At 53.4% G+C, this 43,794-nt stretch carries 24 protein-coding genes; 15 read left to right on the top strand and 9 right to left on the bottom strand.

The features are described from left to right. Nucleotides 1-82: 82 nt before the first annotated feature. From MXE41_RS10690 to MXE41_RS10680, 3 genes are read right to left on the bottom strand one after another with little or no spacing between them, the layout of a single operon-like run. Complete coding sequence (locus MXE41_RS10690; RefSeq protein WP_247100482.1) at nucleotides 83-1,438, bottom strand: hypothetical protein; 1,356 nt, start codon at nucleotides 1,436-1,438, stop codon at nucleotides 83-85. After that, on the bottom strand, nucleotides 1,435-2,271 hold the full coding sequence (locus MXE41_RS10685) for a radical SAM protein (RefSeq protein WP_247100481.1): 837 nt from the start codon (nucleotides 2,269-2,271) through the stop codon (nucleotides 1,435-1,437). Before MXE41_RS10685 ends, MXE41_RS10690 begins: the two co-directional genes overlap by 4 nt. Further along, nucleotides 2,268-3,536: an ankyrin repeat domain-containing protein gene (locus MXE41_RS10680; RefSeq protein WP_247100480.1), complete on the bottom strand. Its 1,269-nt coding sequence runs from the start codon at nucleotides 3,534-3,536 to the stop codon at nucleotides 2,268-2,270. The genes MXE41_RS10685 and MXE41_RS10680 overlap by 4 nt, the downstream gene beginning before the upstream one ends. 1,820 nt (nucleotides 3,537-5,356) lie before the next feature. On the opposite strand from MXE41_RS10680, the gene ribF reads away from it, so the two are divergent. From ribF to lspA, 3 genes are all read left to right on the top strand, one after another. Further along, nucleotides 5,357-6,280 carry a bifunctional riboflavin kinase/FAD synthetase gene (ribF, locus tag MXE41_RS10675; RefSeq protein ID WP_247100479.1) on the top strand — a complete coding sequence of 308 codons (924 nt, stop codon included), beginning with the start codon at nucleotides 5,357-5,359 and terminating at the stop codon, nucleotides 6,278-6,280. 198 nt (nucleotides 6,281-6,478) lie between these two features. Then, on the top strand, nucleotides 6,479-9,316 hold the full coding sequence (gene ileS, locus MXE41_RS10670; RefSeq protein ID WP_247100478.1) for an isoleucine--tRNA ligase: 2,838 nt from the start codon (nucleotides 6,479-6,481) through the stop codon (nucleotides 9,314-9,316). A 513-nt stretch (nucleotides 9,317-9,829) separates the two neighbouring features. Continuing rightward, nucleotides 9,830-10,390, top strand: a complete 561-nt coding sequence (gene lspA, locus MXE41_RS10665) for a signal peptidase II (protein WP_247100477.1) — start codon at nucleotides 9,830-9,832, stop codon at nucleotides 10,388-10,390. 663 nt (nucleotides 10,391-11,053) lie between these two features. On the opposite strand, the gene MXE41_RS10660 is transcribed toward lspA, so the two are convergent. Continuing rightward, entirely contained in the window at nucleotides 11,054-12,520 is a 1,467-nt protein-coding gene (locus MXE41_RS10660) for a glycoside-pentoside-hexuronide (GPH):cation symporter (protein ID WP_247100476.1), read from the bottom strand. A gap of 608 nt (nucleotides 12,521-13,128) precedes the next feature. After that, nucleotides 13,129-15,045 (bottom strand): glycoside hydrolase family 36 protein, encoded by a 1,917-nt coding sequence (locus tag MXE41_RS10655; RefSeq protein WP_247100475.1) that lies wholly within the window; start codon nucleotides 15,043-15,045, stop codon nucleotides 13,129-13,131. A gap of 1,048 nt (nucleotides 15,046-16,093) precedes the next feature. Between MXE41_RS10655 and MXE41_RS10650 the strand changes: the two genes are divergently transcribed. The 6 genes from MXE41_RS10650 to serB all read left to right on the top strand — a co-directional run bounded on the left by MXE41_RS10650 (nucleotide 16,094) and on the right by serB (nucleotide 27,108). Beyond that, nucleotides 16,094-17,212 (top strand): LacI family DNA-binding transcriptional regulator, encoded by a 1,119-nt coding sequence (locus MXE41_RS10650; protein ID WP_247100474.1) that lies wholly within the window; start codon nucleotides 16,094-16,096, stop codon nucleotides 17,210-17,212. A gap of 174 nt (nucleotides 17,213-17,386) precedes the next feature. After that, nucleotides 17,387-18,331, top strand: a complete 945-nt coding sequence (gene ispH, locus MXE41_RS10645; protein ID WP_247100473.1) for a 4-hydroxy-3-methylbut-2-enyl diphosphate reductase — start codon at nucleotides 17,387-17,389, stop codon at nucleotides 18,329-18,331. A gap of 469 nt (nucleotides 18,332-18,800) precedes the next feature. Next, the gene (gene prfC, locus MXE41_RS10640) at nucleotides 18,801-20,393 is read left to right on the top strand and encodes a peptide chain release factor 3 (protein WP_246977691.1); all 1,593 of its coding nucleotides are present in this window, start codon (nucleotides 18,801-18,803) and stop codon (nucleotides 20,391-20,393) included. 1,140 nt (nucleotides 20,394-21,533) lie between these two features. Continuing rightward, nucleotides 21,534-24,374, top strand: coding sequence for a response regulator (locus tag MXE41_RS10635; RefSeq protein ID WP_247100472.1), 2,841 nt, complete (start codon nucleotides 21,534-21,536; stop codon nucleotides 24,372-24,374). Nucleotides 24,375-24,842: 468 nt separating this feature from the next. Continuing rightward, entirely contained in the window at nucleotides 24,843-25,631 is a 789-nt protein-coding gene (locus tag MXE41_RS10630; RefSeq protein WP_348647433.1) for a TatD family hydrolase, read from the top strand. Nucleotides 25,632-26,124: 493 nt separating this feature from the next. Next, entirely contained in the window at nucleotides 26,125-27,108 is a 984-nt protein-coding gene (gene serB, locus MXE41_RS10625) for a phosphoserine phosphatase SerB (RefSeq protein ID WP_247100470.1), read from the top strand. Between the two features lie 312 nt (nucleotides 27,109-27,420). Here serB and MXE41_RS10620 read toward each other — a convergent pair whose 3' ends face one another. After that, nucleotides 27,421-28,578, bottom strand: a complete 1,158-nt coding sequence (locus tag MXE41_RS10620) for a globin domain-containing protein (protein WP_246978681.1) — start codon at nucleotides 28,576-28,578, stop codon at nucleotides 27,421-27,423. 1,652 nt (nucleotides 28,579-30,230) lie between these two features. On the opposite strand from MXE41_RS10620, the gene radA reads away from it, so the two are divergent. Then, the gene (gene radA / locus MXE41_RS10615) at nucleotides 30,231-31,607 is read left to right on the top strand and encodes a DNA repair protein RadA (protein ID WP_247100469.1); all 1,377 of its coding nucleotides are present in this window, start codon (nucleotides 30,231-30,233) and stop codon (nucleotides 31,605-31,607) included. 348 nt (nucleotides 31,608-31,955) lie between these two features. On the opposite strand, the gene MXE41_RS10610 is transcribed toward radA, so the two are convergent. Together MXE41_RS10610 and MXE41_RS10605 are read right to left on the bottom strand one after the other, a co-directional pair. Further along, entirely contained in the window at nucleotides 31,956-33,113 is a 1,158-nt protein-coding gene (locus MXE41_RS10610; RefSeq protein WP_246978683.1) for a globin domain-containing protein, read from the bottom strand. A 1,534-nt stretch (nucleotides 33,114-34,647) separates the two neighbouring features. Further along, complete coding sequence (locus MXE41_RS10605) at nucleotides 34,648-35,019, bottom strand: PilZ domain-containing protein (RefSeq protein WP_246978684.1); 372 nt, start codon at nucleotides 35,017-35,019, stop codon at nucleotides 34,648-34,650. 431 nt (nucleotides 35,020-35,450) lie between these two features. On the opposite strand from MXE41_RS10605, the gene MXE41_RS10600 reads away from it, so the two are divergent. Continuing rightward, entirely contained in the window at nucleotides 35,451-35,696 is a 246-nt protein-coding gene (locus MXE41_RS10600) for a hypothetical protein (protein WP_247100468.1), read from the top strand. Between the two features lie 52 nt (nucleotides 35,697-35,748). Here the strand turns inward: MXE41_RS10600 and MXE41_RS10595 are convergent, their stop codons facing one another. Next, complete coding sequence (locus tag MXE41_RS10595; protein WP_247100467.1) at nucleotides 35,749-37,032, bottom strand: DUF416 family protein; 1,284 nt, start codon at nucleotides 37,030-37,032, stop codon at nucleotides 35,749-35,751. Nucleotides 37,033-38,212: 1,180 nt separating this feature from the next. Between MXE41_RS10595 and MXE41_RS10590 the strand changes: the two genes are divergently transcribed. From MXE41_RS10590 to MXE41_RS10575, 4 genes are all read left to right on the top strand, one after another. Continuing rightward, nucleotides 38,213-38,617: a lysozyme inhibitor LprI family protein gene (locus MXE41_RS10590; protein ID WP_247100466.1), complete on the top strand. Its 405-nt coding sequence runs from the start codon at nucleotides 38,213-38,215 to the stop codon at nucleotides 38,615-38,617. 845 nt (nucleotides 38,618-39,462) lie between these two features. After that, nucleotides 39,463-39,852 carry a lysozyme inhibitor LprI family protein gene (locus tag MXE41_RS10585; RefSeq protein WP_247100465.1) on the top strand — a complete coding sequence of 130 codons (390 nt, stop codon included), beginning with the start codon at nucleotides 39,463-39,465 and terminating at the stop codon, nucleotides 39,850-39,852. A gap of 1,375 nt (nucleotides 39,853-41,227) precedes the next feature. Further along, entirely contained in the window at nucleotides 41,228-42,847 is a 1,620-nt protein-coding gene (locus MXE41_RS10580) for a peptidoglycan DD-metalloendopeptidase family protein (RefSeq protein ID WP_246978689.1), read from the top strand. A gap of 67 nt (nucleotides 42,848-42,914) precedes the next feature. After that, nucleotides 42,915-43,460 carry an Rsd/AlgQ family anti-sigma factor gene (locus tag MXE41_RS10575; protein ID WP_246978690.1) on the top strand — a complete coding sequence of 182 codons (546 nt, stop codon included), beginning with the start codon at nucleotides 42,915-42,917 and terminating at the stop codon, nucleotides 43,458-43,460. Nucleotides 43,461-43,794: the final 334 nt, after the last annotated feature.

Below are 43,794 nucleotides of genomic sequence, written 5' to 3'. Positions count from 1 at the left end.
TAAAAATTATGTAGCTTTTCTACATATACGGCTGTTCAGTTTGATAGAATTAAATACGAGGTAAAAAAAATGAATGGCCTGTCTATGCGGCTTTAGCTATGGAAGATAGCTTAAATGCCGGGCTATGCTTGCAGATAGCAATGTCAGCTCTTATCTGGGCGGCTGTGCTCTCATCGAACAGGTCTATGCCCGGGCGCACGTCCGCTGCAGCTGCAGCAGCGGCCGGCGCTGCAGCCGGGGCTGCGGCTGCGTCCGGTGCGGCGGCTGCGTCCTGTGTGGCGGCGGTGCCGTCCGGCGCGGCCTCCTGGACCTGCGCCTGCACGGATACAGGCGCAGGGGGCAGGGCATCAGTGAGGATGTGAACGGCCGGAGGGCAGAACAGGTGGAGGTGTCTGCAGTCCAGGCCCTCAAGGGAGCGGCTGATGCGTCCGTTCAGGCACAGCATGCCCCGATCGGCCTTGCCTAACATGTACCAGTCATTGCAGCTGTCGCCCCATGCGGTGATGGTATATCCCTTCTCCCTTAAGATTCTTACGGTGTGGTACTTGGTATCAGCCGAGATCAGGGGTGAGGCTATGCAGTGCCTGAGATTAAAGCGTGCGGCCAGGTTATCCCACAGCCCGGTCAGTCCGGCTGACAGGACCACAAAGCTGTCATTGCCTATGGTGTCTTTAAGGTTCGTGTTGAGCCGGCAGCGCTCCAGAGCCCCGGTATCAAGGCTGAGCGCGGCGGTCTCACGGGCAAAGAGCCATGACTGAAAGCCCGTGTAGAAGTTACCGTCAAAGACATTGGTACGGTGTTCAGGGGCACAGATACGAAAGCTGTCCTGGCAGATGAGCGTGCGGTCACCATCAACAATGTGCAGCTCACATGGATCCGGGAACCACGAGATGATCTGCTCAGCTATCTGCCCTGCATGAGCACAGCAGTTAAGGCCTGAGATAATGTCCTCGACAAAGAGGGCAAAGTCATCCTTGCTGACCGTTGTGGCCGGCAGGATATGGAAGTCGCGCTCATTGAGCTGACAGTGGCGGCGCAGCTCCCTGATCTCTCTGTCCTGCCAGCGGGACAGATCCACTTTGCGCAGGTGTGCAAAACAGCTGTTCTTATGTGAGGTCTGCATGCGCTCCCACAGCAGGGCCGGGTCACAGTACAGATAGAAAAATACATCATAGACGGCGCCGTCTTCAGGGGAGAACACCACCTGATCTTCAAAGGCATAGTGACCGTCGCTTATCAAATCGTCATCGCGTGATGCAAGGTACTGGGTATATCTGACCCGCCACTTATGTTTTTCGGCCTCGCTGAGCGCGCGGAACTGTCCGTCTGTATTGTCATTGAGCCATTGACTGCCGCTTATGGGGACTAGCCTGTGAGCAAGGCTGTTCATCAGGGTGGTTTTGCCGGCGCAGGGCATACCGTACAAAGCAAATCTCATCTTTTCAGAACGCTCTCCTTATAGCAGTAGTTGCGGTCAAATTCAGGAAGATTGAAGTGCACCTGATCCAGAGGGGTGTCAGAGGTAAAGGGAGTAGGGATATCCACGCAGTTGCCGCAGATGAAGATCTTTCCGTTGGCGTAGAACACATTGTCCATGCCCGCTGCGCATTTGCCTCCGTACATGGTGCAGTCATAACCGCCCCGGCGTACGTTGAGCACGGCGGCTGCCCTGTCGAGAAACTCACGGTACTGCTCAATACTTATGCCGTAGCGTCCGGTCATGCGCGAGAAAGTGATGCGGCTGTCAAAGGCTTTGAAAAACTCGATGGTCTCATCGACCCGGTCGAGGACATCCTGCCCGACAGTGCAGTTAAGAGACGGCCATGAGCCCGTGACTTCACGGTACAGCTCAATGCCCTGCATGACCTTGCGGTGGGAGTGGCAGCGCCATCTGTCATGTATCTCTTTGATACCGTCGATCGAGACACCCACATTGACCTTGTGGTCATGCAGCCAGGCAATCATGTCACGGGTAAAGACCGTGCCGTTGGTGATGGTATAGGCAGCCACGAGGCCTGCTCTTATCAGATCGTCAATGCGCTCAATGCAGCTTTTGAGCAGATCATACTCAAGCAGGGGCTCGCCATTGCCTACAAAGCCTATCTTGAAGAGCTTGATGTTATGCTTTTCAATATGGCTGCGGATATTGTCCAGGATGAGCGGGATATCCATGGCTGCAGGCTCAATGGACTGTTCCTTTTCAATAAAGTGGCAGTAGCGGCATTTGAGATTGCAGCGGTTGTTTATGGAGATACATACACGGGTGATCATTTTGACTGTCGCCTTCCACGACTGCGCAGCGGTCCCTGTCTCATGGCTGCCTTGTAATGGTCCTCACTGGTAAGACCGTTGAAATCGACAATGCTCTTATCAGCACCGTAGCTCAGCAGGATATCGCGGCAGTGCCTGTTGCGATTGGCTGAGGCCTTGATAAGGGCTGTAAAGCCGTTGCCATCCTGCTGGTTGATGCTGGTCTTTTTGTGGCGGCACAGAGCCTTAACAAAGCGGGCCCTTCCTTCCCATGCAGCCACCATCAGGGGCATGTTGCCTTCGTTCTTGCGGCGGAACGTGGAGGCTGTGTAAGGATTGCGGTTGCCCTGGTTGGGGTTGGCGTTACACTCATCGAGCATGAACTGAAAGATCTTGAAGTCACCTGCCTGTATGGCATGGGTCAGAGCCGGAAAGTAGTATCTGCTGTTGTCTAGCTTGTCGATGTCTGCTCCGTGCTTGATGAGCCATTTGATCTTGGCCTTGCGTTCATCAAGACTGGCTTCCTGGTTGCGTACTGTGGAGATAATCAGAGTCAGGCCGTTGCCCAGATAGGCATTGGCCTCAGCAGAGCTGGGAGGATCAATGTCTTCGTAGCTGAGGGCAAAGTATCTGTCAAACCAGGCCATGCGCTCGGTGCTGATCAGCTTCTGGCGGCGTACCTGGTATTCAGGCAGGTGGATGGCGGTGACATTGGGAATGTCGGCCTTGAGAATGGCGGAGAAATCCACGTCATTGGTGATGATTTCTGCCAGACAGCCATATTTACGGGCCGCTTCTTCAGCTGTTTTGACAATGCGCCGGTCATTGTTGCCGTGAAAGTCCGGGGAGCAGTCGCGGTGAATGATATTTGGGGTGTTGCCTATATCATGGATTATCTGCCAGGCAACGCGGCTTTGTTTCTGGTCGCCACGGTCTTTGAGGCGGTTCAGCTCGGAAAGTACAGTAGACGCAATGATGATGTGCATGTACTCGTCAGCAAGGGAGTCAATGAGCTGAGGGTTGCACAGAAGGGCGGAGGTATCAGGAACAGCGATTTTCTGGGCCTTGAACAGGTTTTCCCGCTGTATCTCATCAAGCTGGAAGTACTCGCAGTATTTCATTGCATATTCGCGGGTCTTCTTGAGTTTGAGACCGCCAGACTCAGCGCGGCTGATCGATGACTTGTTGCCTACATGGATGTGCTCGGCAAGCTGCTCCTGAGAGATATTGTTCTTCTCGCGAATCTCCCGTATGCGCTGGCCAAGTAAAGTACTTTCGCTTTGCAATCGGCATCTCCTTACAGAATTTGGCTGGGGTCGAAAGCATATTAGCAATCGCAAATCCAAAAATTAACGGGCCAAAACCAAATAGCAACAAAAGCACGAAAATAGCAACGCTTTTAGCTCCAATGGCCTGTTTACAGGCCTTTCCGGCTTTGTTGCTGAAACGCAAAAAACGAGGCATCGACCCTCAAAGGGGCCTCTTACAGTCATTTTTGCAGCGGTTTTTACTGATTTTTCACAGCAGTTTGAACCTGCTGGCCAGCCCGCGATCGCTCCTGAATGTCACCACACCTGGCTACCCCGGGCAGAACCATGCAGCTTATATCACTCATATCGCAACACAGTGCACCTTCATATACACAACTACAGCCTCCATTTTTGTTTGTTTGTTCTCAGGCCTTACAGCCGACTTTAAGGTCAGCCCCGCCGGCTTCATAATGCCCGTCTTTCACTTTGTCCATATGTTTGTCTGTATGAGCCCAACCCGGGCTGCGGCTATAAGCCCAACCCGGGCTGCGGCTTCCGTCCGCCAGAGCCGGCCGCCAGTGCCGGAGCCAGTAACATCCTGTCACCAGGCACCAGACACCGGCCGACGGGGCGCTCAGTAAGCACGGTCTGCTGTACTGATGTTAAGCACCTGTATGTGCTGAGCATGTGACAACAGTGCTTATGGCCGTGCTCTTTCCGCCTGAGATCATGGCACAGCAGAATTATGGCGCGTACAGGCAGAAACGGATTAAGCCCAGGCTCCGCCCAGGTAAACCTGTCCGCCATAATCTGACTTGAGCCCAGACTGACCCTGCCTCTATATATGTAGAGCAGCGGTGATAACGGCAGGGCAGAGGACGATGGTGGCGTGCTCCTCTATATGAAGAGCAGCGCCATAGACGGGAGGGCATATGCTGGTAAGTGGGCGCTCTCTATATATGCAGAGATGCAGGGATGCAGCAGGGCGTCGGGGCGGTGGCTGGTCGGGCAGGGTGTTTTGCTTATATAAATGCAGTGGAATGGCTGGGGCAGGGCGTCGGGGCGGTGGCTGGTCGGCGGGACGTTTTGCTTATATAAATGCAGTGGAATGGCTGGGGCAGGGCGCGGGGCGGAGGCTGGTCGGGCGGGGAGGGCACTTGTATGTAAGGTACAGGATGAACAGGGTCGGGCCAAAAGTGGGAAGTCCGGGCATTTTATGGGCTTTTTGTGGGGATATGTGCACAATTGTAGTGCCTGGTTTTGCAGGTAATGGCACACAAATGACTATTTACCGCTATAATTGATAGTCTGTTGTAATGAGTGCCGTCCCGATGCGCTTTTGCGCGTCTAGATGCTGTATGGCAGGCCGGTCCTGCACTCAGCCTGTGCAGGCAGCGGGGACCTGATTCCGGTTCAGGTCCCGGGCTGCTGATGTGGGACGCGTGTCAGATGCTGCCGGCCTTGCACGGCTGCTGGAGCCTTCATTCCGTCCTGGAGAAACAGGCGGGCTCGGGGGCCGGGCCGGCTGGAGGTTCCGGGCTGACCGTGGATTTCGGGGCGGTTGCGGCTGCATTCTGATCATTGCATTGACGCCACGGCACGGCTGGTGGGCGGGCGCTGTTTATGACTGGTGTTCTTTACAGTTACCGCCGGGCTGGCTGTGCTCAGGCACGGAGGCTTTTCATATTGCTGTGGCCATTAACTCAAGCAGACCGTGGGCCTGTGCTCCGGTCTGTTGTGTTTTTGTCATGGCCGTATGCAGAGCATGCAGGTCACAGACGGGGAAAGGCTCGCTTTGAGTCAGTACTGTCCCCGTACTGAAAGTAAAAACGTTCATATCAGGGAACACAAAAATCATGCGTCTTTATCGTTGGCTGTCTGATTTTCATGGAAGCTCCAAAGGAATTGCCCTTGCCATAGGTAATTTTGACGGCTTTCATATCGGTCATCAGGCGGTAATCAGCCGTATGCAGGATAAGGCCCGTCAGATGGGACTTGAAAGCGCAGTACTGATTTTTGAGCCCCAGCCTATGGAGTTCTTTGCCCGCAGCATTCCGCCACGTCTCTTTTCTATACGTGACAAGCTGCGCACCTTCCGTGCCTTTGGCGTTGAAAATGTGTTCTGTCTGAGTTTTACCCGCAAGTTTGCCGATCAGGATGACAAGGCCTTTGTGGCCATGCTGCGCGATCAGATGGGGGTCAAAAGTGTAACCGTAGGCTCACCATTCAACTTTGGCAAGGGTGGTGCCTATACCTTTGAAAACCTCAGAGAGTGCTGTCAGGCCGCAGGCATTGAGTGCTCAGCTGTAGACAGGATTGAGCAGGAGGGTGAGCGTATTTCCAGCACCATGATTCGTGGTCTGGTGAACAACGGTGACTTTGATACCGTGGAGCGCTTCCTGGGCAGGCCTTACTCCATTGCCGGACGCGTTGTTCATGGCAATGCTCTTGGACGCACCATGGGCTTTCCAACAGCCAATATCAACCTCAATCGCCGTGTCTGCCCTCTCAAGGGCGTCTATGCAGTTGAGGTTCGCTGTGGCGGGCTTATCTACGGAGGTGTAGCCAATGTTGGCTACCGTCCAACTCTTAATACCAGAACACTGCACACTCTTCTGGAGGTCCATATTCTGGACTTCTCAGGCGACATCTACGGCCAGGAAATAGAGGTCTTCTTCCGTCACAAGATTAGAGATGAGATGAAGTTTTCCGGTCTGGAGCAGCTTGCTGCCCAGATTAATGCCGACAAGGAAAAGGCCGCCCGTCTGCTGGGCAGATAGCCAGCAGGCAAGGACGCAGGCCGTGCCGGACCCCAGGCCTGGCCACACGGCCTGCAGGGCCCGCCAGAGCCATAGCCATGGCGGGCGGGCTGATGAGGACCTCAACCCTGAATTTCTTTCAGGAGTGATTCATGGTTGAGGAAAGGTCCTCAAGCCCACAACGCTTTAGTGTTAATCGTTATTTTTAGGATGCATCCAATGGCAGATTACAAGTCAACTTTAAATCTTCCACAGACTGCTTTCCCTATGCGTGGTGATCTCGCCAAGCGCGAGCCTGCCATGCTCAAGAACTGGGAAGAGCGCAACCTCTATCAAAAGATCAGAGAGTCCCGTAAGAACTGTAACACTTTCATTCTTCACGACGGCCCTCCATATGCCAATGGCAACATCCACATTGGCCATGCGATTAACAAGACCTTAAAGGACATTATCGTCAAGTCCAAGACCCTCTCCGGCTTTGATGCCCCTTTCATTCCTGGCTGGGACTGTCACGGTCTGCCAATTGAGTTAAAGGTAGAGGGTGAGGTAGGCAAGCCAGGCGAGAAGATCGATGCTGCTCAGTTCCGTGAGGAGTGCCGCAAGTACGCCAGGCGCCAGATCGCCGCTCAGATGGTCGACTTCAAGCGTCTGGGTGTTCTGGGCGACTGGGACCATCCTTACCTGACCATGGATTTTGACACTGAAGCCAATATTATTCGTGCACTGGGCAAGGTTATTGAAAACGGCCACTTCGTACTGGGCTACAAGCCTGTTTACTGGTGTATGGAGTGTCAGTCCGCTCTGGCTGAGGCTGAGGTTGAGTACTACGACGTAGAGTCCGATGCCATCTTCGTACGCTTCGTTGCCGAAGATCAGGCTGCCGTATTAAAGGCCTTTGGCAATCCTGCCGGTGACGGTGAGGTCAGCTGCGTAATCTGGACCACCACCCCATGGACCCTGCCAGCCAACCGTGCCATTTCCTTAAATGAGTCCTTTGACTACGCTCTGGTAGACGTCAAGGGCGAAAAGGCCGGCCGTTACATCATGGCTCAGGACCTGGTAGAGGGCGTAATGAAGACCGTCGGCGTTGCCGAAGAGGATTACTCCATTGCTGCTACCTGCAAGGGCAAGGATCTCGAGCTGTTAAAGTTCCAGCATCCTTTCCTTGATATCACCGTTCCTGTAGTGCTGGGCAACCACGTCACTCTCGAAGCCGGTACCGGCTGCGTTCACACCGCCGGTGGTCACGGTCTTGACGACTATGCTGTGTGCATGAAGTACAACATCGAGATCTACAACCCTGTAGGTCCTGATGGCTGCTTTGTCAAGGACACCCCATTATTTGCAGGTCTGAATGTATTCAAGGCCAATCCTGAGGTCATCAAGGTTCTGGTTGAGCGTAAGGCTCTGTTAAAGGCCGATAAGATATCCCACAGCTATCCACACTGCTGGAGACACAAGACCCCTGTAATCTTCCGTGCCACACAGCAGTGGTTCATCTCCATGGACGGTCACGGTCTGCGCAAGCGCGCTCTTGAGGAGATCAAGGGTGTGCGCTGGATTCCTGCCTGGGGCCAGAACCGTATTGAGGCCATGGTAAGCCAGCGTACCGACTGGTGTATCTCCCGTCAGCGTACCTGGGGTATGCCTTGTGCCGTGCTGGTTAACAAGGAAACCGGTACTATCCACCCACGAACCAGCGAGATTATCGAGAAGGTAGCTCAGGCTGTTGAGAAGAAGGGCATCCAGGCCTGGTGGGATCTCAAGGTTGAGGATCTGGTAAGTGCTGAGGAAGCCCCTCTGTACTACAAGGATCCAAACACCCTGGACGTATGGTTTGACTCCGGCTCCACCCACTTCTCCGTAACTGATCAGCGTCCTGAGAACCGTGGCGCCTCTGCCGATCTCTACCTTGAGGGTTCAGATCAGCACCGTGGCTGGTTCATGTCCTCCCTGATGCTCTCCGTTGCCATGAAGGACAAGGCTCCATACCGTCAGGTTCTGACCCACGGCTTTACCGTAGACGGTCAGGGCCGCAAGATGTCCAAGTCCCTGGGTAACGTAATTGCCCCTCAGGAAATCTGGGACAAGATGGGTGCCGACGTACTGCGTCTGTGGATCTCCACCAACGATTACACCGGTGATATGGCCGTATTCGAGGAAATCTTCAAGCGTTCCTCCGACTCCTACCGTCGTATCCGTAACACCATCCGCTTCCTGCTGTCCAACCTCAACGGCTTCGACCCTGATCAGCACATGGTCAAGTTCGAGGACATGGTTGAGCTCGACAAGTGGGCTGTTTCCCTGGCCAGGCGTACCCAGGAGCAGATCATCGGCTATTACGACAACTACGACTTCCACCTGGTGGTCAAGACCTTAATGCGCTTCTGCTCCATCGAGCTGGGCTCATTCTATCTGGACATCATCAAGGATCGTCAGTACACAGCCAAGACTGACTCCCTGGCCCGTCGTTCCTGCCAGACTGCTCTGTACATGATCGCAGAGTGCCTGGTGCGCTGGATTGCCCCAATCCTTTCCTACACCGCTCAGGAAGTATGGGAGGTTATGCCAGGCAAGCATGACGAGTTCGTATTCACCTCCACCTGGTTTGAAAACGAAAACCTCAAGGCTCTCGACGAGACCTCAAGCTTCAACTCTGCTTACTGGGAGCGTATCCTTGCTTTCCGTGATGAAGCCAACCGTGCCATTGAAAAGGCCCGTAATGACGGCCTGGTAGGCGGCTCTCTGGAGGCTGAGGTTGCTGTTTACGCTGACGGCCAGATGGCACAGGACCTCAAGGCCCTGGGCAATGAGCTCTCCTTCGTACTCATTACCTCCAAGGTAATCATCAATGAGAGCGAGGCTCCAGCCGATGCTCTGGTTGCTGAAATCAATGGCGTCAAGGTAGGCTTTGTCGTATCCAAGTCCTCTGCTCAGAAGTGTGAGCGCTGCTGGCACTACGAGGAAGGTGTTGGTCAGGATGCCGAGCACCCAACCTTATGCCCACGCTGCCTCGAGAACATTCTGCGCTTTGGTGAAAAGCGTCTGTTCGCCTAACAGCACCATAAATGCGGCCTGAGCTTCAGACCGCACAGCATACGGCCCGGCAATCTGCCGAGGCCGCCTGCACAAAAAGGTCATTGCCCTGACAGGCAATGGCCTTTTTGTTTGGCCGTCCAACCGGTCACCCCTGGGCTCATGGCCTGATCATGCCTTGTCGGGTCCTGGTGGCGACCGCTGGACTGCGGCCGCCCGACCGGCCCAGCCGCCCGCAAGCTGGCTGATCCAACGGTGCGCCAGAAGCCTGCCCTGACAAGCCCGGCTGCCCGTAAGCTGGCTGAGCCAACGGTGCGCCAGCAGCCAGCCCCGACCAGCCCGGCTGCCCGTAAGCTGGCTGAGCCAGTGGTGCGCCAGAAGCCTGACCTGACAAGCCTGGCTGCCCGTAAGGTGGCTGAGCCAGCGGTGCGCCAGAAGCCCGGTCTGACAGGCAGCTGTAATGAGCTTTGCATTTTGCCTGTCAGTTACTTATGATCCATGGGTATTTTCCATGTTTGTTTCAGAAGAATTACCGTGTCAAGAAATTCATCAATTTTACGTAATACCCGTCAGCGCAATGGTATCCGTTACCTGCTGCTGAGCATTGTGGTTATCATCCTCGATCAGCTGACCAAGTACTGGTGCGTTGAGAACATCGACTTTAACAGCCGTGGCATCGAGGTTCTGCCATTTTTCAACCTGGTTCATGTCTACAACTATGGAGCGGCTTTCAGCATGTTCGCTTCCTGGGGCGGCGTGCAGCGCTACCTGCTCTCAGGCATTGCCATTGTCATGATCCTGGTCTTTACCGTAGTGCTGCTCAGAGCCAAGGCATCAGCCCGCTGGCACTGCATTTCCTACAGCCTCTTTATTGGCGGCGCCATTGGTAATCTTATCGATCGACTGTGGCATGGCTATGTAGTAGACTTCCTGCTCCTTTACATCAAGGATGATGCCGGCACCATTACCTGGTCATGGCCGGCTTTTAACGTGGCAGACATGGCCGTAGTAGGCGGCGCCATTTTAATGGTAATCCTGGCTATCTTCTCCCGCGACGACACTCCTGCAAGCCGTCGCCGTCGCAACCGCAACTAAAGCTCCGGCATTTGCAGCTGCCGCGCTGGCAGCCGCCTCCTCCGCTGGATGCAGCTGCGGCAGCTGCGGCCGCACCTGTAAGCAACGGGGCCCTGTGCAGTCAGATTTTCTGACCGTACAGGGCCCCTGTTTTTTGCCTGGAGTTCAGGCCCGCAGCGCACCTGCCTTGATTGCTGGCCTAAATCGCACTGTGCCCGTAGTGCCAGACTTGGGCACGCATACCCTCAGGTGGGCATGCCCAGGTAGCAGGCTGCCTGGAACTTATGGCCGTGATATTTAAAGTTTGTCATGACGGTGATTTAAAGACTGTCACAGGCAGGAGGATAGCCTTGCGCTGACCGTATTCATGGCATTTGCCTGGAGCAGTCGGGCTTCTGGGGTCACATATAAAGTTTGACATAAGACCGGCGTCTGCCCACAGGGTACTGGCCCGGCAGCGGCGCAGTATGACTGTCGTCCGGGATGAGCTCAGCGCCTAAGTGGCGCAGCTCCGTACTGGTCTGCAGGCCGTGGCTGGATGCGGGCCGTTCTGGTCTTCGGGCTGTAGCTTGGTGCGGACCGAGGCTGGATGCGGTCCGTGACCGTATGTGGGACGTGGCTGGGTGCGGGCATGAAAAAGGGGAGCCGAGGCTCCCCAAAAAGTAGTTTTGGTTAGAAGTATTCTTACTTTTTCATGGCGCGCTCAAGAGCGGCTTTGTCTTCGGCAGGGTCCTTTTCAACGGCCTTGCTTACGATACTGTCGACATAGCGGCGGGTCAGAGTGCGCTGAATGTCATCAAGTACAGAACCGTTGAGGCGGTACTTGACCAGGTAGATAAAGCAGCCTACAAGGCACAGAACGGATACGCCCCAGTACAGAGTGATGATGCCGTTGATGGTGCTCTCGCTCTGCTCAACATTAGGAACGTAATCTACCATGCTCAGGAACAGACCTACTACAGCTGAGGATACGGCGCCGGAGCACTTGGCCAGCAGAGTATGCAGAGAGTAGTACATGGACTCAGAGCGCATGTTGAAGGTAACATCACCGTAATCAACAGTATCGGCCACCATGATCATTACCAGCAGCCAGTAAACGGCAGTGGAGAAGCCGGTGATACCGCCGGAGAGCAGGACCATTGGATACAGTGGAGCCATACCCCAGGCAGCGATGGCCAGCAGACCTCCAGCTACAAATGGCAGAGAGATAGCCAGGGTAAAGACCAGCTTACGGCCGATGGCATTGACCATAGGCTTGAAGAAAATCAGAGTAGGGGCAGCAATAACGGAAGCGGCCAGCATCATGGTGGAGAACATGGACTCGTCATGCAGGGCATACTTGAACATGTACAGGTTAAGGGCGTCCTTAACACCGCAACCGATAACGAAGCAGAAAGCAAGAGAGAGGAAAATCAGGAACTGCTTGTTTCTGGTAACGATGGTAAAGGCATCCTTAAGGCTGAAGTCATCGCCGCTGGTCTCAGCATAATTCTGCTCAGTCCACTTGCAGGTCACCCAGGCAGAGGATACGGCCAGCAGACCACCGATACCGGCGTAGATCATGTAGCCAAGACCGTCATCGCCCTGACCAAAGAGGTGTACGGCGTAGATACCGACACCACCTGCAATGTAGCTGCCGATGGTTGCGGCAAAACGTGGATAAGGCAGCAGGCCTTCACGCTCGCCCTTATCAAGGGTAATGGAAGGGATTAAGGACCAGAAAGGAGCGTCACATACGGTGTAGGCCATACCCCAGGCGATGTAGACTATGGTCAGGTAGACCACCTGGGCAGTACCCTCAAAGAGGTGGGTGCTGAAGCAGGCGACCATGAAGATGAAGTTGAGGATATTACCAATGATGAGCCATGGCTTGTATTTGCCCCAGCGGGTATTGGTCTTGGCAACGATATAACCCCAGATAGGGTCATTGATTGTGTCCCAGATACGGGCTACGAGGAAGATGATACCTACGGTTGCAGCTGATACACCGGCAACGTCAGTCAGATAGAAAAACAGGAAGACGTTGACCAGGGCAAGAGAAAGGTCCTTACCAAAGCTGCCGTAACCATATGACAGTTTGGTCTTCATGGAGACCTTAGGAGAAACAGGGTCAGGAACTCTGCTTCCGGTGGTGTCGATAGTAGAACTCATAGTTATTTCCTCAGTTTAGCTTCTGCCTGACAGAGCGGGGCGGCAGAAACAGGGGACTGAACAGCAGTGTAAACTGCCTGCAAAACTGTTCGATGCCGTAAATGGCCATGACCGTTTTTCGTTTCAGTCTGCGCAGGCCTCAGATTACCTGACCTGAGACTGTATGCTGACAGCTGTATAAGCCAGTTTTCGTATTAAGAAGGAGCCACGTCAGGCAGGCCTGACGCAGCTCCCTGGAGTAGTGGAGTCTGCCTGCATCATCTCCGGGCCGTAAGGCCTGGCCGCAGGGCCGTGGCACAAAGCCGTGCCGCAGGGCCGTGGCACAAAGCCGTGCCGCAAGGCCAGGGCACAAAGGCGTGCCGCAAGGCCAGGGGGCTGTACGTGGCCGGAGAGGGCAGATGTTCAGAAACAGACAGTTGCAAAGGTGTGTGAGGTTGCTCCTGTCTGTAAGACGGTATGCGCCTTATGCACCTGGTGTAATTTGCGGTGCGGGCGCTGCAGCTGGGGCAGGGCGGACAGGTGCCACCTCAGTGGCGGCGTCCGTGGCGGCCCCTGCCTGCGTCTGCCTGGTCTGGACCTGGACCTGGATGCGGTCCTGAGCCTGGCGGTCAGCTGCGGGTGAACTTTACATAGCCTGACTTTGGTACTTCAAGCTCCATAAGAGAGCTGTTCAGCTCCAGGCAGTCAATGGTTCTGACCTGACGGCCAAGGCAGTCAAAGATCTCGGCCTTTGCCTTTACCTCAGAACCGGCTGCCTTGATGGCAAGGGAGGTCAGCATGGCGCCGTTTACCAGGTACAGGGTACGGACGCTGTCCCTGTCAAAGAGGGCAAGGCGCTGATCGGTTCCGGTAATGATGAGCTGCTCATCGTTTAAGGTGCCTGAGATCAGTGAGTACATGAGCTCAGGGTGGTAAGCCTCCATGTGGCCCTTCATGAGCAGGTCGCGGTGCTCGCGCCAGAAGGTCAGCCAGTGTCTGACCATGAGCAGATGCTCATCGTTCAGATGTTTGCAGTTTGGTGATATCTGAGGCACTGAGAACAGGGTGTGGATAAAGTGGAGACTGGAACTCTCTACGGATTCACGTGGAGACCAGGTAAACATGTCAGAGTGTACGGCTGTGTTCAGAGCCATGGCACGCACATCAGTGGTGGTCATGCGGTTCATGAGACTGTCATTTGGACAGTCATGGGCACGGAACATATTGCCGTAGCCGCGAATCATAGGGCCTACATAGTTCTGACGGAATTCAATGAGGATATCGCTGCGCACGGCCATTAAGGCAGTACGTACTTCAGTCATGAGCATGTCCACGGCTTCAGGCAGGGACTGGGTGCAGCGGGCGGCATCATAAGCACGGGCCTTTTCATCGGCCTGGCGCATGTCAAACTCGTCGATAAAGTCGAGCTTGAGGCCGTCGAGATCATATTCCTTTACGGCATTGACATAGGTGTTAACCAGGAAGTCACGTACTTTCTTATAGCGCGGGTCAAGGACATATGCGCCCCAGCGTGGGTTAAAGCACAGGCTGTAGTCCTTGTACTCAGGACCGTTTCTGGACTTGCCGCCGACAAAAGGAACGGAGAACCAGATCATGTACTTCATGCCCATCTCATGAACACGCTTTACATGCTCTTTCATATTAGGGAAACGGGTACGGGAAACTTCCCAGTCACCACAGAAGGCATAGCCACGGTTGTTGTCATCAGTCTGCCAGCCGTCATCAACAATTACAGTCTTGCAGCCCAGAGATGAGGCAATGCGGCACTGATCTTCAATTTCCTGCTCGCTGATATTCTGCAGGAATGCATACCAGGTGGAGTAAACAGGCTCAAAAGCGCCTTCAGGCACAGGCATGACATATGGGGTAACAGTGCGCTCGAACCAGCGGGAGATATTCTTGACGGCAGCAAAGACGCTCATGGCTGAGCTGTCAAGGCGCAGGGTAATTTTGTATTCACTGGTTGGAGCACCTGGCTCATCAAAAAGGGAGAAAGTAAGACGTACACACTCTTCCTCTTCGTAGGCACCGCCGGTAATGGTAACGATATTTGAGCAGTCGGACAGAGCAAAGGACAGCTTGTTGATGCCTTCTGCTGAGTACAGTGAGCCCATTGGGGCTACATTACAGATATGGGTAGTAAGGCTGCAGTAATACTCAAGCATGCCCTTGGCACGGTAGTTCTTGCCCGGAGTCTGAATGGCAGGCAGCCACAGAGACTGGATATTGTCTACAGGAACGCGCAGGTCGATAAGAGTGCGTGGCATGACTACAGGCTTGTCAGCCTTTAAGGTCAGATCAAGGTACCAGACCTTATTTACATTGTCCCTGAAGCTCCTGTCGCCATACAGGCCGCTTTCATTGAGCTCATCGCTGCTTAAAAGACGCTCGCCGTAAAATTCGCCGGCAAGCTCAAACTCATCGACAGTTCGCAGCTGCCAGTCCAGCTCAATACCTGAGTTGTCCTCACAGTGAACTTCAGCATAGCTGCGTATGAATGCCCAGTTAAGCTCTTTGGTAATCATGTTTTCGCTCCAGCATCGATTGAATCTGTCAGGACAGAGAAAGGAAAAATCACAAAGCTCCAGTGCCCGTGTACATGCCTGCATTCCTGCATGCAGCTGCACATGCAGGCGGTGGTGCGGCATTGCCATCATCCACTAAGGGATGCACCAGCGTAATTGCTCTGTGCCTGTACGGTATTTCAGGGACGCAGGTCAGAAACTGCGGTCTGATCTTTAGCACGAACCGTTTCGTAATGTGTATTTATTCGTGAGAAATTACGAACACGTGTTATCTGATTTAGATTATAGAAAATTGAGGCGTGTTATCCATAGCTATTACGTGATTTAGATCACGTATCAGTGGCTGAACTTTAGAAAAAGATGAGCTGGATCACAGAATACAATTGCCTATACAGGCCGTTTAATGATTGCTGATGGCGGGAGATGGGACCGGACTGCTATCAGTGAGATACGGATAACGAAAGATGTGAAGTATGGCCTGGTTTTTAGCCAATTCCTTTGTTAGTATGGCTGTTATATGCGAACATGTTCGTAAAATAATGTGCGAACAGTTACGAATATTGACGCGTTTTGGGGGCTGAAACAGGTATAAAAGGCCATAAATAAAGCATGTAAACGTGTATCACATATTGATGAAAGTGTGGGTTTTATAAGCTGGCTAATACAGTGCACAGCCCCCTGGTGCACTGTTATGAATACCTGCAAAAGCTTATACTTATGAGCGCCAATAAGATTTGTTGCTTAAATTGTCTCCACTTCCTGAGCACGTGCACAAAACAGGAAACTCTGTTCGTAACACAAAAGAGGCCCGCCGTCGGTCTGTCAGACGCCGCAGCGGCGGCAGCCCGGCCTGCAGGGCATCCCGGCCGGGGGCCGGACGGCGTAGCCGAAGCCGTAAGCAGTGCGCTCTGGTACGAACTTATATGAAAAGGTCTGTGCATCAGTTACCTGGCAGCTGACATTTGCTGACTACGGCTGACCTCTGACAGCCGCTGCCGTAGCTGAAAAACCTTTATTTGCTCAGGACAGATCCCTAAGAGTTATTTTTATGAACAGTACAGATATTGCCAAGCTTGCGGGAGTATCGCGCTCTACCGTATCCAAGGTTCTGCACAACTATCCGGATATTCCTGAGGAGACCAAGCGCAGGGTGCTTGAGGTCATAAGGAAGCACAATTACAAGCCTAATGTTGCTTCACAGGCTCTGCGGGGCATTTCGCCACGTGTTATTGGCGTGTACTTTCTGACCCGCCTCAATGACGGTCTGTTTGAACGTATCAATTCCCATTACGACAACTCGATGCTCACCTGCATCACAGTGGAGGCCAAAAAGCGCGGCTACACCATTTTGTATGACGTGCTGGTGCCTTCTGAGACCGAGGACGACATTGTCAGCAGCATCAACGATGCCTTTGACAGCCACCGCATCAGTGCGGCCGTTTTTATCGGTCTTGATGACAGGGCAACTTTCATTCCCCGCATTGCCTCTCATGACCGCCACATCATAGTGCTCGACAAGAATGTCGACACCACCAAGGGTGTGCGCTGCCTGTACTCCAACGATTTCAACTCTTCTATCAGAGCCTGTGAGCATCTTTATGCCAATGGCTTTACCCGCATCCTGCATCTGTCAGGTGATCTTGGCAAGCTTTCAGGTCAGATGCGCCGTGACGGTTACTACAAGTTCTGCAACCGCTTAAGAGCCGATAACAGACCACATTTTGAGCCTATGATTCTGGAGGGCAAATTCAGCATAGAGCATGGTTATAACTCGGGGCGAATATTTATCGAAAACAGGCTTTACGAACGCTACGATGGCATAATGTGTGGCTGCGACATGATTGGCGTGGGATTTATGAAATACCTGCGCGAACAGTCACCAGAACTGCTGGACAAGGTTGGAGTGATTGGCTTTGATAATGAAACAGTCGATCTGTTCATGACTCCGGCTCTGTCCACCATGGCACCTGACTATCGCAACTTTGCCCGTCTGATTTTCGATCTCGAGCAGAATTTTGAGCAGTTCAAGGGCGGTATTTCCGTCAAGATTGAGCAGGATCTGATTGAGCGCGATTCCAGCAGACCGTTCAACCGCCGTCTTAACCGTGACATTCCTATAGACGAGTTCATCGAGCAGCGCATCTATCACGCCAGTGAAGGCCAGTGATGTCAGGCATGGCTGCACGCCGGGAGCCGGACTGCAGGCAGCGGCCTGCGCTGGCCTGCGGCGGCAGGCCGCCAGGCCGGCACCTGCCGCCTGGCGCTGCGGCCCATGGTGGTCTGCAGTGCGCCGGGGCGGAGCATGATATGGGAATGTCATTGTTTTTTGAGGATCTGATCTGTGAGTTTTAAGCTTTACCTTGCCAGAACACGTGGTTTTTGTGCCGGTGTTGAAAGAGCCATTGCCGTGGTTAACCGTGCTCTTGAGAAGTATGGTACTCAAAAGGTGTATGTGCTCCATGAGGTGGTGCATAACAAGCATGTAGTGGCTGATCTGGCCTCAAGAGGCGCACACTTTGTTGAGCGTCTGGATGAGATTCCTGAGCCTGAGAACAAGGTGGTAATTTTCTCTGCCCACGGTGTAGGTACCAAAACCTTTGAAGCAGCCGAGAGCATGGCTGAGACCGTAATTGACGCTACCTGTCCGCTGGTAAGCCGTGTGCATTTCAAGGTTGCCCGTGCTGCCCGTGAGGGTAAGGAAGTGGTCATCATCGGTCACGACGGTCACCAGGAAGTAGCAGGTACTGTTGGTCAGTACAGCGGCCCTGAGAGCAAGGTGCACGTTATCCTTACCCCTGAGGATGTGGCCAATCTGTCTTTAACCACTGACCGCGCTCTTTTTGCTACCCAGACCACTCTGTCAATTGATGAGACTGCGCTTACTGTAAATGCTCTTAAGGCCAGGTTCCCTTTCATTGAGGGACCACGCCGTGATGACACCTGCTTTGCTACTCAGAACCGTCAGGCTGCAGTAAAGGTACTGGCCGAGCAGTGTGACCTTGTGATTGTGGCAGGCTCAAAGAACAGCTCCAACTCCAAGCGCCTGAGCGAAGTTGCCAAGGGTGTCGGGGCCCGCTCCTTCCTTATCGATGACTGCTCTGACATTACCGACGAAATGCTCGCCGGTGCCGAGCGCGTAGGTGTAACTGCCGGCGCCTCCGTACCTGAGCACATTGTTCAGGACATCATTGCTTTCCTCAAGGAACGTGGTGGCAGCGATGAAGTCATCATGACCGGTGACGAGCAGATTCACCGTGTCTTCCCAATGCCAGAGGGCCTCGATTAGTATAAGGCCCTACCGGGCTGGCCGCAGGCGTCGCCGGCGGCGCCTGCTGCGCTGACGCTGCCTGCCCTGTTCCGGCCCCGGCCTGCCTGCCATGCCGGCCTGGCCAGGTCCTGTACAGGGGCCCCTGGCCATGGCCGTGTGCATGGCCGGATCCTCAATCCCCTTTTTCCTTCCTTTTTGCTGCCCTGTTGCGGCCTGCCTGTGCCTGTGCAGTGGTGGCTGTCTTTTTGTGTTACCTGATCCCCTCAACCAGCCCCTGAGCCTGGGCTGTGTTGTGCTAAAATATCGGGTCTTTGCCCGCCTGGGCAGATCTGCAGCCGTCTTTGGTGCTGCGGTATTCAGATACACGGATGTGCCCATGAGCCCTGGTGGCCATGCGTCAATCCTGGTCTTCAACTTCCGTATCTTTGAGCCGGTGATGTCCGCAGAGGCATGGGACCGGAGTGGTGCGGTTCATGTGGTTAGGGCTATGGCTGATCAGAATTTCCTGCAAGAGGTCAACAAGAGACGTACCTTTGCAATCATTTCCCACCCTGATGCGGGTAAGACTACCATCACTGAGAAGGTGCTGCTTTTTGGCAGTGTCATTCAGCGTGCCGGTGAGGTAAAGGGTCGTGGCAGTACCGGCTCCTTTGCCCGTTCGGACTGGATGGCCATGGAAAAGGAGCGTGGTATTTCCGTTACCACCTCGGTAATGCAGTTCCCTTACAACAACTGCATAGTCAATCTGCTCGATACCCCGGGCCACGAAGACTTCTCTGAAGACACTTACCGCGTGCTCACAGCCGTAGACTCCTGTCTGATGGTTATTGACGCAGCCAAAGGTGTTGAGGATCGTACCCGCAAGCTCATGGAAGTAACACGTCTGCGTGATACTCCTATCCTTACTTTCATGAACAAGCTTGACCGTGAGACCCGCAATCCTCTGGAGCTGCTCGACGAAGTTGAGTCCGAGCTCAAGATTCTGTGTGCTCCTGTGACCTGGCCAATTGGCTCAGGCAAGTCTTTCAAGGGCATCTACCATATCCTGCGCGATGAGGTCATTCTCTACCACTCAGGTGAGGGCTTCCATATTCAGGAGCGCCGCACCATCAAGGGCATTGATAATCCTGAGATTGATGTGGCCGTAGGTGAGGATCTGGCAAAGGAGCTGCGTGAGAGCATGGAGCTTATTTCCATGGCCTCCAACAGCTTTGACCATGAGGCCTTCCTGGCAGGTGAGCTTACTCCTGTATTCTTTGGTACCGCTCTTGGTAACTTTGGCGTGGACTGCATGCTCGACGGTCTGACCGAGTGGGCTCCTACACCGCTCAGCCGTACCGCTGACAGCCGTGAGGTTAAGGCCGACGAAGAGAAGCTCAGCGGCTTTATCTTCAAGATTCAGGCAAATATGGACCCTAAGCACCGTGACCGTATCGCCTTTATGCGTCTGGTATCAGGTGAGTACAAAAAGGGCATGAAGATGCGTCATGTACGCATTGGCCGCGATGTTCAGATTTCTGATGCCGTAACCTTTATGGCAGGTGAGCGTGACATTGCCACCGAGGCTGTAGCCGGTGACATTATCGGTATTCACAACCACGGTACTATCCGTATTGGTGACACCTTCACCGAAGGTGAAGAGCTGCACTTCAGCGGCATTCCAAACTTTGCCCCTGAACTGTTCCGCCGTATCCGTCTACGTGACCCGCTCAAACAGAAGCAGCTGCTCAAAGGTCTGCTCCAGCTTTCTGAGGAGGGTGCCGTTCAGGTCTTCCGTCCGCTTATCAACAATGATCTCATCGTAGGTGCCGTAGGTGTGCTGCAGTTTGACGTGGTAGTTTCCCGTCTCAAGCATGAGTACAACGTTGATGCTACTTACGAGGCCGTTAATGTCACCACTGCCCGCTGGGTACACTGCGATGACAACAAGGCCCTTGAGGAGTTCAAGGACAAGGTTCCTACCTATCTGGCCCTTGATGGCAGCGACAGCCTGACCTACCTGGCCACCTCAGGTGTTAACCTTTCTCTGGCCCAGGAGCGCTATCCAAAGATTACCTTTGCCTCAACCAGGGAGCACTGACAGTAATCGCTGCCCTGGCTGCAGCCCAGCTGCGCCTGCAGCACACAGCTGCTGGCAGCTGAAGCTGCCAGCGGCCCAGATTATGAGCCCGTCTTTTCCGTATGGATGAGGCGGGCTCATTGCTTATGTGCAGAGGGCATCGGGCGTCGCTGCGGCGCAGCGCAGCGTCGCCAGGGCGGCGGCCTGGGCTGCATTAAAGAGGGGCGGGCAAACGAACATTATTGTGCTTTTTGAGTTGTCATGTATTTAAATATGGTGCTTGAGCCATATTATTGAGGCAGGTTTTTTACCTGGCGCACAGTTTGTACCAAAATGTCCTGATCCTACGGTGCTTTTGACCTAAAATCGTAGACAGTCACACAGCGTTAAGTGGTCAGCGAATCTGTACATAAGTCCTGGACACACTGCGGGTATGCGGCCATACAGGTGATGCCCTGCAAGCAGCTGTTTTACTCATTCTCTGGTCTTCTGCCAGCATACTTTTGAGCCAGGCAGCATACTTTTGAGGTGGCATTGTAGTTGGACTTACCACTGTCAGCTCATGCTGGCACTGAAGATGCGCTTATGTGAGCTGTGCAGTAATCTCATTACTTCAGGAAATTTGAAAATACACTTATGGCAGGCTTCATGCTGCACATCATGTCAGATGCAGATAAACTGCACCAGGGCATGATATTGTCTTGCCTGAAATATTATGACAACAGGCGGCCGTCAAAGCTTTGATGAGCGCTATCCCCATGGCTGCAGCAAGACATGCAGCCAGGCATGCAGCCCGGGATGCAGGCCGCAGCTGCAGGCTGCAGGGCGCAGCTGGGGCTGTGAGCCGCAGGCCTGCGGCAGGTACTGCTGTGTGGTCGGCAGATTTTGCGGGCAGGTGAGAACCTGTCTTTTTCAGCAAGGTAATGCCAGGTTCAGTCATGCTCTGACCTGATGTTATTGCATGCTTCTTTTCCCTCCTTGCCTGTGCAGCCGTTTGTTGTTTACGGCACAAGGTTTGGGCTGACGGCTTTGAGCCGGTCTGAATTTATGAGGTCAGGCCTTTAGCGGGTACAGACTGTTTTTACAGACTGTTTTATTAACATGCCAACAGAGGCGGCTTCTGCTCCTGCATGATTACTGCAGGGGAGTGGCCGATTGCTTATGAACAGGCCATTTCTGCGATACTTTGTCACTCGCTTTATCATATCTTTCGGCGTCCTGCTGGCTATCTACTTTGTCTTTATTTTCCAGATCATTGAGTCGCGCCGTGACCTTGCGCGCTCCATGGCTCAGGAATCCATTTCCCACGTTGAAATTATCCTCAACAACATGATTGAAAAGACCGATATGGTCGAGGGCTTTTTGCACTCCATGGGTGAGGATAAGATGCGTGCCATGATGGAAAATCTGGACGGCAAAACCCATCTGCAGGAATTCAATCTCTTCGCTTCCATGCTCTACGATACCCCGGCAATCAAAGGCCTGCAGCTGCTGCCAAAAGGTATCATGCTCTACTCCTATCCTCTGGCCGGTAACGAAGCTGCCATAGGTGATAACGTGCTCGAACGTGAAATCACCCGCGAAACAGCCGAATACGCCATGCTCTCCGGTCTTACCACCATTGACGGTCCGCGCAAATTCCTTCAGGGCGGCATTGCCATGGTGGCCCGTAATCCTGTTTATCTCAACGACGGTACTTTCTGGGGCTTTTCAGCCATTTCCATGTCTCTGCCTGAGATCATTGAGCCTTTTGGGCTCAATGACCTTACCCGTCAGGGCTATGAGTACCGCTTTGTCATGATGAATTTCGGCAAGCCTGTTGAAGTGGGTTCCACCCTGCAGCATCACCAGCTCAAGGACTGTGTTTCCTACTCCAAGCTCATCTCCGGCCGCCGTGTCACTCTGCATATTATTCCGCGCTATGGCTGGCTGTCAGCAGCTGATGCCTGTTACGGTCTGATCTTCTTCCTGGTAGTAGCTCTGGTCATTGCCTATCTGGCCACCCGCAACAAGCAGTCATCCATGGATCTCATTGATGCTCTGCAAAATGAAAAGCACATGCGTGAGCTGACGGCTCAGGCCTATAACGAGGCTGAGCAGGCCAATAAGGCCAAGAGTAACTTCCTCAGTGCCATGAGTCATGACCTGCGTACCCCTATGAATGCCATTGTCGGTCTGTGCACTCTGCTGGCCCGCGACAGTGGCAATCAGCAGAAAGTGGCTGACTATGCCCGCAAGATCAGTGCGTCCTCGCAACACCTGCTGGGCCTTATCAATGACATTCTGGACATGTCCAAGATTGAAAGCGGCAAGGTCTCGGTCAATGCCCGTGAGTTCTCGCTTGCCGAGCTCATTGAAAACGTCAATACCATTGTCCGTCCTCAGGCTCACGGCCGTCATCAGGCCTTTGATATTCATATCAACAGTATCGAGCATGAGCTTCTCATCGGCGATGATCTGCGCGTCAATCAGATTCTGCTTAATCTGCTGTCCAATGCGGTCAAGTACACTCAGGTAGGCGGTCATGTCTGTCTGACTGTTACCGAGGAGCCAAAGCGCTCCAATAACAATATTGCCAGCTATATCTTTGAGGTCAGGGACAATGGCATGGGTATGACTGAGGACTTCCTCAAGCATATTTTTGAACCATTTGCCCGTTCTGAGACGGCCATGAACACCCGCATACAGGGTACCGGTCTTGGAATGACCATTACCAACAATCTCATCAAACTGCTGGGCGGTACTATCGACGTCAAGAGCAGGGAGGGTGAGGGTACTACCATTACGGTCAACCTTTCATTCAAGATTCATGGCGTTGAGGTCAATGATCGTGACTTCTTTGCTACCCACAACATCAGCAATGTACTTATCATTGATGACGATATTTCCGACTTCAAGTCAGTAGAGGTAACCCTCTCTGAGGCCGGAGTAAAGTCTTATCATGCCCGTGGCAGTGCTGATGCCATGGAAATTCTGGCCAGCATGGAGAAAGATAACTCCAGCATCAGTCTCATTTTGCTTGACCTGAAGCTTGAAAACGAAGACGGTGTATCCGTTGCCCGCACCCTCAATCAGAGCAGCTTCAAGGACATTCCTGTCATCATGCTCTCAAGCTACGACTATTCTGAGGTTGAGCTTGATGCCATGGAGGCCGGTGTTTCTCATTTCCTGAACAAGCCTCTGTTCCTGTCCAGCCTCAAGCAGGCTCTGGATACCATGTCTCACCGTGAGTCAGCCGATGGCAGGACTGATGGCAAGGGCGAGGCCAATATTCTTGAGGGCATGAATATTCTGGCTGCCGAGGATAATGAGCTCAATTCCGAGATTCTGGTAGATCTGCTGAGCATGCGCGGTGCCCACTGTAAGGTATGCTCTGACGGTGTTGAGGTGGTTGAAGAATTCAGCCGCAGCTTACCTGGCACTTACGACATTATTCTCATGGACGTACAGATGCCGCGAAAGGATGGTCTTGAGGCTACCCGCGATATCCGTAATCTTGATCGCAGCGATGCCCGCGTGATTCCTGTGATTGCCATGACGGCCAATGCCTTCTCTGAGGATATCAAGGCCTCACTTGATGCTGGCATGAACTATCATGTCTCCAAGCCGATTGACTTCAAGCTCCTGGAGATGTGCATCAAAGACGCCCGTGCCCGCTGGTACTGCCGCGAGCATCCTGATGATCCTTCCTGCATACCATATATGGCAAATGGCGAGGTTGCTGCACCTGAGCGCGGTGTGCCTTACGGCTCTCAGGCCGTTGCTCCAGATCCTGTAGAGTCTGAAGATCCGGAAATTGCTGCAGCTCGCGAGGCGGCCCGAGCCCAGCTCAAGCCTCAGATCATGGGCGCTTCACCTGATGAATATGTAGCAGGCGATCCTGCAGTACCGGTAACTGAACAGTCCACCGCTCCGGCCTCCGCCGCTGCCATGGCAGCAGACCAGACTGCCGGCGCAGCCGCCAGCGGCGCCAGCGGCGCCTCCAACAGCAGCCGCAGCTGACGTACGGTCAGAGCCGCCCGGTCATGCCTGGTAAGTCCCGGCAATGCCGGGCAGGTCCAGAAATGCGGTCATGTCTACATATTGCTCATAAAGAGCTTATAAAAGCGCCCTGATGGGCGTTTTTTAATTGCGTTTTGTGTATCTGGTAAGTGCGATCTGAGGACAGGTTGCGCAAGGGGCATAGCTTTTTGCCGACTGTGCCTTAAGATAAGGGCCTGAATCGGGCTAGCTCGGAGCGCCGCAGCCGCGCTGCAGCCACGCCCTGGCTCGTGGCAATGGCTGCAAGGGCCATGGCGGTTGGCCATGGCTTCAGCGGTCCGGGATGGGGCACCTTGGGAGTGGCCTTGTGGCCGGGATTTTCCTTTATTGAGGGGGACAGAGATGACGGGGCTTTGTGACCACCATTGCCATTTGCTGCTGGGACTTTATGACCCGCATGAGCTGGTCAGTCGCTTTTATTGCGCAGGTGTGCGCTCACATGATGACTGGTGGCAGTATCTGAATGAGCAGGTCGAAGCTCAGGCTGACAGGCTGTCCGCTGGCGGTCAGCTGGAGGCGCGGCTTGAGAGCTTTGTGTCCTCCGAGGTCGAGCATTTTGTTTTACAAAGCGTCTGTGCCTTTGATGCACTGATGTGTGCCAGCGTGCTCAGGCGCGCCGGGCTTGCTGACAGTGGGCGCTTTTCTCTTGGAGTCGGGATTCATCCTTTCTGGCTGTCTGACGTGCTTGAGCACAACGCCTGGGAGGCAGAGCTGCAGCTGCTGTTAAAGGTCATTGCCTTTGTGCAGGACAGCTGTCCTCAGCTGTATGGGCAGGCTCTTGGTGAGGTGGGCCTTGATACGCGTTGTACTGTGGATATGGATGAGCAGTACCGCTGCCTCAGTGACTTTCTGCATGCCACCGTGCATCTGAATCTGCCTTATTCCTTTCACTGTGTACGGGCCTTTACTGATCTGCAGCGCTGCATCAGGCAAACAGATCTCAAGGGCAGAATCAGAGGCTGTTTCCATGGCTTTAATGGTAAGCCTCCCCTTGCCAGGGCTCTGATAAAGGACGGCCTTAAGACCGGACTTGGGCAGGCTCTGCTCTTTGCAGACAATCGGAAAAAATTCACCCTCCTTGCTCATGACCTGCCTGCCGACCAGATTCTGCTGGAAAGCGATTTTGACGGCACTTTCAGCGACCATTACGACGGTACCCTCATTTCAAGGATCAGCGCTCACCTTGAGCACCTGAGGCAGGCTCCCCTGGGCAAGTAGCCTCTGACCCGGCATCCTCTGCCCCGCCAGCCTTTGACCCGGCAGCCTTTGACCCGGCAGCCTTTTACCCAGCAGCCTCTGACCCGGCAGCCTCTGCCCCGCCAGCCTTTGACCCAGTATCCTCTGACCCGGCGGCCTTTGACCCAGTAGCACCTTAGCCCGTAACCTCTGAGCCTGTAGCCTCTGACACAGCTGCCTCTAAGCCAGCAGTTGGCAGCAGGCGGCACAGCGGCGCGCCCAGGGATGGGCCGCCGTCGCTGCGGCCATGCTGGCGTTGCTCCTTGCATTGACGGAGCAGAGGCTGGTCATGGGGCGTGCTGAGTCAAAATGGCCTATAATTAGATTTCCTGTCGCCAGCTGCAGTTGCAGCCGCCGCAGCCGCCGGCGCTGCAGCTGCTGCAGCTTGCTCCGCCTGCTGCAATGGCAGCAGGGGCTGACCGGGTACGGTCAGGCAGCTGGCATGATGTTGTTTATCAGGATTGAAGGATAGAGCATGTTCCGCGATGTATTTTTAGTAGTCAGACGTGAAAGTGGGGAGTCAGCACAGAGCATTACTGAGCGCCAGCAAAACCTGATTGATGAAGTGCTGGGGATGTGCTCATCTGATTTGGGCTCAGTACATACTGTTTATCAGTGCGACCCGCGCCGTGAAATGGTTTACAGCCTCAGTGTCTTTGACCATGACATTGACGAGAGCGTCGAGCGTGCGGTTAAGCATGAGGTGCTCGAGGGCCGCTTCAGGGGACAGGTTGATGTGCTCTTCTCTGAGAGCTTTCCATGCTTCTGTCCTGGTACCAGCTATGACGGTGCTCTGGTAATGGACATGGACATGACCACAGTGCAGATTGAGGGTATTGATGAAATTGCCCGCTGCCTCAATGTCTTTGACCAGGTAGCCGCCATTACCTCAGAGGCCATGCATGGCAAGCTTGATTTTGCCCAGTCACTGACCCGTCGTGTTGCTCTGCTCAAAGGCGGTGATGCTGAAAGCGTGCTGGAAAAGGTTCGTGGCATCATGGTTGAGACTGACGGTCTTAATGAGCTGCTTACTTTCTGCAATGTCCTTAAGAATGCAGACCATGGTGGCAGGTTCAAAACCTGTATTGCCTCAGGCGGCTTCCATGATCTCATTGATGTCATTGTTCAGCGCTACGGTATTGATGCCGTCAGAGCCAACAGACTTGAGACCGACGACAATGGCTTATTTACCGGCAGGGTCAGCGGCCCGATCATTGATGCTCAGGCCAAGGCCGATCTGGTAGTTGAGCTAAGAGAAAGTGGCACTGCTCAGCAGAACATTATTGTGCTTGGTGATGGTGCCAATGATCTCAAGATGATGGCTCAGGGCGGTCTGGGCATTGCCTATCATGCCAAGCCAAAGGTTCAGCAGGAGGCCCGCAACTGCCTGAACATAGGCACTCTGGCAGCCGTACGTGCTCTGCTGCAGCTCAAGGCCGACCTGAATACCCCGGCCTGAAAGCTTACCATGCGCTCCCTTGGCAATGTCTTCGTCAACGGCCTTGCCAACGTTATACGCTTCCCGCGCCTCTAGCGGCCGACAACAGCCAGAGTCTGGCTGGGCGGCAACAGCCAGCCGCAGCCCGGACTGTCCGTTCCTGGGCCGTGCCTTGTAAATGCCAGGGCCACCAAGGCCAGGTCAGGTCCGTCCGGTTGGGGCGGTTGAACAGCTATGAAAAAAAAGCGTCCCTCTTCACAGATGTGGAGAGGGACGCTTTTTTCAGGGCGGCAGGGCCGGAAAACCGGGCCTGCCGTGAGGCGGGGGCCGGGATTAGCGGCCGGTGCCGAAACGCTCGTAGCGGATAGCTGTCTCTGGAACGCCGTTCTTAATCAGAGTGTCAATAATGTTATTGGCAAAACGGGTTGGGCAGCATACATAGTAGGTGGCATCATCAACGACGAGGTTGGCAATGTCTTCTTCTGTTGGATGGCCCATTTCAGCTGTGTAGTGCAGCTGGAGAACACGGATATCCTCTTCGGTAATGAGCTCCTCGATTTCCTCACGGTGTGGGAGGTGAGCCTCATCCTTACATACATGGAAGAAGATGAGTGGACGGCCACGGGCGTCTTCACTTCTTAACATGGCAAGGGCAGGGGTAATACCGATACCTGCAGAAATCAGGACGATAGGGTTATCGCCCTTCTCGAGAATAAATTCGCCTACAGGTGGGGAAACGTCCAGGAGATCACCCACGTTGTAACTGTCGATGAGGGTATTGGAAACCATGCCTGCAGGACGGTCATCAACAGGTGGAATACGGCGTACACTGATGCGGATAGACTTGTGGTCGTGAGCATTGACAGTGTACTGACGTGGCTGAATCAGACCCTGGTCCTTGAGGTAAATACGCAGGGATACGAACTGACCTGCGATAACATCACGCAGCTCACCGCCATCAACAGGCTCGAGAATGAAGCTGAAGATGTCCTCGGTTTCCTGATTCTTGTTGATAATACGGAAAGCACGCCAGCCGGACCAGCCGCCATTGGCGTTGGCACTCTCCTCATAGAGTTCGGCTTCGGTCTTGATGAAGATTTCTGCCAGCTGTGCATAGGCTGAAGCCCAGGCATCGAGCAGCTCATCGGTAGCGGCATCACCCAGAACTTCCTCAATGGCGTCGAGCAGGTGACGGCCCATGATTGGGTAGTGCTCAGCGCGGATGTTCAGAGATACGTGCTTACTGGCAATATGCTGCACAGCATTGAAAAGGACGATAGGGTTTTCAATATTCTGAGCATAGGAAAGGATGGCTGCAGCAAGTGACATGTGCTGCTTTCCAGTACGCTGATGTCCCTGATTAAACAGCTGACGCATTTCAGGATTGCCTGCGAGCAGGCGGCGGTACAGAGCGGCTGTAATTTCTACGCCACGCTCCTGAAGAGTAGGTACCGAGCTTTTGACCAGTTCAATCTGTTTTTCCGTAAGCATGAAGGGGTCCCTGGTTGATAAATTCAGCTAAATATCCGCATCCTTCTGGCAGGTTGCGGCTATGACTAATGGCCTTTAGGAAACTATTTCGCGTAGACAGACCTGAAAGGACCATTGAGACTGCAGCTGGCATTGTGCTCAGGCTATGACAGGCCCGGGTACATCCACTGACCGCTGAATAATGAAATCCGTTTGTTTGAGCGAACTGCCATCCAGCCGCAGCTGGCGGCTTCCTGGGTCATACCTGCAGTGCTGTACAGGACAGAAAATTGACAGGCAACTTCTGCTTGCTGACAGCTCTGTTACAGGTTTGAGGCTCTGATTTCCCGTAATTATACGGGGCGCCCCTGAACCAGACCAGATAATTCGTTATTTATATGCAGCATTCAGGCCGCGTTTGTATGACGTTTCCCGACGGCAGGCTTATGGCATTGCCTGACGGCCAGCAACTGGAACTGCCTGCCGGGCGGCCATGGCACTGCCAGCTGGCAGGAGCAGGGCACCGCCCTGGCAGTCTTATGTGCCTGAGGGTAATGCTGATGCCGTGGCCTTGAGGCCTGTCTCGGGTAGTTTCCCCTGTTAATCCTCAGCTGCATCCTCGTTTGCTGCAGGCTTTACATGCAGCAAAGGGCGATGCTGATAAGGCAGGTGAAGCTGCACTGTGCCCTGAGTCAAAGGCGGCACAGAAAATCAGAGTTTACTCTGAAAGTCTGTAGCTGTTCAGGCATGATACCGCAAACTGCAAAATATGTATCAAGGATATGCGCACAAAAGCGAATCATATCTACTGTTGTAAGTGTGTGATGCTATTGAGCAGTGTGTGGAAAAAAGGCCTGCACGTGCTGTTTGTCTTTGATTTCAGATATGGAAAAAGCCGTGATTTTTTCACTGTGCACCAGTCAAAAAGTGCGCCGGATCCCATATTGGGGCACTGTTAAAGGCACATACTAGCACATAATACGACATATGAATTTGAAGCCCGTGGCACTTATGACCAAAAGTAGGAAAAATCCTGCTCAGTCATTCACGCACGGCAGCATACTCCTCAGCCATTAATGCGGCAGCATTCTGCACAGCCGGTATTGCGCACAGCAGCATTCTGCACTGGAGCATCCACAGCAGCATCGACAGCAGCATCTGTACAGGCTCCAGCGCGGCTGCGTGCCTGGTGCTGAATCAGGCTGTGATGCCTGATCCGGGGTGGCGTCCCTGCACTTATGGCACTTGCCTGGGGCTTACAGGGTTACAGCTTTATGTCCCTGGGGACACAAAATGTAGCCATTGAGGGCCCTTAATGCTATTTTGTGCTGTGCTTTGCTCCGGCAAAAGTTCTGCAAATTCATAAACGGCAGAAAAATACACTTTCTTGAGGACAAACTCTGCATCAGGATCACAATCTTATTATGTTGTCAGAGGCGGCCCTCAGGCGGCGCCTGCAGGTGCAGACAGGCAGCGTATAAGGGCACCAGCATGCAGCCCGGGCGCAGGCCGTGTGCAGCCAGCCCGGGCGCAGGCCGGGTGCAGCCAGCCCGGGCGCAGGCCGGGTGCAGCTGTGTGGCTGCCAGTACGTAGCCTGTACTGTGGCAGGAGCAGAGAATATTCCGGTTTTGTGAGTACCGGCGGATTTTGATTTTTTATTCAGGCAGAGAGCTATGGCCAAAGCAAAAACAGTTTATGTGTGCCGTGAGTGCGGCGCTGAATTTTCACGCTGGCAGGGACAGTGCAAGGCCTGTGGCGAGTGGAATACCATTGAGGAGCTCAAGCTGGCCGGTCCAAAGGCCGAGCGCTCAGTTGCCCGTGGCATGAGCGGTTTTGCCGGTCAGGCCGATGGCAAAATTGAAAATCTGGCCAACGTTCAGGTGGCTCAGACTCCCCGTATTCCCAGTGGCTACGGAGAATTCGACCGCGTGCTGGGCGGCGGCATTGTGCCTGGCTCGGTAGTGCTTATTGGTGGTAATCCAGGTGCCGGCAAGTCAACCCTGCTGCTGCAGACTGTGTGCAAGCTGTCAGACACTACCAAAGTGCTCTACATCACAGGCGAAGAATCGCTTGAGCAGGTGGCTCTGCGTGCTCACCGTCTGGGCCTGCCAACAGCCAGTGTCCGCATTGGTGCTGAAACCTCCATTGACAATATTGTCAGCCTTGCCATGAAAGAAGAGCCGTCCGTACTGGTAGTGGACTCCATTCAGGTCATGCATTTAAGCGATGTTGACAGTGCTCCGGGTTCGGTATCTCAGGTACGTGAGGCCGCTGCTGCCCTTACCCAGTTTGCCAAGCGCACAGGTATTGCCGTCTTTCTGGTAGGCCACGTTACCAAGGAGGGCAGCCTTGCCGGCCCTAAGGTGCTCGAGCACTGTGTTGACTGCTCGGTAATGCTCGAGGCCGGTAATGACATGCGTTTTAGAACCCTGCGCTGTCATAAGAACCGTTTTGGCGCTGTCAATGAAATCGGTGTGTTTGCCATGACCGATAAGGGCCTGCACGAGATTAAAAATCCATCGGCCATCTTCCTCAACCGTCAGGAAACAGTGGCTCCAGGATCTCTGGCTACCTGCGTGTGGGAGGGTACCCGTCCGCTGCTGGTGGAGCTGCAGGGCCTTGTCGATATATCCCAGTATGGCAATCCGCGCCGTCTGTCTCTTGGTACCGATGCCAACCGACTGTCCATGCTGCTGTCAGTGCTGCACCGTCATGCCGGTATTCAGCTTGCAGACCAGGACGTCTTCGTCAACGTGGTAGGTGGCGTAAAAATCGATGGCACCTCAGCTGACGTACCTCTTATCCTGGCGCTGCTGTCCTCCTTTACCGAGCGTCCGGTAGAGCGCACCACCATTGCCTTTGGTGAAATAGGTCTGACCGGTGAAATCAGACCGGTGCAGTCCGGTCTTGAGCGCCTCAATGAGGCCGAAAAGCAGGGCTTTACCCGCGCCATTGTCCCTTTCGATAATGCCCCGCGTAACAAAAACCGCATAGGCAACATGGAAATCACGCCAGTCAAAAATATCCAGCAGCTCGTTGAGCTGGTCTAGCCGCCCGACAGCCAGCCTGACTGCCTGACTGATTGCCTGTCTGCCAGTCTGACTGCCTGGCCTTCCTGCTCTCAGCAAGGCATGGCTCTCTGTCTGTCCCGGCTGTCTGGCAGGCTTGCCTGACATACGGTCAGGCAGGGCATGGCAGGGCAATGCAAGGTCAGGCTGGGCCCAGGCAATGCCCTGCAGTGTAATTGGGGGCCGGGGCCGGTATTTTACTTAATACAAAAAAAACGTCCCCTGTTACTGCGTGGAGTAACAGGGGACGCTTTTTATGGGGCTGCGTAAGCAGGCCTTAAAAGTCCAGGCTGCTCTGCACTTGCAGAGCGTGCCGGGCCATGCCTGCTGTTAGCGGCCGGTGCCGAAGCGCTCGTAGCGGACAGCGCTCTGTGGAACGCCGTTCTTGACCAGAGTGTCGGTAACGAACTTGATCATGTCGCCTGGGCAGCAGACATAGTAGGTGGCGCCGTCAACGATCTGGGCAGCAATGTCAGCCTCGCCTGGACGGCCCTTTTCAGCAGTATGGAAGACATTGAGCTTTCTGCCTGGCTCCCTTGCAATCAGGGCGTCAATTTCAGCACGGTGAGGCATGTGAGCATCATCGCGGCAGACGTGGAAGAAGTTGAGGGCACGGCCGCTCATGTCAGAGCTCTTTAACATGGCCAGAGCAGGGGTAATACCAACACCGGCGGTGATGGTTACTACAGGGTTTTGACCCTTCTCAAGTACAAACTCGCCCAGTGGTGGGGAAACCTCAACCATGTCACCAACATTGTAGTTGTCGTGCAGAGCGTTGGAGACCATGCCGGCTGGATTGCCGTTTACAGAATCAATGCGGCGTACGCTGATACGCATGGACTTGCCGTCGTGAGCATTAACAGTGTACTGACGTGGCTGAATGAGCTTGTCGTCCTTGAGGAATACACGTACGGATACGAACTGACCGGCAGTTACATCACCCAGCTCGCCGCCATCAGCAGGCTCGAGCACGAAGCTGGTGATGTCGCTGGTTTCCTGGGTCTTGGCAGTGATAACAAAACCACGCCAGCCAGACCAGCCGCCCTTGGCAGTGGCAGCGCTGTTGTACAGGTCGGCCTCTACCTTGATGAGCAGATCTGCAAGCTGACCATAGGCTGCAGCCCAGGCGTCAAGAAGCTCGTCATTTACGGCATCGCCCAGAACTTCCTTGATGGCCTCCAGCAGGTGGCCGCCTACGATTGGGTAGTGCTCAGGACGGATGTTGAGGGATACATGCTTGCTGGCGATGTGCTTTACTGCATCGCCCAGAACTGAAAGGTTCTCAATATTCTGAGCATAGGCAAGAACGGCCATGGCAAGGGACATCTGCTGACGTCCGGCACGCTGGTGGCCCTGGTTGAAGAGCTGACGCATCTCAGGATTGAGAGCGTGCATGCGGCGGTACATGGCAGTAGTGATGGCTACACCGTGCTCCTGAAGAGCTGGAACTGAAGCTTTGATCAGTGCAATCTGGTTCTCAGTAAGCATGTAGATTTTCCTTTTTGACGAATTATCTGACATCGCGCTCTCTAAAGAGAGCTGCGATAACAACAGGGATAATATCCCTTGTATACCGCATCATAACTTCACAGTGTCAGCAGGCAGAAAGCTGACCTGGTACGGTTCGTATCATTTTGTGTACACACACGCCTGAGCTTAATACAGCATGTTCTTAGCATGGCTGCATTTTGCCTGAGGCGGGGCATGATGAGCATTGTGCTGACAGCTTCATGCTGTGGCGCAGTATGATGATATGCCGGTTTTTATAAGGCAGTGGGATATAAGGTTTGCCTGATGGGGTATGTTCTCAGGCCAGTTAAGGCCAGTTCAGGCCATTCAGGCCTGCCAAGGTCATGTTCCAAGTCTGGTAATGAAATCAAACGGGGCAGTTAAGGCATGGAGCTTTGGAAACTGGGGGCTGCCAGGACATATAAATCTGCACTCTTAACTTCTGTGGCCGGGCAACACTGTTTAGTGTTGGGCGGCGCGCTGCAAGGTGTGAATTCAAGGTGTTCCGGACTTTTACATACATGGCTGGTTCCAGATATAGTAAGTCAGCACTTACACAGTGACAATGAGTATTCTGGTGAAATTCTTTCACATGCATCAAAGTAATCACCTGCCTTACAGTTAATTTGTCAACTACCTATGCTGATTTGCACAGCAAGAGAACATATTTGTTCAGAAATTGACCATATTCTCAAAGATGCGGGTCTCTTCACACTGCGCTTTTTCACAAATTACGCATGACGTTGACAACAGGTAATGCTGCCACTTGGCCTGATACTGCCCCAGGTGAAATGTGAAGCGTATCTTAGGCTTTTGTCAGCACGCCGCTGCATATGCGGTTACACAGGGGCTGACCAGTACCACCGACGGCAGTGAAGAGTTGAGGGAGCGATTTCACCGGCTAAAAGGCGGGCGCGGCAGGCAGGCAGGCCTGCAGCGGCGCGACATGCAGGACGGCGGCGGCCTCTGCAGTCGGGGCTGCATGCTTTGAATAATGGACTGGGTGATTAGGGACGGGACGTAAATTTCCCTGCTGTTGAACTGGAGTTGCCTGGACAACTCAATGGGGGCGTGCAAGAGGCTGAAAGGGCTGAAAAAGCTGCTCCATAGGGCCAGTGCAAGCTGCTGAGCGGGATGCGCAAGCTGCTGAGTTGGATGCGCAATATGCTCAAGCTGCTGAACAAGCTGCTGCATGGATGGGGGCAATGCTGGCAGGGACAGATTGCAACAGTAAGCGGGATGATTTCCGGCAGGTATGAAAGCTAAATAGCGCATGACTGGCACAATCAGGCTATGCAGCAGAAGCGGCTGTCACAAATGCAGGGGTTGTGTCCTGGCAGGTGGTCAGATGGTGGCAGCGGTCAGCTGACGCCTGTCTGTGCTGTGGCCGGCAGGACTGTGGGCGTCCTTGCATGGCAGTCGGATACGGGATGGACCTTGCTGGTCTGGGGTGGGTACGGGACAAAATAAAATGCCAGACATTTCGTCTGGCATTTTATGGATAATCTTTTTATCAGTCATTATGCATGAGAACGTTAAGCTCACGGCCAAGAATATCTGAGCGGCCTACGTTCATCTCAACAAGACGGCGCAGGTTGGAAATTGAATCTGAATCAATACGCTCACACTCCAGACCCAGCTTCTTGCCTATTACGTGACGGCAAATCATGAGCATGGTGATCTTGGTAGTGGCCTGCAGCTCGATAACCAGCCTGTACTTCTGGCCTTTAAAGAAATGAGGATCGTCTTCAAAATTTCGCAGCTCTACAAACGCTCCTTTGAGGGATACGTCATGTACCAGAACCATGTAATTCTTCTTTTGAACTTCAGATTGTAAGATGCCTTCCAGATCGAGGGCAACACGAGAGTATTTGCGGCGCTCCATATTCATATTCCTTAGTATTCCTAAGCTTGTTTCCTGATGTAATTAAGAACCTGGCCTGAAAAATCTGCACTGATCCTGATGCTGGTTGCAGTCAGGATTAAAGGGCTTTCACGGGGTACTCTGTCAGCCTGATGTCTGAACTGACAGGCGTGAGTGCCCGGAGATTCCGCTGCTACATCCAAAACGGGCTGATGTACGCTCAGAAAAACCGTGCCTGAATACTCCCCCGTAGCAGGGGAACTCAGCAGTTAAACCTTAGTTTGAATGTTTGACAGCTGCCAGTTAATAAGGTTGCCGGCGTTACCAGGTGCCTTTTCTGACACAAAAGAACGCAAATTGACGATTAAGCAAGCAAAAAAGCGATCGACATAGTGATCACCACTGACTCCGGATAACCGGCCTTTCTCAACTGTGCTTCAATGCCAGTCCTGATGTCTGAAAGACTGGACAAAGCATATAGCTGTGATATTGAACTGGAACTAGTTTATCCTGATTCATACTATATTTCTAGTTACACCATAAAAAACGTACAGGCGATTATTTCTAATTGTGATGCAGCGCATCACAATATTGTTAAAAGCGCATTAGAACACGGTAAATCCGCCCTGCAGATTATTCTTAACTGTAAGTTTGTAAAATCAAATATGGACAGTTTTCAGGGGGTTTTTACTGTGTAAACGTTATACTGGTTATCAAGTGTTTGGGACAGCAGAACGTGCACTTTAAAGGTTAATTTTCGGTCCTGGATCCATATGGTCCATAGACAGTGGTCGAACGTCTGGCAGGGCTGCGGGACTGGCGATCTCCTCCTGCTCTGTCACGTCCGTGACGTGGGCCTGAACCATCACGTCCATAGCTGTTACGTTCCTGGCCCTGGCTCTCACCACGTCCGTGGCGGCCACGTCCGTCACGACCGCCCTTGCGGGCGCCATCCCGGCCGTCGCGGCCGTCGCGGCGTCCAGGATGACGGCTGTCGCGATTGCCTGAGCGTTCACGGCGCTTTGGGCCGTGACCGTGCTCAGAGGCGCGGGCAGTGTTCTCTGGGGACCTGGTGTCTGTGTCGCTTTCCAGGAGAGCATCGTCCTCGGTGAAAACTGCATGGCCATGAGCGCCCCGGGCATTGCCGGCGCTGCTGGCGCCAGTGTCAGCGGCTGCTGTCAGGTCGGACTCATCATCAATGTCATCAAGATCAGCAAAGTCATCGCCATCGGTGATGGCCACACCGTCTGCAGTTTCGTACTGAGCATCGCTCTCCGGGCTGTCGCTGCCCTCATTGCTGCTGCCTTGAGTGCCGTTGCGGGAGGCTTTGGCATTCTTTTTCCTGGCTGGCAGCTGGCCCCAGACGTTCTCGTCGGAGCTCTCGCCGGGGCGTCCTGCACTGGTGGCGCCATCTGCACCGCCATCGGCGTCGCTGTCACGGGCTGAAATGACAAAGCAGTCAGCAAAGTCCTCGTAGCTTAGCTCAATATCAAGGCCGATATTGCTAACCTCAGGGGCAAGGGCAAAACGCAGCAGCTCCTGGACATTCTTTTCTGAGCGTGGCTCCATGACCTTGTACATAAGGTCAATCTGGAACTGCATCTCACCCTGAATCTCCTCAAGTTCGAGCAGGGCGTCTTCATCAAGTTCCTGTTCCGGGTAGTTGTGCTCACAGTAGCGGATAACGCTGGCCATGGATGCCATGGAGGCGTTCTGGGCGTTCTTTGAGCTCATAGGGACGGAGGAGAGGGCTACGTCGAGCATGACGGACACGTCAAAGGCAAAGCTGTCACCTTCGGTATAGTCCTCAAGCTCCATTGGCAGATAAGGCTCAACCTGTTCGAAGGCGGCCTCAAGGTCGATGTGGTTGAATTTGTCGAAGTGATAAGTCCAGCACTGTCTCAGGGCGTTGAGAAACTCGGTGCGACCCTGCACCTGTCTGACTTCACACCACAGGGCAAAGTTGCTGTAGGAGCGGGTAGCCAGCACCAGGGCAAAGAGACTGTGACGCCATGGCGGCATCTTTTTAAGCATGGGATGGAATTTTTCACCAAAAATCAAAATTCACCTCGACGGTATCAGGGATAAACAGTTTTAAGGGCACATTTGATCCAGGCCGGAAATGATTGCATCTAATGACGCATCAAAGCGGCAGGCGGCACTGAAAGCGCCATGGGCGCTTGCTCAGAGCTGTTAACAGCGGCTGGGCAGGAAAGTTCTTTATGGTTAAGGCTGACAGCTGCAGCAGTGAAGTGCGGCTGTTGATTTAGGGCATCCGGAACAGGCCATTATGACCTTAAGTGCAGCCTTATAAGCAGGGACAGCAAGCTGTATATCAGCTCTTATGCAGCTGTTAATATTATATCCCAAACACCTGCAAAGGCGATATTTACGGGATTGCATGACCATGCGGTGCCGTCTGTTATTTACGCGCGTCATTGTGTCCATAACAGCACTGCACTGGTCAAGCCCAGGGCGGTATGGTCCGTGCAGTTCCCTGAAGCGACTGAGGGGGTTCCATAAGCTGAGGCCAGGCGCTGCTCATCAAGTCTTGCAGCGCAGTGCAGGCAGCATAAGGATCAGTCAGAGGCCAGTTCGAGCCTGAAAGGTCATCCACTTTCGGACCGTTCGCGGCTGCTGTACTTAACAGGGCAGGACGGTGCTGTCGTAATACATACGACAATGCTTCCTGCCCTGATGTTTTTCCGGGCGGCAGTCAGTGCCCCGCCCCTGAGCGCTGCAACTGGGGGCTATGTATTTGCAGGTTCTGCAAGTGCAGACGGCGGCGCTAGGCGCGGGGCGTGAAACAGAACTGAGCTCCTGCTCCTGTCCTGCGCTGTGACTGACATAGGCGGCAGCTGATCTTTGGTATAGCAATACCTTGTGCACCTGATATGACCAGATCCGGGACACAGGCATGGCTGGACCTGGCCATGGCTGGACTTGGCTATGGCTGGACCTTACCATGGCTGGACCTGGCCATGGCCATAGCATTTGCCCTGGACGTGGAGTGGACCCTGTCCGGCCAGAACTGAACGGGTATGCCTGTTTGTGTGCAGTGGTCACATCTGCAGTTTGGGGCAGGGAGGACGATGCAGTTACTGTAGTATGATGACAGTGATGAGCGGGTGTGTCCTTGCACTTACCTGTTCTGTTCTGACTTTTCAAGCACTGGTAATTGGTGCTGGTGCTTAAACAAACTGGAGTTATCTCAATGAAAAAGATCATTTGTGCCGCAGTTTGTGGTGCTGCTCTGTTTTCAGCATCAGCCTCCAGCGCTGAACTGAGCGCAGATTATCAGAAGTGCCTGGATGAGTCCGGCGGTGTTACCGCCGCAATGCTTGACTGTGTTGTTACTGAAAGTGAAATTCAGGACAAGGAACTCAACAGGATTTATGGTCTGTTGATGAAGTCACCTGATGTGGAGCAGGCAACCAAAGACAAGATTAAGGCTCACCAGAGAGCATGGATTAAGTACCGCAATTCAGCCTATGAGATTTTCCAAACCATTGAAGGCACCATGTACAGATTTAGCGGTGCAGAAAATGACCTCCAAATCCTGGTACGTCAGGTTACCTTCCTTGAGAGTATTGCCTATAGTACAGGTGTTCTTCAGTAATCAGTACGCATCAGGTCTGCGCGCTGTAAATGGCGTACAACTGCTCTAAGCCCGCCTCTGGAGCGCCGCCTGCAAATCACTGCTCGCAGGGCACCAATGCCATGCAGGGCACCAAAGCCATGCAGGGCACAAATGCCAGTCAGGGCCTGACAGTGAGTGGCTGCAGGAGCAGCCCATACATGCACGTTCTGCATCAGTATTAACTGAACATCGGCCTGATCCGAACTGTCTGCACGGTCATGAACGTGCTGGCTTTTGTAGCCACTGCATTTAACAGGGCAGGATGGTTCTGTCGTAATAAATACGACAGGGCCACCTGCCCTGATGCATTTCAGGGCTGCAGGTCTTATCCATAAAGCGGACGCCGCAACAGTGAGCGCCTGCGCCCTGACCTTGCAGGGTCCTGGTGGTTCTGGCTTGCAGGCCAGGCCATGCAAGTGCTGACAATGCCAGGCCTGAGCATGCCCGGGGGCGTCAGCAGAGCAGGGGCTGGTTATGGCATTGGGGCTGTCGGCGGGGCGGGCGGTGCTGCGGAGCCATGGCTCTGGCATGTGGTGAGTCGGGATTTGACGGGCAAATATCGAAACTGGTCAGTGATAAACAACAGTGCAAGCAGGGCAGTATGGAGGGGAAAAATGGCGGGATCTGTGCTGCAAAGTGCGACAGGGGGCTCATTTTCGGGCAGGGTCAGGGATTTTTGTACAATTTTGTCCGGTAAGTCTATATCCTGAACAGGCAGACCGGTCGGTTCTGTCAGTTACATGCCTGAGCTGCCTGCAGTCCTTTTGTCAGCTGGCTCTGGTGGTCGTAACTGCCTGATCAAAAGACACAATGGATTTTTTTGCATGAAAAAGTACCTGAGCGCCCTGGCATTTGGCTCATTAGTTTCCACCTCGGCAATGGCTGAGTTTTCTCCTGATTTTCAGCAGTGCATGGACATGTCAAACGGCGTGACCGGAGCAGTCATTGCCTGTTGCGATGCTGAGTCTGCCCGTCAGGAGGCCCGTATTAATGATGCTTTAAATGCAGTCATGAGCTCAAGTATCTCTGAGGAAAGCAAAGCAAAGCTCAAGGCTCACCATGATGCCTGGATGAAGTATCGCGACAGTGCCCGTGACTTCTACAGGACCATGGAAAATAACGTTTATCTGGTTGTCGCCAGTCAGGCTGAGACTGAAATGCTTAATGCCCAGGCTGAATATCTTGAGAGTATTCTCAAGTATGAGGAGCTCTAACATCCCATAGCCTGATACGGATAAGCTCAGAGTCCTGAAATCAGTGCCCCGGCATGACCAGGGAGCGGGCGCCGCAGTACCGGTAAAACGCGTATGAGAATACGGGGTATATACATACAGCTGGGCTGTGACTTCTTTTGCAGCTGTTCTGATGGTTGCAGGGCTGGCCCCGGGGCTGCAACCGTCGCAGGTATGAGTGATGGCCGGAATGCTGGTCAGAAAGTCATCAGGCATACTTGCCGGCATGCACCTTGCCAGTCTGCATGGTGGGCTGAATGCCGGGATGAATGATGTCCGTGAATGTGGGATGCATGCCTGGCTGCGTGATAGCTGTCATGATGGTCATCATGATGGCTGGAGGGCGGGCTTAGACTTGTTGCGTAATGGCTGTGCCATTTATCGGGGCGCAAGCAGATAATAAAACCGGGAGCTCTCCCGGTTTTGTATTTATGGTTGCATAATTTTGTTATTCCCAAGGGCGCCGGGTCGATTGAGTAGACAGGCTGAGACTGCTAAAATAGCTGATCATTCAGACGTCGGGGTGGGAACTTTTTTCCTGTGCTGATGTCTTAACTGGATAACTGATTCATCAATCCCCGGATCAGGGTATTTCAGCCTGTGCCTGTGCTGGCACTTGGTGTTTGCAGGCTGGATTTATCGGAGGCGGGCTGTGGTGGGTCTTTTCAGGCTGTTTTCTGCAAAAAATGCCTGCATGTGAGAAATGTCCTGATTATCAGGCCCTGAATATTGCTTTGGAGCATTTCAGGTGTTGGGGACGGCTTTACAAGGCCGTAACTGCCGGTATCGGGCATGCAGTGAGCAGTCGGCTGTACCAGTACAGCACTTTTCTTTTGTAACTGTGGCCTGTCGTTAATGCGACAGTATTTTTACCCGCATCAGGCGTGATGCATTTTCTGATATCTCTGTGTTTTCGTAAGCTCATTGCCCGGGCGCATGGTCCGTGATGGCGCTGAGTTCAAAGTCTTATCAGCATTTTCTGTTCAGGTTTATCCGGTTAAAGCAGTGCACTGCTGTTTTAACCCTGCTCTATTTCAGTAACTGCAGTAAACCATGGAGCACTGCCCGGCTTTGCGCTGTGTATGGCTGTGCCGCCCCAATACTGCACAAACTGTGCCGCACAAAGTGACAAAATAAAGTCACTTCATGAGAGCACCAGTATTTATCCCGGACTGCAGGCTGAGCTCCTCATGAAAATTCCCGGCTGTTCCCGGGGACAGGTGGTGCCAGGTTCTGCCAGGATTTATCTCACTGTTCTGTCCTGTAACAGATTTCTGTTCAGTCCTTAATGCGAAATGACAACATATAGGTAGGGAAAGAAAGGCGCTTTTGATGTAGTCCATAACCTGGTTAAAAAATGCAAACTGAAGACTATATCTTTCAGGACGACCTGTCTGCCAGCAAGTACCCGCTCTCGAAAAAACATGTTATAGCCATCTCCAGCACTGTATTTCTTGCCAGTGCTCTATATTTCGCCCTGCCTCAGGACAGAACCGTTACCACAGTTGCCTCTCACAATCCGCCAGTGTACGGCGATATAGGGGACGAAAACGGTTACGAGGACGTAATCGATCCAACCCGCTCCCTTACAGATATTCTGCTCACCAATGACAATGACCTGCCGGCATCGTCAAGTGACGTTCTCATTTCCGAAAATAACAACAACCAGGATGTTTACACCCAGTCTGAACTGGGCTCAATGGAAAACTACGATGAGGACGATCTGACTGCTGCCCTTTCCTATACTGATGAATCTGCACTCGAGGCCTCATTAAACGAGCTGGCCAGCAAAGACGCCTCCATGGCAGCTCAAAAGATCAACTGGATAGCTGAAGATGTGCAGCGCGGCGACACCCTGAGCTCCATCTTCTCGGACATGAACATTCCTTATGCTGTCATGATGGCCATTGCCGATAATCCTGAGGCCGGCAGCAACGTGACCAATCTGCGTCCAGGTCACAAGGTATATTTCAGCTTTGACAAGGACAATAATCTCACCGGCTTTGTAAAGCAGATCAATGGTGACGAGCAGTGGCGCTTTACCCGCAGCGACGTTACCACCATGAACTTTGATGTAGTGCGCGAGCCAAAGGGCGAGCACATCATGGTACTGGATGAAAATGGCAAGCTGGTGCCGTCGAGCACTCTTGGTGATGGTCCTGCCTATCGTAACCGTGGCCGCCTGGTAGTAGCTACCATCGAGCAGGGTGACAGCTTCTCAAATGCCGCCCATGAAGCCGGTCTTACCTATTCTGAGATCCGTCAGATTACCGATCTGTTCAAGGGCCAGGTGCAGTTTACCCGTCATATTCAGCCAGGCGACTCCATTCGTGTGCTCTTCTCTGAGGACAAGGGCGCCGGAAAAATCAACGCCATTGAGCTCAAGCTCAAGAAGGTGGGCACTCTTTCAGCCTACCGTAACCTCGCTGACGACAAGTATTATGACGAGCGAGGCTACAATGCAGCAAGCTCGACCTTCCGTCGTTTCCCTATTGATGGCAAGGTAATTATTTCATCCCACTTCAATCCCAGCCGTCGCCATCCTGTAACCGGTGTGATTCGACCTCATAACGGCACTGACTTTGCCGTAAGAGTGGGTACTCCAATTGTTTCTCCTGCTGACGGCGTGGTTGAGCTGGCCAAGTACTCACGTACTGCCGGTTACTACATCATTATCCGCCACCGTGGCAGCTACTCTACAGTCTATATGCACTGCTCAAAGCTGCTGGTAAAGCAGGGTGACTCGGTCAAGATTGGCCAGATGATTGCCCGCTCGGGTAATACCGGTATCTCTACCGGACCTCACCTGCACTACGAGCTGCGACGCAACGGCCGTCCTGTAAACGCCATGCGCATTACCCTGCCAGCCAATGACGATACTACCGTGGCCCGCAAGTACCGTCAGCGATTTAACAGTAATGTAGCCATGTTCAAAAAAGAGCTCTATCAGGACTCATTAATTGCCCAAAAGGACTAAATAATTGTTAAGATGATCCCATGTCCGGCTGGTTCTGGACATGGGTTTGTTTTTTCAGGAGGTCGAAATGACTGTGAAAGCCATAGGCGGTTTCAATACGACCCTGCAGGAGGTCGAGGAGCGCTACGCCTGGATCAATGAAATGATTCAGTCACGTCAGACTCTGGTTCTTAAGTACATGCAGCTGCTGACAGCTCAGGGCGGTCATGATGCGGCCAGTGACGACCTTTACTCACAGGAAAACTCTTACCCTCCTGTATCAGCCATCACCTCTTTTTGCGACCATCTCATCGATTACGTATCCCACGGTCACTTCGATCTCTATCCCAAGATAATGGGACTGCTTGAGAAGTCCTCAAGCCGCTCTCTGTCCATTGCTCATCGCGCTATGCCAAAGATTGAGAAAACCACCGAGTTCCTGCTCAACTTCAATGACCGTTATGCAGAGGATATGGATGAGACCAAGTATGATTCTCTCATGTCCGATCTGGCCCGTGTAGGCGAGTGTCTGGAGCTGCGCTTTAAGAGTGAGGACCGCCTCATCAAGGGTCTGCGCGTGCTCAATATCAGAGACACAGTAGCCGCCCGTGAGCAGGCCGCTGAAAACAGCTGACAGACTGCTACAGGCTCCGGCTGCTAAGGCGTTCCAGCCGCCTCAGCTGCTACGGCCGCCAGGGCTTTCCATGCGCACCAGCTGCGCCGGATGCACCGTCTGAGCGGATGCCCCGTCCTGCCCTGATGCCAAGACCTGCCCGTATGCCCAGTCGTTTCAGGCTGCCTTGCAGCGCTGTATGCAGGGCAGGCGCAACTGGCCGGTCAAAGGAACTGTAGGTAATTAAAATGATTTGTATTTCTTAAGTATAATGACCTGAACGGAGGAACCTTATGGCAAACCAGATTCAGGTCACTTTAAACAAAGATTCTATTAATCAGCTGCTTGAGGCTGG

This window comes from Anaerobiospirillum sp. NML120449, from assembly GCF_023051105.1.
Classification (GTDB): domain Bacteria; phylum Pseudomonadota; class Gammaproteobacteria; order Enterobacterales; family Succinivibrionaceae; genus Anaerobiospirillum.
The sequence above is the reverse complement of the archived record's forward strand: the minus strand, read 5'-3'. Positions and strand labels throughout refer to the sequence as shown.

Coding starts and splice junctions, on each gene's coding strand:
- MXE41_RS10620 (WP_246978681.1), bottom strand. CDS start 28,578: ATGCTTACGGAAAAACAGATTGAACTGGTCAAAAGCTCGGTACCTACT.
- MXE41_RS10575 (WP_246978690.1), top strand. CDS start 42,915: ATGACTGTGAAAGCCATAGGCGGTTTCAATACGACCCTGCAGGAGGTC.
- MXE41_RS10605 (WP_246978684.1), bottom strand. CDS start 35,019: ATGGAGCGCCGCAAATACTCTCGTGTTGCCCTCGATCTGGAAGGCATC.
- ileS (WP_247100478.1), top strand. CDS start 6,479: ATGGCAGATTACAAGTCAACTTTAAATCTTCCACAGACTGCTTTCCCT.
- serB (WP_247100470.1), top strand. CDS start 26,125: ATGTTCCGCGATGTATTTTTAGTAGTCAGACGTGAAAGTGGGGAGTCA.
- MXE41_RS10610 (WP_246978683.1), bottom strand. CDS start 33,113: ATGCTTACTGAGAACCAGATTGCACTGATCAAAGCTTCAGTTCCAGCT.
- MXE41_RS10655 (WP_247100475.1), bottom strand. CDS start 15,045: ATGATTACCAAAGAGCTTAACTGGGCATTCATACGCAGCTATGCTGAA.
- MXE41_RS10650 (WP_247100474.1), top strand. CDS start 16,094: ATGAACAGTACAGATATTGCCAAGCTTGCGGGAGTATCGCGCTCTACC.
- MXE41_RS10685 (WP_247100481.1), bottom strand. CDS start 2,271: ATGATCACCCGTGTATGTATCTCCATAAACAACCGCTGCAATCTCAAA.
- MXE41_RS10580 (WP_246978689.1), top strand. CDS start 41,228: ATGCAAACTGAAGACTATATCTTTCAGGACGACCTGTCTGCCAGCAAG.
- prfC (WP_246977691.1), top strand. CDS start 18,801: ATGGCTGATCAGAATTTCCTGCAAGAGGTCAACAAGAGACGTACCTTT.
- MXE41_RS10595 (WP_247100467.1), bottom strand. CDS start 37,032: ATGCTTAAAAAGATGCCGCCATGGCGTCACAGTCTCTTTGCCCTGGTG.
- radA (WP_247100469.1), top strand. CDS start 30,231: ATGGCCAAAGCAAAAACAGTTTATGTGTGCCGTGAGTGCGGCGCTGAA.
- MXE41_RS10590 (WP_247100466.1), top strand. CDS start 38,213: ATGAAAAAGATCATTTGTGCCGCAGTTTGTGGTGCTGCTCTGTTTTCA.
- MXE41_RS10585 (WP_247100465.1), top strand. CDS start 39,463: ATGAAAAAGTACCTGAGCGCCCTGGCATTTGGCTCATTAGTTTCCACC.
- MXE41_RS10690 (WP_247100482.1), bottom strand. CDS start 1,438: ATGAGATTTGCTTTGTACGGTATGCCCTGCGCCGGCAAAACCACCCTG.
- MXE41_RS10660 (WP_247100476.1), bottom strand. CDS start 12,520: ATGAGTTCTACTATCGACACCACCGGAAGCAGAGTTCCTGACCCTGTT.
- MXE41_RS10635 (WP_247100472.1), top strand. CDS start 21,534: ATGAACAGGCCATTTCTGCGATACTTTGTCACTCGCTTTATCATATCT.
- MXE41_RS10600 (WP_247100468.1), top strand. CDS start 35,451: ATGTCTGAAAGACTGGACAAAGCATATAGCTGTGATATTGAACTGGAA.
- ribF (WP_247100479.1), top strand. CDS start 5,357: ATGCGTCTTTATCGTTGGCTGTCTGATTTTCATGGAAGCTCCAAAGGA.